This window comes from Arthrobacter sp. PAMC25564, from assembly GCF_004798705.1.
Taxonomy (GTDB): domain Bacteria; phylum Actinomycetota; class Actinomycetes; order Actinomycetales; family Micrococcaceae; genus Arthrobacter.
The window spans coordinates 1,038,089-1,095,204 of record NZ_CP039290.1 but is presented as its reverse complement, the minus strand read 5'-3'; the positions used below and the strand labels follow the sequence as shown (position 1 = coordinate 1,095,204).

Annotated in this window: 49 protein-coding genes and 2 pseudogenes; 18 read left to right on the top strand and 33 right to left on the bottom strand. The window is 67.5% G+C overall.

All coding sequences use genetic code 11. The features are described from left to right. The first annotated feature begins 183 nt into the window (after window positions 1-183). A complete protein-coding gene (locus tag E5206_RS04915) occupies window positions 184-1,215 on the top strand; it encodes an SAM-dependent methyltransferase (protein ID WP_136321515.1) in 1,032 nt (343 codons plus the stop codon). Here the strand turns inward: E5206_RS04915 and E5206_RS04910 are convergent. From E5206_RS04910 to E5206_RS04880, 7 genes are all read right to left on the bottom strand, one after another. Continuing rightward, the gene (locus E5206_RS04910; protein ID WP_136321514.1) at window positions 1,201-1,440 is read right to left on the bottom strand and encodes a ferredoxin; all 240 of its coding nucleotides are present in this window, start codon (window positions 1,438-1,440) and stop codon (window positions 1,201-1,203) included. The two genes, E5206_RS04915 and E5206_RS04910, sit on opposite strands and share 15 nt — an antisense overlap. Then, complete coding sequence (locus tag E5206_RS04905; RefSeq protein WP_136321513.1) at window positions 1,437-2,690, bottom strand: NADH-ubiquinone oxidoreductase-F iron-sulfur binding region domain-containing protein; 1,254 nt, start codon at window positions 2,688-2,690, stop codon at window positions 1,437-1,439. The genes E5206_RS04910 and E5206_RS04905 overlap by 4 nt, the downstream gene beginning before the upstream one ends. Then, window positions 2,687-3,244: a ferric reductase-like transmembrane domain-containing protein gene (locus E5206_RS04900; RefSeq protein WP_240689948.1), complete on the bottom strand. Its 558-nt coding sequence runs from the start codon at window positions 3,242-3,244 to the stop codon at window positions 2,687-2,689. The genes E5206_RS04905 and E5206_RS04900 overlap by 4 nt, the downstream gene beginning before the upstream one ends. Next, entirely contained in the window at window positions 3,237-4,193 is a 957-nt protein-coding gene (locus tag E5206_RS04895; protein ID WP_240689947.1) for an FAD:protein FMN transferase, read from the bottom strand. Before E5206_RS04895 ends, E5206_RS04900 begins: the two co-directional genes overlap by 8 nt. A gap of 1 nt (window position 4,194) precedes the next feature. Then, window positions 4,195-4,506 carry a hypothetical protein gene (locus E5206_RS04890; protein ID WP_136321511.1) on the bottom strand — a complete coding sequence of 104 codons (312 nt, stop codon included), beginning with the start codon at window positions 4,504-4,506 and terminating at the stop codon, window positions 4,195-4,197. 80 nt (window positions 4,507-4,586) lie between these two features. Beyond that, a complete protein-coding gene (locus E5206_RS04885; protein WP_136321510.1) occupies window positions 4,587-5,834 on the bottom strand; it encodes a HAMP domain-containing sensor histidine kinase in 1,248 nt (415 codons plus the stop codon). Continuing rightward, a complete protein-coding gene (locus E5206_RS04880) occupies window positions 5,831-6,499 on the bottom strand; it encodes a response regulator transcription factor (RefSeq protein ID WP_136321509.1) in 669 nt (222 codons plus the stop codon). The genes E5206_RS04885 and E5206_RS04880 overlap by 4 nt, the downstream gene beginning before the upstream one ends. Window positions 6,500-6,947: 448 nt before the next feature. Between E5206_RS04880 and E5206_RS04875 the strand changes: the two genes are divergently transcribed. Then, the gene (locus E5206_RS04875; RefSeq protein WP_136321508.1) at window positions 6,948-8,450 is read left to right on the top strand and encodes an amino acid permease; all 1,503 of its coding nucleotides are present in this window, start codon (window positions 6,948-6,950) and stop codon (window positions 8,448-8,450) included. 119 nt (window positions 8,451-8,569) lie between these two features. Then, window positions 8,570-10,000, top strand: coding sequence for an IS1380 family transposase (locus tag E5206_RS04870; RefSeq protein ID WP_136321507.1), 1,431 nt, complete (start codon window positions 8,570-8,572; stop codon window positions 9,998-10,000). 171 nt (window positions 10,001-10,171) lie between these two features. On the opposite strand, the pseudogene E5206_RS04865 reads toward E5206_RS04870, so the two are convergent. After that, window positions 10,172-11,471 (bottom strand): annotated as a pseudogene (locus tag E5206_RS04865) (MFS transporter). A gap of 84 nt (window positions 11,472-11,555) precedes the next feature. Further along, window positions 11,556-12,809, bottom strand: coding sequence for an MFS transporter (locus tag E5206_RS04860; RefSeq protein ID WP_240690126.1), 1,254 nt, complete (start codon window positions 12,807-12,809; stop codon window positions 11,556-11,558). 318 nt (window positions 12,810-13,127) lie between these two features. Between E5206_RS04860 and E5206_RS04855 the strand changes: the two genes are divergently transcribed. The 3 genes from E5206_RS04855 to E5206_RS04845 all read left to right on the top strand — a co-directional run bounded on the left by E5206_RS04855 (window position 13,128) and on the right by E5206_RS04845 (window position 15,405). Then, window positions 13,128-13,433: a hypothetical protein gene (locus tag E5206_RS04855; RefSeq protein WP_136321505.1), complete on the top strand. Its 306-nt coding sequence runs from the start codon at window positions 13,128-13,130 to the stop codon at window positions 13,431-13,433. A gap of 93 nt (window positions 13,434-13,526) precedes the next feature. Beyond that, the gene (gene trmB, locus E5206_RS04850) at window positions 13,527-14,450 is read left to right on the top strand and encodes a tRNA (guanosine(46)-N7)-methyltransferase TrmB (RefSeq protein WP_136321504.1); all 924 of its coding nucleotides are present in this window, start codon (window positions 13,527-13,529) and stop codon (window positions 14,448-14,450) included. Between the two features lie 130 nt (window positions 14,451-14,580). Beyond that, window positions 14,581-15,405: a DUF1206 domain-containing protein gene (locus E5206_RS04845; protein ID WP_240689939.1), complete on the top strand. Its 825-nt coding sequence runs from the start codon at window positions 14,581-14,583 to the stop codon at window positions 15,403-15,405. A gap of 16 nt (window positions 15,406-15,421) precedes the next feature. Here E5206_RS04845 and E5206_RS04840 read toward each other — a convergent pair whose 3' ends face one another. After that, window positions 15,422-16,108, bottom strand: a complete 687-nt coding sequence (locus tag E5206_RS04840; protein ID WP_136321503.1) for a zf-HC2 domain-containing protein — start codon at window positions 16,106-16,108, stop codon at window positions 15,422-15,424. Further along, a complete protein-coding gene (locus E5206_RS04835) occupies window positions 16,105-16,605 on the bottom strand; it encodes a sigma-70 family RNA polymerase sigma factor (RefSeq protein ID WP_136321502.1) in 501 nt (166 codons plus the stop codon). Before E5206_RS04835 ends, E5206_RS04840 begins: the two co-directional genes overlap by 4 nt. A 188-nt stretch (window positions 16,606-16,793) precedes the next feature. Here E5206_RS04835 and E5206_RS04830 point away from each other — a divergent pair, with 188 nt between their 5' ends. Then, window positions 16,794-17,330: a hypothetical protein gene (locus tag E5206_RS04830; RefSeq protein WP_136321501.1), complete on the top strand. Its 537-nt coding sequence runs from the start codon at window positions 16,794-16,796 to the stop codon at window positions 17,328-17,330. A 10-nt stretch (window positions 17,331-17,340) separates the two neighbouring features. Here E5206_RS04830 and E5206_RS04825 read toward each other — a convergent pair whose 3' ends face one another. Then, window positions 17,341-18,219: a hypothetical protein gene (locus tag E5206_RS04825; protein WP_136321500.1), complete on the bottom strand. Its 879-nt coding sequence runs from the start codon at window positions 18,217-18,219 to the stop codon at window positions 17,341-17,343. A 184-nt stretch (window positions 18,220-18,403) separates the two neighbouring features. On the opposite strand from E5206_RS04825, the gene E5206_RS04820 reads away from it, so the two are divergent. Then, window positions 18,404-21,847 (top strand): DEAD/DEAH box helicase, encoded by a 3,444-nt coding sequence (locus tag E5206_RS04820; protein WP_136321499.1) that lies wholly within the window; start codon window positions 18,404-18,406, stop codon window positions 21,845-21,847. A gap of 101 nt (window positions 21,848-21,948) precedes the next feature. Here the strand turns inward: E5206_RS04820 and E5206_RS04815 are convergent, their stop codons facing one another. The 6 genes and pseudogenes from E5206_RS04815 to E5206_RS04790 all read right to left on the bottom strand — a co-directional run. Next, window positions 21,949-22,347 carry a hypothetical protein gene (locus tag E5206_RS04815; protein WP_136321498.1) on the bottom strand — a complete coding sequence of 133 codons (399 nt, stop codon included), beginning with the start codon at window positions 22,345-22,347 and terminating at the stop codon, window positions 21,949-21,951. Window positions 22,348-22,611: 264 nt separating this feature from the next. Further along, entirely contained in the window at window positions 22,612-23,034 is a 423-nt protein-coding gene (locus E5206_RS04810; protein ID WP_136321497.1) for a helix-turn-helix transcriptional regulator, read from the bottom strand. Window positions 23,035-23,044: 10 nt separating this feature from the next. Further along, window positions 23,045-24,031, bottom strand: a complete 987-nt coding sequence (locus E5206_RS04805) for a DnaJ C-terminal domain-containing protein (protein ID WP_205760008.1) — start codon at window positions 24,029-24,031, stop codon at window positions 23,045-23,047. 175 nt (window positions 24,032-24,206) lie between these two features. Further along, complete coding sequence (locus E5206_RS04800) at window positions 24,207-24,854, bottom strand: nucleotide exchange factor GrpE (RefSeq protein ID WP_136321496.1); 648 nt, start codon at window positions 24,852-24,854, stop codon at window positions 24,207-24,209. Window positions 24,855-24,856: 2 nt separating this feature from the next. Further along, a complete protein-coding gene (gene dnaK, locus E5206_RS04795) occupies window positions 24,857-26,719 on the bottom strand; it encodes a molecular chaperone DnaK (RefSeq protein ID WP_136321495.1) in 1,863 nt (620 codons plus the stop codon). A gap of 819 nt (window positions 26,720-27,538) precedes the next feature. Continuing rightward, window positions 27,539-28,261: pseudogene (locus E5206_RS04790) on the bottom strand (WHG domain-containing protein); the annotation flags it as partial. Between the two features lie 161 nt (window positions 28,262-28,422). Here E5206_RS04790 and E5206_RS04785 point away from each other — a divergent pair. Further along, complete coding sequence (locus E5206_RS04785; protein ID WP_136323964.1) at window positions 28,423-29,346, top strand: NAD-dependent epimerase/dehydratase family protein; 924 nt, start codon at window positions 28,423-28,425, stop codon at window positions 29,344-29,346. Window positions 29,347-29,386: 40 nt separating this feature from the next. Here E5206_RS04785 and E5206_RS04780 read toward each other — a convergent pair whose 3' ends face one another. Then, window positions 29,387-31,594, bottom strand: a complete 2,208-nt coding sequence (locus E5206_RS04780; RefSeq protein WP_136321494.1) for an MMPL family transporter — start codon at window positions 31,592-31,594, stop codon at window positions 29,387-29,389. A gap of 245 nt (window positions 31,595-31,839) precedes the next feature. On the opposite strand from E5206_RS04780, the gene E5206_RS04775 reads away from it, so the two are divergent. The 5 genes from E5206_RS04775 (at window position 31,840) to E5206_RS04755 (ending at window position 35,771) form a co-directional block, all read left to right on the top strand. Next, complete coding sequence (locus E5206_RS04775; protein WP_136321493.1) at window positions 31,840-32,358, top strand: MarR family winged helix-turn-helix transcriptional regulator; 519 nt, start codon at window positions 31,840-31,842, stop codon at window positions 32,356-32,358. Between the two features lie 99 nt (window positions 32,359-32,457). After that, entirely contained in the window at window positions 32,458-33,273 is an 816-nt protein-coding gene (locus E5206_RS04770; RefSeq protein ID WP_136321492.1) for a methyltransferase domain-containing protein, read from the top strand. Between the two features lie 100 nt (window positions 33,274-33,373). Beyond that, on the top strand, window positions 33,374-33,829 hold the full coding sequence (locus tag E5206_RS04765; protein WP_136321491.1) for a hypothetical protein: 456 nt from the start codon (window positions 33,374-33,376) through the stop codon (window positions 33,827-33,829). Between the two features lie 132 nt (window positions 33,830-33,961). Beyond that, window positions 33,962-34,927, top strand: a complete 966-nt coding sequence (locus E5206_RS04760) for a helix-turn-helix transcriptional regulator (protein ID WP_168709268.1) — start codon at window positions 33,962-33,964, stop codon at window positions 34,925-34,927. 292 nt (window positions 34,928-35,219) lie between these two features. Beyond that, window positions 35,220-35,771, top strand: a complete 552-nt coding sequence (locus E5206_RS04755; RefSeq protein ID WP_136323963.1) for a dihydrofolate reductase family protein — start codon at window positions 35,220-35,222, stop codon at window positions 35,769-35,771. A 34-nt stretch (window positions 35,772-35,805) separates the two neighbouring features. Here the strand turns inward: E5206_RS04755 and E5206_RS04750 are convergent, their stop codons facing one another. Both E5206_RS04750 and E5206_RS04745 read right to left on the bottom strand, forming a co-directional pair. Then, complete coding sequence (locus E5206_RS04750; RefSeq protein WP_136321489.1) at window positions 35,806-37,809, bottom strand: VWA domain-containing protein; 2,004 nt, start codon at window positions 37,807-37,809, stop codon at window positions 35,806-35,808. Window positions 37,810-37,834: 25 nt separating this feature from the next. Further along, entirely contained in the window at window positions 37,835-39,223 is a 1,389-nt protein-coding gene (locus tag E5206_RS04745; protein WP_136321488.1) for a sigma 54-interacting transcriptional regulator, read from the bottom strand. 92 nt (window positions 39,224-39,315) lie between these two features. On the opposite strand from E5206_RS04745, the gene E5206_RS04740 reads away from it, so the two are divergent. From E5206_RS04740 to E5206_RS04730, 3 genes are read left to right on the top strand one after another with little or no spacing between them, the layout of a single operon-like run. Further along, window positions 39,316-39,990, top strand: coding sequence for an MSMEG_4193 family putative phosphomutase (locus tag E5206_RS04740; RefSeq protein WP_240689938.1), 675 nt, complete (start codon window positions 39,316-39,318; stop codon window positions 39,988-39,990). A gap of 13 nt (window positions 39,991-40,003) precedes the next feature. Next, window positions 40,004-40,705: an SCO1664 family protein gene (locus E5206_RS04735; RefSeq protein ID WP_136321486.1), complete on the top strand. Its 702-nt coding sequence runs from the start codon at window positions 40,004-40,006 to the stop codon at window positions 40,703-40,705. A 23-nt stretch (window positions 40,706-40,728) separates the two neighbouring features. After that, window positions 40,729-41,352 (top strand): LysE family transporter, encoded by a 624-nt coding sequence (locus tag E5206_RS04730; protein ID WP_136321485.1) that lies wholly within the window; start codon window positions 40,729-40,731, stop codon window positions 41,350-41,352. Between the two features lie 133 nt (window positions 41,353-41,485). Here E5206_RS04730 and E5206_RS04725 read toward each other — a convergent pair whose 3' ends face one another. The 3 genes from E5206_RS04725 to E5206_RS04715 are packed head-to-tail and all read right to left on the bottom strand — an operon-like array spanning window position 41,486 to window position 46,071. Continuing rightward, window positions 41,486-42,985 carry an aldehyde dehydrogenase family protein gene (locus E5206_RS04725; RefSeq protein ID WP_136321484.1) on the bottom strand — a complete coding sequence of 500 codons (1,500 nt, stop codon included), beginning with the start codon at window positions 42,983-42,985 and terminating at the stop codon, window positions 41,486-41,488. Window positions 42,986-43,034: 49 nt separating this feature from the next. Beyond that, complete coding sequence (locus E5206_RS04720; protein ID WP_136321483.1) at window positions 43,035-44,486, bottom strand: carotenoid oxygenase family protein; 1,452 nt, start codon at window positions 44,484-44,486, stop codon at window positions 43,035-43,037. A 25-nt stretch (window positions 44,487-44,511) separates the two neighbouring features. Beyond that, on the bottom strand, window positions 44,512-46,071 hold the full coding sequence (locus E5206_RS04715; RefSeq protein ID WP_136321482.1) for an FAD-binding oxidoreductase: 1,560 nt from the start codon (window positions 46,069-46,071) through the stop codon (window positions 44,512-44,514). A gap of 222 nt (window positions 46,072-46,293) precedes the next feature. Here E5206_RS04715 and E5206_RS04710 point away from each other — a divergent pair, with 222 nt between their 5' ends. Next, window positions 46,294-47,571 (top strand): helix-turn-helix domain-containing protein, encoded by a 1,278-nt coding sequence (locus E5206_RS04710; RefSeq protein ID WP_168709267.1) that lies wholly within the window; start codon window positions 46,294-46,296, stop codon window positions 47,569-47,571. Between the two features lie 92 nt (window positions 47,572-47,663). Here the strand turns inward: E5206_RS04710 and E5206_RS04705 are convergent, their stop codons facing one another. The 9 genes from E5206_RS04705 to E5206_RS04665 all read right to left on the bottom strand — a co-directional run bounded on the left by E5206_RS04705 (window position 47,664) and on the right by E5206_RS04665 (window position 57,016). After that, window positions 47,664-49,229 (bottom strand): long-chain fatty acid--CoA ligase, encoded by a 1,566-nt coding sequence (locus E5206_RS04705; RefSeq protein WP_136321480.1) that lies wholly within the window; start codon window positions 49,227-49,229, stop codon window positions 47,664-47,666. Between the two features lie 53 nt (window positions 49,230-49,282). Then, window positions 49,283-50,662, bottom strand: a complete 1,380-nt coding sequence (locus tag E5206_RS04700; RefSeq protein ID WP_136321479.1) for an MFS transporter — start codon at window positions 50,660-50,662, stop codon at window positions 49,283-49,285. Window positions 50,663-50,713: 51 nt separating this feature from the next. Beyond that, the gene (locus tag E5206_RS04695) at window positions 50,714-51,169 is read right to left on the bottom strand and encodes a MaoC family dehydratase (protein ID WP_136321478.1); all 456 of its coding nucleotides are present in this window, start codon (window positions 51,167-51,169) and stop codon (window positions 50,714-50,716) included. An 87-nt stretch (window positions 51,170-51,256) separates the two neighbouring features. Next, entirely contained in the window at window positions 51,257-52,471 is a 1,215-nt protein-coding gene (locus E5206_RS04690) for an acyl-CoA dehydrogenase family protein (protein ID WP_136321477.1), read from the bottom strand. A 1-nt stretch (window position 52,472) separates the two neighbouring features. Next, window positions 52,473-53,366 (bottom strand): amidohydrolase family protein, encoded by an 894-nt coding sequence (locus tag E5206_RS04685; RefSeq protein ID WP_136321476.1) that lies wholly within the window; start codon window positions 53,364-53,366, stop codon window positions 52,473-52,475. A 1-nt stretch (window position 53,367) separates the two neighbouring features. Then, the gene (locus E5206_RS04680; RefSeq protein ID WP_136321475.1) at window positions 53,368-54,315 is read right to left on the bottom strand and encodes an SDR family NAD(P)-dependent oxidoreductase; all 948 of its coding nucleotides are present in this window, start codon (window positions 54,313-54,315) and stop codon (window positions 53,368-53,370) included. A 220-nt stretch (window positions 54,316-54,535) separates the two neighbouring features. After that, the gene (locus E5206_RS04675) at window positions 54,536-54,958 is read right to left on the bottom strand and encodes a nuclear transport factor 2 family protein (protein ID WP_136321474.1); all 423 of its coding nucleotides are present in this window, start codon (window positions 54,956-54,958) and stop codon (window positions 54,536-54,538) included. Beyond that, window positions 54,958-56,199, bottom strand: a complete 1,242-nt coding sequence (locus E5206_RS04670) for an MFS transporter (protein WP_136321473.1) — start codon at window positions 56,197-56,199, stop codon at window positions 54,958-54,960. The genes E5206_RS04675 and E5206_RS04670 overlap by 1 nt, the downstream gene beginning before the upstream one ends. A gap of 118 nt (window positions 56,200-56,317) precedes the next feature. Then, window positions 56,318-57,016 (bottom strand): GntR family transcriptional regulator, encoded by a 699-nt coding sequence (locus tag E5206_RS04665; RefSeq protein ID WP_136321472.1) that lies wholly within the window; start codon window positions 57,014-57,016, stop codon window positions 56,318-56,320. Between the last annotated feature and the right edge of the window lie 100 nt (window positions 57,017-57,116).

Genomic DNA, 57,116 nt, shown 5'->3' with positions numbered 1-57,116 from the left:
ACATCAAGTTCCCTCAGTCTATCATCTGCTGCCGCCCTCCCCCGTACACGGCCGTATGACGGCTCCCGAACGCCCCCGCGCGGCTCCCGCACGGAGGTTTGTTGACCCCCGATCCGCGCCGGAGGAGCATGGCCGGAGGGGGATGGGCTGGCATGGCTGGGCGGACGGAGGAGTACGGGCGGGATGCGGGACGTGAATGGAATAGCGCCGGCCGCCTTGTTTCGCGTGATCCAGGCGGCGCTGCTCCCGGTGGGGACGGCGGGCTACCTCTGGGGAGTGCCCAAGCTGCTCCTCTACAGCCACCGGACGGGGATATCGGCAACCCTGCTCGCGTCGCTCTACACGCGCTACATGCAGCACCGGCTGGGGACCAGGCCGGATGAGCCTGCCGCCCGGCTCATGATGGTCATGCCCAATGTTTCCCGGCAGGGCTTCGGCCTGGAGACCATTCCGACGATGCTGGGCCATCGGCTCACGGGCTATGTTCCGCGGATCTACCGCTATCCCTACGAGGGTGAGGCACCGATGCGCCATCAGCAGACCGCACGGACAACGCTCTACGACGCCGCCCTGCGCCGGCACCTCCCCGGGATCCGGCAGCTCGTCATCCTCGGCGCCGGGTTCGACACCCGCGCCAGCCGTTTATCCCCTGAAGACCAGGTGCGGTGCTTCGAGATCGATCGTCCCCGGACCCAGTCCTTCAAACTGAAGATGCTGAAAGATGCGGGTCTCGCGACGGACCTCGCCACCTATGTGCCCGCCGATTTCCGGGCCGGGGACTGGTTCGAAAAGCTCGTGGCCTCCGGCTTTGACCCGGACAGGCCCGCCTTCTTCCTCTGGGAAGCGGTGACAATGTACCTGGACCGGGCCGCGGTGGAGGGAACGTTGCAGAGGATCGCCCGAACGGCCCCCGGCAGCGTCGTTGCCTTTGACTACTTCTCCGCCGAGACGATCACGTCCCGGTCACCGTACATGCGCTACGCCCGGGCCACGACGAAGTTCGTGGGCGAGCCGCTCACCTTCGGGATCGACAACTCGCCGCCGGCCCGGGAGCGCGCCGCGGAATTCGTCGCCGCCTTCGGCCTGGCGCTTGAGGAACACCGGAATTTCGGCAGGGAGACCCGGCTGCGGCAGGCCCCCGCAGGGTTCGTGACGGCGACCGTCGGGGCTGCGGTGCAGGGGCGAGGGGTGGGCGGACAATCACCGTCCGGATGAAGGCCGCCGGACCGCGATGCTCAGCGCCAGCTTGGGGCAGAGCTGCACTGCCTCCTTGGCGGCTTCGGCACTGTCCGGCCCGATTGGAACATCCGAGCGGTTGGCGGAACTGCTCCGCGGCACCGGGTAGCCCCAGTCGTCGCGGGCCAGCAGCTTGGGAAGCAGTTCCGTGCACAGCCCGCGCCCGTCACACCTGGTCCAGTCGATGTGCAGGGTGCCGCTCATGCCGCCCTCCAGTCCTGCCGCAGGCAGGTACCCGCCAGATGGGCCTTGACGTCGGCGGAGAAGACCTCCAAGGCACTGCTGACCAACCCGATGGTCCCGTCAGGGTGGTGGCAGGCACCCCGGCCGGCGACGAGCCGGCTCAGCCGGTCCAGCTCCCGCGGCAGCTGCGGGTTCCGTTCCCCGGCAGCGATCCGGTTGAGGACACCGGCCATGGCCGGCAGGCCGAACATGCAGGGCCCGCACTGCCTGGCGGATTCAGCCGCCAGATAGTCCAGGATCCGGGCCGTCGCCGCCAGTCCGCACTGCTCCACGGACAGGGCATGGATGACTCCGGCGCCGGGCCTGACGGCCTGGTTCACGGGGCCGGCCGGGGACAGCTGGTAGTCAAGCGGTTTGACCCAGCGGCCATGGTATCCCCCCACGAGCACGGCGGACAGGGAAGCCGCGTCGATTCCGGCGTCGTGAAGAATTGTCCCCAGGGCGGCATTTCCGGCGACCTCCAGTACCTGGTCCTGGCAGGCGCCGGAGACCGAGACGAGACGGGTGCCCGGATCGCGGGGCGTACCCACGCTGCGGAACCACGGGGCGCCATAGCGGGCGATCAGGCCCACGTGGGCCAGCGTCTCGACATTCAGGACCAGGGTGGGGCGCCCCTTGACCCCGGATTCGCTGAGGCGGCGTCGTTTATCCAACGGCAACGCCGTGCCGGTCGAAATGGCGTTGACCGCGGCGCTGGCCTCACCAGAGATGAAGGTTTCCGGGGCTTCCACGAGCCGTATCCGGCGCGCGTCCGGGCGTTCGGCGATGGCCTGCCCGACGCCGGAAAGGCTGGCGGCCGTGGCGTAGAGGTACATCTCCGAGCCCACGACGGCGCGGGTCGCCACCAACAGCCCGTCGATCACCAGGTGCGGGGAATTGGCCAACAACGTCCGGTCCTTGAAGCTGAGCGGTTCCCCTTCGGCGCCGTTGGCAATGACCACCGGACGCGCCGGAAGGAGGCCCGCCGAACGGGCTTGTGCCGTCGCGGCCAGTTTCCGCCAGGAGGCGAAGGCAGCACCGCCCCGGCCTGTCAGTCCTGACTTTTCCAGCTCGGCGATGAACCCCGGACCAATGCTGCGTACGTCCAGCGGCCCGAAGGTCTCAAGATGGTCCCTGAAGCCGGCATGTGTTCCGGCGGCGAAGAGCCGGAAGGAGCCCTCCGGAGCCCGGGTCCGGCTGGTCTCCGGCAGGGCCGTATCCGCTGATCTCATAACAGGCCTCCTTGGCGGGCTTTGGAAGTTTCGAGGAAGCCGGAGGACGCCCGCCACAGGACGGCACCCCCGACTGCCAGCACGGACACTGCCGCCAGCGCGAGGAACCATTTGGAGGTCCCATCGGTGCCGTTGCCGATGGCGTGGGCCAGGGCAACGGGCCACATTGCGTAACTCAGCCAGTGGACGGCCCTGAACGTGCGCTGACCGATCCGCTGCCGGAGGAGTCCTGTCACGACGATCGCCAGCACCAGGTCAAGGGCTGCCGTTCCCAGCCCCTGCCAGAACGGCCGGTACGAACCCAGGAACGGGACCAGGACGTCGACGACGTTGAGCCTGGCGTAGGAATCCAGCAACAGCGATCCGACATGGAGGCCCAGGAAGACCGTGGCCAGCACTGAGATATTGCGGTGCAGGAGGGTGATCGAAAACCGTGGCAGGACCAGGAGCGGCCTGCCTGAACGGGTCAGGATGCCGAGCAGCACGGACCCGGTGAACAGGATCAGCGAGATGAACCCGCTGACCCGGCCGAAAGCCCACATGGCTTCATCCATGGAAGCCCACCCCCGCCGTCGTTTGTTGTTCGCTTGGCCAGCCGCCCGTGGCGATGGTCCGCCCCTGCTGGTCAACGAAGCGGCCTGCGATACCCAGGGCACGGAACCAGTCGACAGCGGCGAATCCCCGGACGATGCCGGCCGTGCTGAAGGCGTTCGCCGCCAGGCAGCTGGGGGCCGCGACGGTGACGGAGCGCCAGACCGGCTCGGCGGGGAGGCCGAAGCGCGGGTCCAGAATGTGGTGGAATTGCACTCCGTCACGCTGCCAGCGGCGCTTCTGCGTGCTGGAGGTGGCCATCCCGAAGCCGGCGGACAAAGTCAGTTGCTGGGCCGGGTCAACCTCGAGGTCCTGGACGAGGACCTGCCAGCCGCCGTCGGGCGCGGGTCCTGCGGTGGCCAGGTCACCGCCCAGCGAAACCATCACCCCGCTGCCGAGCCCGGCGTGGACGCGGCTGGCCGCACGGTCCGCGGCGATGGCTTTGGCGCTGGCGCCAAGATCCAGGCGGAGATCGTCGGGGACCGTGAGGATACGCCCGTCCATGCTGACCCGGGTCCATCCGGCCGGACGCGGGAGAGCCCGGGCGTCCGCCGGCGTCGCAATCTCCGGAGCCTGGCGCGGGGGAAAGAGCCGGACGCTCACGATGTCCCGGTCGTAACCCAGGGCGTCCAGGTCCCGGCCCAGGGTGGGATCGACGTCGCCGTCGGTCCAGCGGGCAGCGTCGTGTGCGCCTTCAACCAGCAAGGCGAGCAGCGGGCTCACCCGGGCCCCGGCGGCGAGCGCGGGCTGCAGCCGTGCCAGCTCCGAATCATCCCGGAACCGGCTGCAGGCCTCGTCGATTTCGGCTACCGTGGCCCGGACCATGCCTTCGGCCGATTCGAGGGCCGCCGGCTCGGTCACGGCCACCACGGCTTCGAGACCCCAGACGGTCCATGATGTGCGGGCGGCCATCTCAGGATCCCGAGGATTTCCCATGGACCACCCCGCCGCTGCCCGGCTGGACGGGGCTGACCCCGGAGTAGCTTCTCCCCTGCCGGGCACTGCCCTGGGAACTGCCGCTGCTGCCGGCGCTGCCGGTTCCACGCGAGGACGAGGAAGAGGACGAGGACGGGGAAGAGGAGGACGGGTAGCTCGCCGCGGCCTTGTTCGCGGTGGTTGACGCGTACACTGCGGCAGACGCCACCCCGGCGCCCGCGATGCTGCCCACGGCTACTGCGGCGGTGATGCCTGCAGCCAACCGTTTGCCGTTGCTTCGAATGTCCATGGCCTGCTCCTAGCTAGGTGCGCCATTCCGTGCGGGGAATGCCTCTCCTTCAATAGTGCCCGCAGTTTCTTTGCCGTTTCTTAGACATTCCTGTCAGCAGGCTTTGGCTTTCGGGACAGCGGCAGGGTAACCACGATGGCAGCGCCGCCTCCCGGCCGTTGTTCTTCGACGCTGACGCGGCCGTCGTGAAGGGCGGCGATCTCAGCGACCAGCGCCAGCCCGAGTCCGTAGTGGCGCGGTCCCCCGTCTGCACCGGCCCCGGACCGTGAGGAGGCGAAGCGTTCAAAAGCCCTGGTGCCTGAGCCGGGGGCGAAGCCTGGGCCGTCGTCGGCAACCCGGACGATCGCGTGGCCGCCCCGTGTGCTGACCTGCACCTCGACGGCGGAGTTGGCGTGGTCCAGCGCGTTGGAAATCAGTGCCGTGCACACGCGCCCCAGGGACACGGCCGAGCCATGGACGGTGACGGGCACCGAAGGGGAACTGCATTCCAGCCGGATGGAACGCTTCTGGGCCTCCGCCCCCGCCAGGGCAACGGCATTGGCCGCAACATCGGCCAGGTTGACCGGCTCATGGTCAGCCGAGCTGCGGGGGTCCGCTGACATCAGCAGATCGTCGAGGATGCCGGTGAGCAGCTTCGAGTCCTGGACGATCCGCTCCACACCGGTGGCGATCTCGTCCGGCGGCGGCGCAGCGCCCTGCGCGGTCAGCTTCCGGCGCAGCAGCTGTGCCCTGGTGCTGAGCAACGTCAGCGGGGTGCGCAACTCATGGCTGGCATCGGCGACGAAGCGGCGCTGCAGGGCGAGGCTTTCAGCCAGCGGGTGCATCGCGCGCGTGGCCATCCACACCGATGCGAGCGCCCCCAGCACGGCGGCCGCCCCGCCGGCAACGGCCAGGGCCATGATCAGCCGGTCCGCCTCCTCCTGGCTTTCATGCCGGTCGACAGCGGCCTGTGCGACCCTCCCGTCGTGGAAAGCGGTGAGGACCGCGTAACTCCGCCCGGCCACCTGGACGGTTCCCCGTTCGCTGATGTGGGACGACTGCACCCGGCCGATGGCGCCCGTGTCCGGAAGGCCCGCCGGCATGTTGCGTGACACGGTGAGCTGGCCATTGCCGGAAATAGCCACAAACACATCCAACGGGGCGTCGCGTGGTGCGTCCACCAGCGTGGCCCCCTCGAGTTTCCGGTTGTCTGATTCATCGGCGCGGGCCGCCACGACGGAGTACATCAGGCCGCCCATCAGGGCGAGCAGGACAAGGATGAGCGCCGTGAACTGGAGGGCCAGCCGGACCACGGCGCCCCTCAGTTCGGACCGTTCCCGGGTGCTCACAGGAGCGCCCCCAGCCGGTAGCCGACACCCCGGACGGTGAGCACCGCGGACTTGGCCAGCTTCTTCCGCAGGTAATGCACGTAGGTGTCCACGACGCCGTCGTCGTCGGCTTCCGGGAACACCGCATCCATCAGGCCCTCCCTCGTGAAGATCTGCTGGGGGCGGCGGGCCAGCAGTGCCAACAGTTCGCTTTCCCGTTCGGACAGGACGATGACGGCCCCGCTCCCCAGTGTGACCGTGCGGCCGCTGACGTCCAGCATGCCGCCGGGAACGGGCACGGCGTCGGAGGACGCGGTGTGCCGCCGCAACAGGGACCGGAGTCTGGCGAGGAGCTCGTCGACGTCGAACGGCTTGCCCAGATAGTCTTCCGCGCCCCGGTCCAGGCCCTCAACCCTGTCCGCGGGGTTACTCAGCGCGGACAGTATCAGTGCCGGAGTGGCCACTCCCCGGCTGCGGAGCCGCGCCAGAACGTCCAGGCCCTCCATGCCCGGCAAGCCCCGATCCATCAGGAGGACGTCGAACGGCTGGCTGAGCCCCTCGTGCAGGGCCCGCTGCCCGTCATGGGCCATCACCACCGTGTAGCCCTCGCCCCGCAGCAGCTCCTCCAGCATGGCAGCCAGGCTGGCATCGTCTTCCACCAGCAGTACTTTCGGCCCGTCTGTCATGGGCAGAAGTATAAGGGCGGCAGATGCATGCCGGCCGGGCCGCGGCGGACATGCGCCCGGGCGGACCGACGTCGGACACCGGACGACGATTGAGGCACCGGCACTCGACGTTTGTCGAGCAGCCGTTCGGCTCTCCTTCGGCCCTGAACACCCCCACGAGGCACCGGGCAGGGCGCCCTGCCGTCACGGCAAACCCCGGGCTGACACCGCAAAACAATCTTCCGCGGGGCAGCAGAGTCCCGGCTCAACGACGGCGCCCGCCCCGGGAGCCAGCCGGTGGATCCCCTGGGTCCACCCCGCGAAGCATCGGCAGCGGGCCGGAATCCTGCCCCTAGTCTTAATCCACCAGCCCCGACTGTTAGCTCCGTCACATTTGCGACGGAGCCGCGCGGCCGGTACGGCACCACCATTACCGCCCGCCGCCAGCTGTGACAAGGAAAGAAGCCTTATGTCTGAACGCACAATTTCGGTAGCCGAGACCACCGCCCTGCAAACCGGCACCGGGGGACACCGCCAGGAACCGCATCTCGCCCGGGCGCTTGGCAACCGCCATATCCAGCTGCTCGCCATCGGCGGCGCCATCGGAACCGGCCTGTTCATGGGCTCCGGCAAGACGATCTCGCTGGCCGGCCCCTCGGTCATCTTCGTCTACATGATCATCGGCTCCATGCTGTTTTTCGTCATGCGCGCCATGGGTGAGATCCTGCTCTCCAACCTGAACTACAAATCCTTCAGCGACTTCGCCGGAGACCTGCTGGGTCCGTGGGCCGGATTCTTCACCGGCTGGTCATACTGGTTCTTTTGGGTGGTCACCGGCGTCGCCGACATCGTTGCCATCTCCGGCTACGTGGACAAGCTCGCACCGGGTACACCCCTGTGGATCCCGGCCCTCATCACCCCGGCCGTGCTGATCGTGCTGAACCTGCCCAGCGTCAAGGCCTTCGGCGAGGCCGAGTTCTGGTTCGCCATCATCAAGGTAGTGGCGATCCTCGCCCTGATCGCCACCGGCGTGGTCATGATCGCGACCCACTTCACCTCCCCCAACGGCGCGGTGGCCAGCCTGGCCAACATCTGGAACGACGGCGGCATGTTCCCGCACGGGATGTTCGGCTTCATCCTCGGCTTCCAGATCGCCATCTTCGCCTTCGCCGGGATCGAACTGGTGGGCACTGCAGCAGCGGAAACCAAGAACCCGGAAAGGAACCTGCCCCGGGCCATCAACTCCATCCCCATCCGCGTCCTGCTCTTCTATGTAGGGGCATTGGTCGTCATCATGGCGGTGAACCCGTGGCACAGCATCGACCCCGCCAGCAGCCCGTTCATCGGCATGTTTACCCTCGCAGGGCTGGGCATCGCCGCCGTGGTGATCAACCTCGTCGTGCTGACCTCCGCCGCATCCAGCGCCAACTCCGGCATCTACTCCACCTCGCGCATGGTCTACGGCCTGGCCCAGGACGGGAACGCACCGAAGGCCTTCGGGAAGCTGAGCCCGCGCAAGGTCCCGCAGAACGCCCTGCTGTTCTCCTGCATCTTCCTGCTGTCCGGACTCGTCCTGCTCTACTCCGGCGATTCCGTCATCGGCGCCTTCACCATCGTCACCTCGGTTGCGTCGGTGCTGACGATGTTTGTCTGGTCGATGATCCTCGTCAGCTACATCGTGTTCCGCCGGCGGAGGCCCGAACTCCATGCCGCCTCGAAGTTCAAGATGCCGGGCTCCGGCTTCATGCCCTATGTGGTGCTGGCGTTCTTCATCTTTATGCTGGTGGCCCTGGCCCAGGCCGATGACACCCGGCTCGCGCTGGTGGTGGCTCCGGTGTGGTTCCTGCTGCTGGGCATCGCTTGGTACTTCAACCGCCAGACGCCCCTCCAGCAGGCCCGGATGGCGGAATGGGCGGCAGTGTCAACCAGGGAAAAGGCGACGGCGGCAAGGGCCACGGCCGCCGGGCGCTAACCCAAGGTTTTCATGGCGGGTCCGGCGGGATGGCGTGTTAATCAGGGAAAGGGTGCTCTGAACTGGGAAAATAGTGGTTGTCGAGACCGTTATTTGCCGAGCGAGGGAGCACCCTTTCGATGCAGAAGTCTACCGCTGTTTTTCCGTCCCCGCCGGTCAGTTTCACCGGCCAGTCGCTGATCTCCCACGCCCGGGTTTCGGTGCTCACCGGCTTCATGGACGCGCTGGGTTTCGGCAGGCTGTGTGAGGACAGGCTGGGCCAGTTTGTTCCCTCTGGCGCGAAACACCGGCCTGGCCGGCTGGTTGGTTCTTTGGCCGCCATGCTCGCCGCCGGAGGCGAACACGCCTCCGATCTGGACATCCTGCGTTCCTCACCCGGCGTCTTTGGTCAGCTGCCCTCGAACGCGACCGTCTCCCGGTTCTTCGAACGCACCGTGGCGAACCCGGAGCTGTTCGGCTACGGATTCGAGACCCTTACCCGGGAACTGCGCACGCGGGCCTGGGACGCGGCCGGGGACCGGAACCCGGCACTGGCCGCGACGGCTGCGGACCCGCTCATCATCGACCTCGACGCGACCCTGGTGACCTCGCATTCGGATAAGGAGAACGTCGCCGGAACCTACAAGGGCGGCTACGGGTTCGCCCCGTTCATCGCCAGCGTCGACTACGGCGGCGGCAACGGTTCCGGGGAAATCCTCGCCGCAATGCTGAGGCCGGGCAACGCCGGGGCGAACAGCGCCGAGGACCACATCCGGGTCTTCCACACCGCCGCAGCCCAACTGCCCGAGAGCTTCTTCACCGAGGCCGGGGCCCTGGCCGGGGAAAAGGTCCTGGTCCGCACCGACGGTGCCGGCGCCTCGCGGAAATTCCTCTGGCACCTGCACAGCCTGGGCGTGCAGTTCTCCACCAGCTTCGCGCTGCCCTTGGGCAAAGCGCACATGATCGACTGGATCAACGACAAAGAGCACTGGCAGCTGGCCCTGGACCAGCACGGGAACGACCGGAACGATGCGTGGGTCATCAACGCCACCGACGTCATCCCGCTCACCGATTACCCGCCGGGCACCAACCTGTTCCTCCGCGCCGAGCCGCTGCACCCCGGCGCGCAGCCGACCCTGCTCGACGTCGACGGGCACCGGATCACCGCGTTCCTGACCAACTCCCCACGCTGGCACGGACCCTTCCTCGACGCCAGACACCGCGCCCGCGGCCGGTGCGAGAACCGGATCAAAACCCTGAAAAACACCGGCCTGGGCAAGCTGCCGTTCTTCGATTTCGCCGCGAACCAGGCCTGGGCAAACATCGCCACCCTGGCCCTCAACCTGGTCTCCTGGCTCCAGCTCGCCGCCCTCCCGGACGGCCACCACGCCAAAGCCTGGGACATCAAACGCTGGCGCTACCGGCTCTTCGCGACCGCCGGGAAAATCATCACCCGCGCCCGCCGCCACCAGCTCCTGCTCCCGGAAACAGCGCCCGAGAAAGACCTCCTGAAACTGCTTCTGGAGAACACCGCCCGCCTCAGCAAAGGGCTCGTTCCTTCCACCGGCTGATCGTGGACCTCATCCTGTCCCAACGAACAGCACGATCACCGGAAGTGGAACCGGCGCCAACCCCGAAGCGAACCGACGGGCCACACCAGACTGCCCGAAAACAGAAAACAACCGCCCACCAGCCACGGCCACAAACCAGCGGCCATCAACGAGCATCATGAAAAATCGAGGCTAATCCCGCTGCCGCGAGGCAACCCTGGGGGCGACCGCCACGGCGGCGATCCCGATGACCGTAGCGAGGGCAAAGACCCCGGCGAAGGCGGCCGCCGTTGTGGCGGCCGCCTTCGCGGTCGCGGCAAATGCGGCAAAGATGATCCCGGTGGCGGCGAGTGCCAGCGCGCCGCCGAGGGAATCGGAGATGGACATGGCGGAGCTGTTGAAGCCTTCAGTCTCCTTGGTGGACAGGGCCAGGGTCATGACGCTCAGGCGCGGATACATCAGGCCCATGCCGCCGCCGGCGAACACCCAGCCGGTGATCGAGCCGGGGACCGAGCCTGCCCTGGACGGCCGAGGCGCAGGCCCAGGCGACGGCGCCTCCGGTCAGGGTGAGGCCCGCGAAGGTGGGCTGGAAGGCGTACCGTTCCACCAGCAGGTACGGAAGGTAGACCTCGGCCCCGAAAAACGCCGCTGCGACCAGCCCGCGGGTGAGGATGACGCTGGGCAGTCCGTGCCGGGCAATCAGGGTTCCGCGCGGGACGAGGGGACGGACGGCCACGAGCGCCACCACGACGGCGGCTGCCGCCAGCGCACCGCCGGCCACCGGAAGCTCCGCCGAGAGGTTCAGGCCGAGCACGGCGAGCGCGGCGAGCACGGCCCAGGCCAGCCGGCCGTAGTCCCAGCGGGTCTCGGGCCGCACGTCTTCGGAGCCGGCATGCAGCCCCCGCACGGCCGGAACGATCATCAGCATGGCCGGCACCACGAGCCCGACCACACCAAGGAAGACCCAGTGCCAGCTGGCCAACTGCGCCACGACACCGGCGGCGAAGGGGCCCACGAGGGACGGAACCACCCAGGCCGCGGCGAAGGCGGCGAAGATCTTCGGGTGCAGCACTGCCGGATAAACCCTGGCCACGACCACGTACAGCGCCACCGTCATGGCGCCGCCCCCCAGCCCCTGCACCAGCCGGCCCGACACCAGCGCCGGCATGTTCACCGCTGTTCCGGCGATCAGCAGCCCCACGACGAACATAGCCACGGACGCATACAGGGGAGCGACCGGTCCGCGCCGGTCCGACCAGTTCCCGGCCGCGACCATCCCGATGACGCCGGTGGCGAGCGGGCCGGCGAAGGCCAGCGCATAGAGGCTGGCGCCGTCGAGTTCCCGGCTCACCAGCGGCATGATGGTGGTCACCGCGAGGGATTCGAACGCTGCCAGGAACACCAGGGCGCACGCGCCAAGGGTCACCAGCAGGTAGCTGCGGTGGAAGATCCCGGCTGATTCCGGGGCCAACGACGGGGAGGAACGGGGCACGGGCGGGGCCTGATCGATAGTGGATGCGTTGAAGGCTAGAGGGGAAGCATGCCACAGCCGGCGGCCCGGGCGCACCTGCGGGAGTCAGCCGCCGACGAAGCGGTTCCGTCCGGCGCGGTAACCGAAGACGGCGGCCAGGGAGCCAACCACCAGGAACAGCACGGCCGCCGCGGCGAAGGACCCCGTGGCTTGATGCAGCTGGCCCACCACGAGGGTCCCGGTGGAACCCAGCCCGTAGCCCACGCCCTGCATCATGCCGGACAGGTGCGCTGCCGTATGCCCGTCGCGGGTGCGGACCATGATCATGGTCAGCGCCACCGCCGTCAGGCTCCCCTGCCCCAGGCCCAGCAGCCCGGTCCACAGCCAGACCAGCGGCAGCGGGCCGAAGATGCTCAGGGCGAAGCCGCCGCCGGTCATCAGCGCCACCACCGTATTGATGGCGCGCTGGTCCCGGAACCGCGTGGCCAGGGCCGGGGCGAACAGCGATCCCAGCATCTGCAGCCCGATCGAGGCCGAGACGATCAGCCCCGCCGTGCCGCCGTCAACCCCGCGCTCGCGCAGGATCGGCGCCAGCCACGCAAACACGCTGAAGGACATCATCGCCTGGAGCACCATGAAGATGGTCACCTGCCAGGCGACGGCCGAACGCCACACATTGACGCCGCCGGCCGCCTGCTGGTGCCGGCCGTGGTGCTGCCGGATGGCCAGCGGCAGGAACAGCAGCAGAACGACGCCAGGCGGCACCGCCCAGAACCACAGCGCCGCCGTCCACTCCCCCGTCGCGGCAAAGACGGGATAGGTGAAGCCGGCACCGAGGGCCGCTGAAGCGCAGATCGCCGTGGTGTACAGGCCCCCCATGAGGCCCAGGCGGTGCGGAAAGTCCCGTTTCACGAGGCCCGGCAGCAGCACATTGCACAGCGAGATCGCGGCGCCGCACGCGGCCGTTCCTGCCAGCAGCGCAGGAAGGTGTCCGGCCCCGGCTGCGTCGAGCGGCCGCAGCAGGAGCCCTGCCGTGAGCACCGCCATGGCGCCGAGCAGCACGCGCTCGGCCCCGAAGCGGCGCGCCAGCACGGGGGCGAGCGGAGCGAACAGACCGAGCAGCGTCACCGGCACCGTAGTGAGGACCACCACCGCCCAGCCCGGCAGCCCGGCGTCGGCCGTCACCTCGGGAAGCACGGCGGAGAAACTGGAAAACACGGTGCGGAGGTTCAAACCGATGAGGACCAGGCACACGCCCAGGTAGGCCAGCCCGCGACGGCTTCCGACGCGGGTGGGCTCCGCCGCGGGAACGTCGTCGATCTCCGCGTCCACCAGGGGGCTGCGGCGCCCCGGGGCCAGGCCGGCGACGGCGGGGCTGCTGGCAGCGGAGTCAGAGGCGCTCTTCGGTAAGGTCACTGACCCATTCTGGCAGGCACCCACCGGCACGGCGGAGGCGCGGACGGGATTTATCCACATACGGCGCAGGCGCGTCGAGATGGCCCCCGGTCCGCACCTACGCTGGCCAAACAAGCACGACCACCCGCACTGCCCAATAGACACTGCCTAATAGGCATTGCCCAATAGACAGGGGGAACAATGAGCCTCCAGCAACACCCGCCAACGCCGCCGACCGCTCCACCTCCGGCACGGGGCCTCGGCGCCGGCATAGTAAGTCTCGTGTGCGGCGCCCTGATGGCCCAAAGCTTTACTGTGACCATGCCGGCCAGTCTCCTTGCCGCGCTGTTTACCCGGGCGGACGCGGGCCGCGGCCCGCAGGATTGGGTTGCGCCCGCAGTCTTGTGGAGCCTGCCGGCTCCCCTCGGCCTGGCCTGCGTGATCCTGGGCATCACTGCCGTCGTTCGATCAGACGGGTGGACGAATACCCGGGTCATCGGCATCCTGGCGTTGTCCATCCTCGCGCTCCAAATTGCCGGCATTCTGGTTCTGGGGGCCAAAGGCGGGGGGTTCCTGATGATTCCGTGAACGCCGCCGGGTCAACGGTCCTCTCCGGACCGGCCGCCCCCTCGCCTTCCCCCCACGCCGTCCGCCCCGGTAATCTCCTCTATTCTGGAAAGGATGAGTGAATCCCCAGAATCCCCCCAGACGCCGCAGCCGTCGCGCCCGGTCACCCCCGGAAGCCAGGCCTCCTTCGGGACCTACGGCGGCCGGCCTGTCAGCTTCGTGCGCCGCGGGACCCGGCTGCAGGGCCGGCGGCAGGCCGCCTGGGAGGAGCACTCCGACCGCTGGGCCGTCGAGGTTCCCCGCCACGTCGCCAACACCTCCGTGCATCCGGACTATGTGTTTGACGCCAAAGCCGAATTCGGCCGCAACGCCCCGCTGATCGTGGAGATCGGGTCCGGCCTCGGTGACGCCGTGTGCCATGCCGCGGAGCAGAACCCGGACACGGACTTCCTGGCCGTTGAGGTCTACACGCCGGGCCTGGCGAACACCCTGATCAAGATCAACAGCCGCAAGCTGGGCAACGTCCGTGTGGTCGAGGCGAATGCCCCGGAGGTACTCGCCACCATGCTGCCGGCGGCTTCGGTCACGGAACTGTGGGTCTTCTTCCCCGATCCGTGGCACAAATCCCGACACCACAAGCGCCGCCTCATCCAGCCGGCCTTCGCCGAACTCGCCGCGAGGGCGCTCAAGCCCGGCGGCGTCTGGCGGATCGCGACGGACTGGTCCAATTACGCCGTCCATGTCCGCGAGGTCCTGGCCGGCTCGCCCGATTTCGAGAATCTGCATGAAGGCGAACGCGGCGGCACCGAAAGTCCGCTGACCCGGGTGTGGGAATCTGGCGTCGAGTCCCTCGTGGGCGGCGCGCCCGTGAAGGAAGGCCGCGCACCGGTCAGCACCGACCAGACCGGCCCCAACGAAGGCATCGACGAGACGGGCGGATGGGCCCCGCGGTTCGAGGGACGGATCCTGACGAGCTTCGAGAACAAGGCGCACGAGGCCGGCCGCCTCATCTTCGACCTCAGCTACCGGCGCCGCTGAACCTCGGCTGCCGGGGCCGCTGAGCCTCGGCTGCCGGGGCCTGTTCCCGGGCGCTCCCGCGTGGCACGATTGCCGAAGAGGCAGGTGCGGGGCGGTAACGCCTGTTAGGACAACCGAGTCACGCGAGGGTTTGATCATCAAGAAGGAAATCAAAGACGCGGCGGAAATCGCCGAGGACGTCACCAACTCGAAGCCGCTCGAGGTTGTGGCCCGGGCCGGGTTTGCCGTGAGCGGCATCCTGCACCTGCTGATCGGGCTGGTCGCCATCCGGCTTGCCATGGGCGGTCAGGGCCAGGCAGACGTCAGCGGCGCCGTCGAGGAGCTCGCTGTCCAGCCCGCCGGACCGGTGCTGCTCTGGAGCTCCTTCGCGGCCTGCGTCGCCTTGGCCCTCTGGCAGGCCAGCGACGCCATCTTCGATTTCGAGCACCTTCCCACCAGGAAGAAGGTCGGGAAGAAACTCAAGGCCGCGCTCCAGGCCGTGGTGTATGCCGGAATCGCCGCGACGCTCATGTCCTTCGCCATCGGTGCCCGCTCCGACCACCGCCGCTCCACGAGCGACCTGACCGCGGCGCTCATGCAGGCCCCGGGAGGCTTCCTCCTCCTGCTGCTCCTCGGCGCCGCGGTGGCTGTCACCGGAATCGTCTACGCCATCCGCGGCTTCCGGCAGTCGTTCACCAAATATCTCCGGCTGCCGTCCCCGGAGACGGCGCGCAAGGCGGTAAAGGTGCTTGGTGTGGCCGGCTACGCAGCCAAGGGCATCGTATTGTTCCTCGTCGGCCTGCTGATCATCGTCGCCACCGTGACGGCGCACCCCGAGGAATCAACCGGGCTCGACGGCGGCCTGAAGGCCCTGCGCGAGCAGCCGTTTGGCTTCTACTTGCTGGCCGCCGTCGGCGCCGGACTGATCTGCTACGGCATCTTCATGGTCGTGCGGTCCAAACTCGCCAGGATGTAGGCACCCCGCGGCCGCGCTACCCGTTCGGCACGGCGATGACGGCCACGGTCTGCTGCTGCCCGTTCCGCATCTCGACGCTGGTGATGCTCGAGAGCTGCAGGGGCGTGGCTCCGGTGATCCTGACCTTGCCGGAAGGGGTTGCCGTCCAGGAACAGGCACGGTCTTCTCCACCGTCGCGGGCCTTCACCCACAGCGAGAACGTCCCCTCCGCAGGCAGGCTCCGGCCATCAACCGCCAGTTCGGTCCCCCAGGCCTTCCTGACGAGGCCCACGGTGACCTGGAGTCCGTTGCTGGCCTGGACCGAGTAGCTGGCGTCCGGTTTAGGAAGCGGACTAAGCAGCGGCCCGGCCAGGACGCCCAGGGCGAGGCACGCCGCAGCCGCGGCCGCGGCCGCCGCCGACCACCGGCGTCGCACTTTCCTGCGACGGGCGGCAAGTTCATCGAGCAGGCGCCGCGGGACCGGACTGGTCCCGGCCGCCGCCGGGGCCGCCTCACGGCCCGCCGCAACTGCCGCGGCGGTGAGCGCGACGGCGTCGGGTATCGGAAGTGCGTCGAGCAGGGCCGGGAGGCTGGCCAATTCGTCCAGCTCCTGCCGGCAGTCCGTGCAGGAGCCCAGATGCTGCTCAAATACAGCCGCTTCCGCAGGCTCCAGGCCCCCGAGAAGATATGCGCCGAGCAGCTGGTGGAGTTCCGTTGCCGTCACCGCTGCACCCCCATTTCGTCAAGGATCGTCCGCAACGCGCGCACGGCGTAGAAGGCCCGGGATTTCACGGTGCCGGTGGGGATATTCAACTGCACCGAGGCCTCCTGGACCGTGAAGCGGCGGTAGTGGAGGGCGACAAGGACGTCGCGGTGCTCCGCGCTGAGCCGGAGCAGCGCCTCCTCCATCAGGACCCTGTTGAGCAGATCGTCGACGCGTTCGGCAGCATCCACAAGATCGGCCACATCGCGTTCCGTGGCCTCACGCGGGCGGCGCTGGGCCTTGCGGTAATTGTCGATCATGATGTTGCGGGCAGTCCTGAAGAGATAGCTGCGCAGGCTCCCGGTGATCTGCGGAGCCTGCTGCCAGACACGCAACACCGTCTCCTGCACGATGTCATCCGCCAGTTGCGGATCCCGGGAGGCGCTGAGAACGAAGCGCCTCAGGGCCGTTCCATGGTCGCGGTAGATCGCAGCCACCACGTCTTCGTCCAGCGGCATTCGCCACCTCCCGGCTCGATCTCCTTCTGCCGTAACGACGTACGCGCCGGGGCATCAGTTCAGTCAACGGGTTCCCCCGGAACCCGGACGGAAGACGGGCCCTCGCTATGAACCATTCTTCACCCCACGGCGTCATATCGGATAGCGCCGGTCTGACGAGTTGGCCGGCAGGAGCCAAGGAGCAGCAGATGAAAAAGTACCGCAGCATCGGCCTGTCCGCTTTCGCCCTCGCGGCGTTACTCTCCGGCTGCGCCGGCAGCAGCGGCACCGCAACGTCGGCCCCCGCTCCCAGCAGCGCGGCGGCTACGGAATCCGCCACCGGCGCGCCCGCCAGTTCCCCTCCGGCCGCTGTTCCGGCAGCCGCGGAACTCATGACCGCAGCGTCCAAGGCGGGCCAGATCGTGGTCGACGCCAAGGGCTTGAGCGTCTACTACTTCGCCAAGGACACGAAGGGCTCCGGGACCAGCGCCTGCACCGGCGCCTGCCTCACCAATTGGCCGCCGGTCACCACCACCTCTGATGCCCCGGCCGTCACCGGGATCACCGGCACCGTGGGAACCATCGCCACGCCCGACGGCAAGAAACAGCTGACCATCAATGGCATGCCCGTCTACCACTTCGCCAAGGACACGGCCGCCGGCGACATCCTGGGCCAGGGCGTGGGCGGCGTCTGGTCCCTCGTGTCTCCGTCCGGGGAGATGATCACCGCAACCGGAGGCTACTGATCACCAGGGCTTAGGCGTCGTCGTCCTCGAACTCGAACTCGAGGGCGGCCACGATCTCCTTGCTCTCCGGGTGGATCATAAAGGCTTCTTCATCGTCTTCCAGCATGAGGAATTCACCCTGGTCCGTGGTGAAATGCCATGCCAGGGTCGTCTCACCGTTGTGCACGTAGTTGGGGTCGCCCATGCTGATCTTCTCCAGCGTGTGCCCGGCCACGTCGCACAGCTCCCGGATGATCAGCTCGAACTCCGGAGCGTCCAGCAGCGCGTCTTCCTCGGCCTCGGCCTGGCGTTCCGCCAGGTTGGGGATGCTGGCCACCCGCTGGGCAATGTGCCGCTCGAGTTCCTCGGCGTCCAGGAGCAGGAGTTCCTCCTGGCCCCGGAGCCAGGCAGCGTTGAGCGCGGTGATGTCCTCGGTCTCCAGCAGCGACTCGAACTCTGCGTCGAGCTCTTCCATCTGCTGGACGGCTTCCGGGACCTCGGCACCGGCATCGGCACCCAGATCGGCGTCCCCATCCAGGTAACGGTCGGCATCGTCCTCGGACAAGGCATCGAAGGCGGCAACGGTGCGGTTGAAGAGATCAAGGTGCCCGGCGGCGCCCATGGCTTCGAGCCCCTCGCGGATGAAGGCGTCGACGTCCTCACGCCCGAGCGCCGTGAACACGTACTGGGCGAAGCCGCCTTCCAGGCACTGCGTCAGGTAGAAGTCCACATAGTAGCTGCGCAGCGCGTTCCCGGCGATTTCCTCAACGTCGAGCAGTTCCGCATACATGGCGTTGACGACGTCGACATTCGCGTCAACCACCGCCGCGTCGCCGCCGTTGATGCTCTCCTTGCTCAGGACCAGGGCGTTGCTCGTGCCGGAAGTGCTGGTGGAAAGGCCGTTGTTCATGGGGAATCCTCACTGCTGAATGCGGGTGGCGCTCCGAACCATTTCAAGCTACGTTCCCCGGTTGTCCCCCGGCTGAGCTGGAGTTGAACGCCAGGCAAACCTTGGGGGCGGAGCCCTGGCCGCGGGCTCCCCCGCAGGCTCGCTAAGATGGATCAGATGACCAACTGCTGAAAGTAGCGCGCACATGCCATCCCATCCGGACGAGAGTGCGGCACTGGCAATACAGACTCCCGCCATTAACGACCGCTCGCTTGCGGCCGGACTGGCCTACGCCATGGGGAGCCGCGTTTCCGGGATCTCCTTCGACGCCGCGACCGGTCTTATGCTGGGCAAGGTGCGCGGCGGCTCGGATGTGCCCTATTCGACGACAGCGAAGCTGGTCCGGAAGGCGGGCGGCTGGAGCTGCACCGTGGGGGTGTGCAGCTGCCCGGTCCGGAAGGACTGCAAGCACGTGGCGGCGTTGCTGTTCGCGGCCGAGGACAATCCGGCGACCCGGGTCCAGTTGCTGGCTCCGGCCGAGGTCACGCGGCTGTCCCGCCAGGCGGCGACGCTGGAGGTACCGGACTGGGAACAGGCCCTCAGCCCGCTGATTGCCCGCCCCGGCATCACCGCGTCCACCAGCGGCATCCCGCTGGCACTCCAGTTCGAGGTGGAGGAACCCGCCCCGCACTTCTCCTACACCGGCCGCCGGGACCCGCTGCGCAGCGTGCGCCAGCTCAAGGCGCGGCCCGTGATCATGGGCGCCAAGGGCAAATGGATCCGCGGGGACGTCTCCTGGAACACCCTGAGCTATCTGAGCTACCGGCGCGAATGCAATGAGGCCCACGTCGAGTGGATGCAGGAATTCCTGGCCTCCCACACGGCTTTGGCCAACCGCCAACACGCCGGCACCGCCCCGTGGCTGGGACTGAACACCTACGCCGGCAAGAACCTGTGGAGCCTGCTTGCCCAGGCGCAGAAGATCGGCGTCGCCCTGGTTCACGGCCGCGGCCAGGAACCGGTACGGGTCGTCGAAGAGCCTGCTGCCGTCGGGCTTAACCTCACCCGTTTCGGCGCTGCGGCGCCCTCCGGACCGGAGGCGGCGGGCGCCGTCGTGCCCGCGGGCGGCGGCCAGGGGAAGGACGGAGGGCTGGCGCTTGAGCCGACCATCACCGTCGAGGGTGTTGTGGTTGACCCGGCGTCCGTGGGGACCATCGGCCACCCGGCGCACGGGATCTTCCTGACCTCGGACGGCGACGCCCTCCCCGGCGTCGCGCCCGGGGACCCGATGATCACGCTCGCACCCCTGGAGGGCGGGCTCAGCGAAGAGCTCCTGACCTTCGTGACCGCCGGGACCACCCTGCACATCCCGGCCCGGGATGAAGGGCGCTTCCTGACCGGGTTCTACCCCAAGCTCAAGCAGACCGCCCGGGTCACCGCCTCCGACGAGTCCGTGGAACTGCCCACCCTGGCCGTCCCCACCCTGTCCCTGCTCGCCAACTACGGCGCGGACCACCGGGTCCGGCTGCACTGGGAATGGCACTACAAGACCGGGAACCTGGTCACCGCCCAGCCTCTCTGGCGCCATCCCGGCGATCACGGCTACCGGGACGACCCCGCCGAGGCCCGCATCCTTGAGGACGTCGGGCAGCCCTGGGACGTGGTGCCGGCGCTGGGCGAATCGGCCACCGGCGGCTGGGGGACTCCGCGCCTCGCGGCCTCCGTGGAACTCAGCGGCCTGGACACGCTGGCCTTCACCGAGGAGCTGCTCCCCCGGCTCCGCGAGCTTCCCGGCGTCGCGGTGGATACCGCAGGCGAGATCGCGGACTACCGCGAAGCCGCAGAGGCGCCCGTGGTGGCGATTTCCACGAAGGCGACAGACAGCCGCGACTGGTTCGACCTTGGCATCGTGATCACCCTGGAGGGCCAGCCGGTTTCCTTCGCGGCATTGTTCTCCGCCCTCGCCGCCGGGCAGACCAGGATGCTGCTTCCCAGCGGCGCCTACTTCTCTCTTGACCTGCCCGAACTGCACCAGCTGCGGGCGCTGATTGATGAAGCCCGCGCCCTTCAGGACAACCCCGGCAACAAGGACGCGCCGCTGCAGATCAGCCGCTTCCAGGCCGGCCTATGGGACGAACTCGCCCAGCTCGGCGTCGTGGACGAGCAGGCCGCCGCCTGGCGGGAGGCTGTCGGCGGGCTGCTCGAAGGCGGTGTGAAAGGCCTGCCGCTGCCCGGGACACTGCATGCGGAGCTGCGCCCCTACCAGCTGGAGGGCTTCAACTGGCTCAGCTTCCTCTACCGGCACGGGCTGGGCGGGGTGCTGGCCGACGACATGGGCCTGGGCAAGACCGTCCAGGCCCTGGCGCTGATCTGCGCCGCCAAGGTGGCTGCCGGGGACGCCCCGGGGGCTGCCCCCTTCCTTGTCGTCGCCCCCACCAGCGTCGTGGGCAACTGGGAGGCGGAGACCGCCCGGTTCGCGCCCGGCCTGGCGGTGCGGGCGATCGGCGAGACGTTCGCCAAGAGCGGCTCCAACCCGGCCGAGGCGATGGCCGGCGCGGATATCATCATCACCTCCTATGCGCTGTTCCGGATCGACTACGAGGCCTACGCCTCGCGGGAATGGGCCGGCCTGGTCCTGGACGAGGCCCAGTTCGTCAAGAACCACCAGTCCAAGGCCTACCAGTGCGCCCGGAAGCTGCCGGCCGCCTTCAAGCTGGCCATCACGGGCACCCCGCTGGAGAACAACCTGATGGAGTTCTGGTCGCTCACCTCCATCGTGGCTCCGGGGCTCTTTTCCAGCCCGAAACGGTTCGCCGAGTATTACCAGAAGCCGGTGGAGAAAAACGGTGACAAGGCGCAGCTGGACAAGCTCCGCCGCCGGGTCCGGCCGCTCATGATGCGCCGCACCAAGGAACAGGTCATCCACGACCTGCCGCCCAAGCAGGAGCAGATCCTCGAGGTGGTGCTCAATCCGCGGCACCAGAAGGTCTACCAGACGCACCTGCAGCGGGAGCGGCAGAAGATCCTGGGCCTGATCGACGACGTCAACAAGAACCGCTTCACGATCTTCCAGTCGCTGACCCTGCTCCGGCAGCTCAGCCTGGATCCGTCCCTGATTGACCCGTCGCTGTCCGGGGTGCGGTCCAGCAAGCTCGATGTGCTGTTCGAGCAGTTGGGGGACCTCGTGGCGGAAGGCCACCGGGCGCTGATCTTCAGCCAGTTCACCGGTTTCCTCGGCAAGGTCCGGGATCGGCTGGTCGAGGAGAACATCGAGTTCTGCTACCTGGACGGCAGCACCCGCAACCGGACCGACGTCGTCAATGAGTTCAAGAACGGCGCCGCGCCGGTGTTCCTGATCAGCCTCAAGGCCGGCGGCTTCGGGCTGAACCTGACCGAGGCCGATTATGTGTTCCTGCTGGACCCGTGGTGGAACCCGGCGTCCGAGGCCCAGGCCGTGGACCGGACGCACCGGATCGGCCAGGCCAGGAACGTCATGGTCTACCGGCTCGTTGCCAAGGACACCATCGAGGAGAAGGTCATGGCGCTCAAGGCCAGGAAGTCCCAGCTCTTCGCGGACGTTATGGAAGGCGACGCGCTGACCGGCGGCGCGCTGACCGCGGATGATCTGGCCGGGCTGTTCAACGACTGAGCGCCGGCCGGCCCCAGCAGCAACGCGGGGTCACGTCGCGCCGGTAAAACCCGTCGGGATGGGCGCGATGTGACCCCGCGTTGCACGGCTCAGGCGCCGGTTCAGGCGCCGGCGGGGGCGGCCAGGGAGCGTGGAGCCGTCCTGCTGCGGAGCCACCGGCCCAGCGCCTTGCCCTTGCCCTTCCACCAGTTGTCATCATCCGAGTCGCTGCGCCAGCGGAAGATCACGACGACGGCCACGAAGACACCGGTGGCGACGTTGAGCCAGGTACCGGAGGCGGCCGCGATCACTACACTGGCCGTCGTGAACAGGATCGCCGGGAGTGCGAGGGTCAGGAAGACCGTGTTGGCGACGTAGCGGCGATGGGACCGCGGTACGGAGAGCACACGGACCATGTCGGAACAGACGCAGACGAGGACAAGGGTCTGCCCCAGAATCATCAGGATCGATCCCGGCAACGATCCCGCGAATTGGACGGCCGATGCCAGCCCGGAGCTCATGACCAGCTCCTTGAAGCTGCGAATCGTTGCCCGGGGGTGGCTGGTTTCGAGGATTCGGTCATGGCTTGCCCTCCCGACAGTTCCGGCGGTTGCGCTGGCGGCAGGGTTGGACAGCCTGCCACACCCATTCAACGGGGCGGGGCGTCCTGGAGTCACGTGTAGGGAAGTACCCGACTTCATGCCGGGACTACCCGAAAAATTCCGCGACCACTCGGTCCGGACCGCCTGCCGCGCGGAAGCGGCAGGCCGGGCGCACACAAGGGGCTATTCGGTGCCGCGGGGCCTCCACACCACGAGGGCCTGGGAACGCCCGCGGGGGCGCTGGCCGCGGACCAGGCTGACGACGTCGCCCGCGGTTCCGGCGGCGAAGATGCGGGAGTCCAGCGGCAGCCCGCGCTTGTCGAGTTTCTCGCTCAGCTCGCTGACCCGGCGCTGCAGGGCGGCGACCTGGTTCTCCAGTTGGAGGATCCGTTTGATGCCCTCCAGGGAGACGCCCTCCTGGGAGAGTCGCTGGACCTCGCGGAGCATGTTCACGTCCCGCTGCGAGTAGCGCCGGGACTTGCCGGGTGCCCTGCTGGGCGAAACGATGCCGAGCCGGTCGTACTGGCGCAGCGTCTGCGGATGCATGGCCGCCAGTTCCGCGGCGACGGAGATGACGAAGATTGGCTGGTCGAAGTCGATGGCCATGGCAGGCTCCTTAGAGCCTGGCCTTGGCTGCCAGGCCGGCACGGACATCCTCGCCGTCGGTGGCCGCTGCAAAGGCCTTCACGGCTTCCTCAGCTTCCTTGCTCAGCTTCTTGGGGACCGCGACGTCAATCGTCACCAGCAGGTCGCCGGTGGCCTTGGTGTGCTTCACGCCGCGGCCCTTGACCCGGAGCGTGCGACCCGAAGGCGTGCCGGAGGGGACCCGGACCCTGACCGTGTCCCCGTCGATGGTGGGGACCTCGATGTCCGCGCCCAGGGCCGCCTCCGGGAAGGTGACCGGAACATGGATACGGAGGTTGTCGCCGTCGCGGGTGTAGAAATCGTGCGGCTTCACGGAGACCGTGACCATGAGGTCACCGTTGCCCGCCGGGCCGTACTGGCCCTTGCCGCGGACGCGGACCTTCTGGCCGTCCTTAATGCCGGCCGGGACGCGGACGTCGATAACCTCGCCATCCGGTTCGCGCAGGCCGATCGTGGTGCCGCGGACCGAGCCCGCAAAGGAGATGGTGGTCGATGCGGTCCGGTCAGCGCCCTTCTGCGGGGCGCGCTGGAAGGACTGGCCACCACCCCCGAATCCGCCGCCGCCGAAGAGGTCGGCGAACTCGGGCGGAATACCGCCGGATGTACTGAAACCGCCGGAGTGACGGCCGGCGTTGCCCGTGAACAGGCCGCCGAAGAGATCCTCGAAACCGGCGCCGCCGCCCGCACCGCCGCCCGCGCCGCCCGGGGCAAACCGTGCGCCGCCGCCCATGGCCCGGATGGCATCGTACTGCTGGCGCTCATCGGCGTCGGACAGCACCGAGTACGCCTCGGAGATGTCCTTGAACTTCCGCTCCGATGCAGCGTTCCCCGCGTTGGTGTCCGGGTGGTGCTGCCGAGCGAGCTTCCGGTAGGCCTTCTTGATGTCGGCGTCGGAAGCGTCCTTGGCGACACCCAGGATCTTGTAGAAGTCCTTGTCCACCCAGTCCTGGCTAGCCAATGGCGTTTCCTTTCAAAAGAACAAAAAGCGTTAAGGCGAGATTACCCCGACGCCGCCGGACGGATGAGGGGGCCCGGGAGTGGCATCGGGCCTACCGGAGCGTGGCGGCTAAGTCCGCAGGACTTAGCCGCCACGCGTAGGGGCGGGGCCCCCTCATCCGTCCGGCGTGTGCTGACTAAGCCGGTACGGCCACGATCACCTGGGCCGCGCGGAGCACCCTGTCGCCGGTCTTGTAGCCCGCGCGCAGGACCTGGCTGACGGTGTCGATCTCGACGTCCGGGCCGGGCTGCTGGATGAGGGCCTCGTGGACCGTGGGATCGAACTCCACGCCGGTCTCATCGATGCGCGCCAGGCCGTACGTCTTCAGCGCGTTCTCCAGCTTGGCGGCGATCGCGGCGAACGGGCCGTCCGCGAGGTCACCGTGCTGGCGTGCGGCGTCGACGTCGTCCAGTACCGGCAGCAGCGAGTTCAGGACGCCGATGACGGCCATCTCCCCTGCAACGGCACGGTCGCGTTCGACGCGCTTGCGGTAGTTGACGTATTCGGCCTGGAGCCGGCGGAGATCGTCCTTCAACTCCTCCGCTTCGGCTGCGCCCGCGCCCTGGGCGACGGATTCCGCGGCAGGAACCTCAACACTGTTGAGGATGTCCGCCGCCTGGGACAGCGCGTCCCCGGAACCGGTGTGCTGCTCCTGGTCCGGGTGCCGGGCCTGACCGGTCTTCGGGTCAACCTTGCGGTTGTCGTGGATGACCGGCTTCTCGGGCTCGTTGTCGCGCCGGTTCGCGGAAGAATCGTGCTCTTCTTCGTTGCCGTGATGCGGCATGGTTACTTCTTCTCGTCTTCGTCAACGATTTCGGCGTCGACGATGTCCTCGTCGGATCCGGCGGCCTTCTCGCCGGCGGGGGCACCCTGGGCGCCGGCGGCGCCGTCCGGGGAACCTGCCTGGGCGTAGATGGCCTCGCCGAGCTTGGTCTGGGAAGCCTGCAGCTTCTCAAACGCGGTCTTCACGACGGCGTCATCCGTGCCTTCGAGCGCGGCCTTGAGGGCGTCGACGTCGGCCTTGACCTCCGTCTTGACCTCTTCCGGCAGCTTGTCGGCGTTGTCGGCGATCAGCTTGTCCACCGAGTAGGCGAGCTGCTCGGCGGTGTTGCGGGTGTCGGTTGCCTCGCGGCGGGCCTTGTCCTCCGCGGCGTGCTCCTCGGCGTCACGGACCATGCGGTCGATGTCTTCCTTGGAGAGGGCGGTGCCACCGGTGATGGTCATGGACTGTTCCTTGCCGGTGCCCTTGTCCTTCGCGGAGACGTGCACGATGCCGTTGGCGTCGATGTCGAAGGTGACCTCGACCTGCGGGACGCCGCGCGGTGCCGGAGCGATGCCGGTCAGTTCGAAGGTGCCCAGCGGCTTGTTGTCGCGGGTGAACTCACGCTCGCCCTGGAAGACCTGGATGGCCACGGACGGCTGGTTGTCGTCAGCCGTGGTGAACGTCTCGGACCGCTTGGTGGGGATGGCCGTGTTGCGCTCGATCAGGTGCGTCATGACACCGCCCTTGGTTTCGATGCCCAGGGACAGCGGGGTGACGTCGATCAGCAGCACGTCCTTGCGCTCGCCCTTCAGGACGCCGGCCTGCAGTGCGGCGCCGACGGCGACGACCTCGTCCGGGTTGACGCCCTTGTTGGGCTCCTTGCCGCCGGCGAGCTCCTTGACCAGGTCGTAGACTGCCGGCATGCGGGTGGAGCCGCCGACGAGCACGATGTGGTCGATCTCGGAGAGCTTGATGCCGGCTTCCTTGATGACGTCCTGGAACGGCTTCTTGGTGCGGTCCAGCAGATCCTTGGTGAGGTCCTGGAACTTGGCGCGGGTGAGCTGCTCATCCAGGTGGACCGGGCCGTCGGGGGTGACGGAGAGGTACTGGAGCGAGACGTTGGTGCTGGAGGAGGAGGAGAGTTCCTTCTTGGCCTGCTCGGAGGCTTCACGCAGGCGCTGCAGGGCGATCTTGTCCTTGGACAGGTCGATGCCCTTGACCTTGAGCTGGTTCAGCAGGTAGTCCACGACGCGCTGGTCCCAGTCGTCGCCGCCGAGGTGGTTGTCACCCGCGGTGGAGCGCACCTGGATGGTGGAGAAGTTGTCTTCATCCTTGCCCACCTCAAGGAGGGAAACGTCGAAGGTTCCGCCGCCGAGGTCGAACACGAGGATGAGCTCGTCTTCCTTGCCCTTGTCCAGGCCGTAGGCCAGGGCGGCCGCGGTGGGCTCGTTGACGATGCGCAGCACCTTCAGGCCTGCGATTTCGCCGGCCTCCTTGGTGGCCTGGCGCTGGGCGTCGTTGAAGTACGCGGGGACGGTGATCACGGCGTCCGTGACCTTTTCACCCAGGTAGGACTCGGCGTCGTTCTTCAGCTTCATCAGGATACGGGCGGAGATTTCCTGCGCCGTGTACTTCTTGTCGTCGATGGCGACGGTCCAGTCGGTGCCCATGTGGCGCTTGACGGAAGCGATGGTGCGGTCAATGTTGTTGACGGCCTGGCGCTTGGCGATCTCGCCGACCAGGACTTCGCCGGACTTGGAGAATGCAACGACCGACGGCGTGGTGCGGCCACCCTCAGCATTGGCAATGACGGTGGGCTCGCCACCTTCGAGAACGGAGACGACGGAGTTGGTGGTTCCGAGGTCAATACCTACTGCACGTGACATATGTTGCTTCCTTCTTTTCTGGCAAACCAGCTGGGATTGGCTGCGGACCCGGCAGGCCCGACCGTTATTGAGCGATCTACACTCAACTTTACTCAAGGCCCGATGAAAGTCAATCCAAAGTTGAGCCGATATGACTCAACTTTGAATTCGGAGCAGACGGGAGACGCGCGTCAACCGCCGGATTTCCCGGGAAATCCGGCGGTTGCGGACCGGCGGTACGGCCGGTTTCGCCCTGCGCGAAGTCGGCCTGCCTGGCTAGATGTCGTCGGGTTCCGTATTGTCGCCGCGGCGCTGGTCCGCCCGCTGGTCTGCCCACTGGGTGCCGACAGCGCCGCCGGTGCCGTAGTCACCCTCGGGATATTCGCCCTCGTCGACGGAGCCGGCAGGCTCGCCGACGGCGCCGCCCGTGCCGTAGTCGCCTTCCGGGTAGGCGCCTTCTTCGGCGCCGACGGAGGCGGCTCCGGCCACTCCCGCCGTGCCGTAGTCACCGGTGGGGTATTCTCCCTCTTCCGCCGTGGGCGGATTCTCGCCGGCCACCCCCGCCGTGCCATAGTCGCCCTCGACATACTGGCCTTCCGCGGCACCGGCTTCGGCCACGTCCTCGTCGGCGGCCGGGGCCGGGGCCGGCGTGCCGCCCTGCAGCTTTTCCGCTTCGGCACGGTCAAACTCGCTCTTTTCAGACATGCTCTCTTCAGACATGGACGGGCCCTTTCTGGAAGCATCGGACACGCCCGTGCGGGCGCAGTGGCAGTCTATCGAGCGCCGTCCGGGGGCAACAGGGGAACAGAAAACCCCGCCCGCCCGGCCGGCCCCGCCGCGAAGCCCGGCCACCTCCGCGAGCACGGCCAGATGGTGGGCGAAGAGCTCGTCGCGGGCGGCGAACGTGTCCGCCCCATACTGACCAAAGACCTCGAAGCTGATGGCGCCAAACAGCGAAGTCCACACCAGCGCGCCCCGCGCCAGCAGGCCATCCGGGACGGCAAGCCCGAGTTCGCTGCGGATCCTGGCCAGGTCCACCACCAAGGAAGGCGCGACGTCGGCGGGGCGGCCTTCGGCGGTCAGCCGGCCGGCCCGGTAGGCGCCATCGAGGATCGCCATCAGTGCGTAGATCACCCTGGTACCGGGTGCGGTGGTCCGCCCGGGCGGCGCCTGGTAGCCGGGAACCGGGCTGCCGAACAGGAGGGCGTAGCGGGCAGGCTCGCGCAGTGCCCAGCTGCGGACCGCCACACCAAGCGCCTGGAACCGGCCAACGAAGTCCCCTTCCGGTACAGCGCCGAGGGCAGCGTCCACTTCATCACCCAGCTCGCCGTAGGCATCGATGAGCAGCAGGGTCAGCAGCTCCTCCCGGCTCTCCACGTACCGGTAGACCGCCGAGGAGACGACGCCGAGGTCCCGGGCCACGGCGCGGAGGGACAGCGCGGCAGCCCCGTGCAGCGCCAGATGCTCCCGGCCAAGGCGCACAATGTCTTCGATGGTCCGGGCCCGGGCACGCTCGCGGGGCGTGGGCGGCTTCACGGACAGGGCACGGGCGGTCTGCGGCATGGCTCCAGCATTCCATAAAGCAGAGCAGTGTCAACAAATGTGAGCACCGCTCTTGACTTCGCCGCGGACGCGCTCCATTCTTGTTGTGAGAGCAATGCTCTCGCAATTGAAAGGAAGACCCCGTGTCCGAGTCAGAAATACCAGCGCCTGGGGCGCCTGCGTTGTATGTCGTCACCGGCGCCGGCCCGGTCGGCTGGACCGTTGCCGGACAGCTCGCCGCAGCCGGCCACCGGGTGCGGGTGCTCACCCGGTCCGGAAGCGGCCCGGACCACCCCCTCGTCGAGAAGAGGGCGGTGGACGTCTCGGACGCCGACCGGCTCGGGGACGCCTTCGCCGGTGCCCTGGCCGTATTCCACTGCATCCACGGTTCGCAGTACAGCGCCAGGGCCTGGGCGGAGGAACTGCCTGCGGCCGAGCAGACGGTGCTGGCAGCGGCGGCCGGGGCCGGCGCCGTCGTCGTCTTTCCGGAAAGCCTGTACTCCTACAGCAAGCCGGAACGGCCGATGACGGAGGAGGGCCCGCGGGAGGCGCAGGGTGGCAAGCGGGGTATCCGCACGTCGCTGCTGAAGGCCCGGGCGGCGTCGGCAACGGATACCGTGAGCATGGTGGCGGGCGATTTCTTCGGCCCCGGAGTCCGTGGCGCGCACGCCGGCGAGCGTATGGTCAAGCCGGTGCTGGCGGGCAAATCCGTGATGGTGGTCGGCAACGCGGGGCTGCCGCACTCGTTCACCTATGTGCCCGATCTGGCCGCCGCCATGATCAGGGCCGCTCAGGATCCTGCGCTGTGGAACCGGGTCTGGCATACGCCGACCGGGCCGGCCGTCGCGCAGCGTGAAATCGCCGAAGCGTTCGCCGCCGCTGCCGGGGTCCGGACAGCGCGGGTGGCCGCCGTCCCCGGCTGGGTGCTGCGGACGATGGGCATGTTCTCCCCCGGTACACGGGAACTGGCCGAAACCCTGTACCAGTTCGAGCATCCTTTCGTGATGGACTCGCGCGCCAGCGAGGCGGCCCTGGGCCTGCACCCGACGCCGCTTAAGGAAGCAGCCGCCGCCACCGTTGCCTGGTGGAGGGACCAGGAACGGTGACGGCGGCTGCGGTCATGGGTTCGGGCGAGCGGGTTTCCGGCTACCGGATTCCTGCCTCCGCGGATTCCGGCTCCGGGGCCGCCGGCAGGCCGGGCACGGCGGCATCCGTCCCGGGGCGGCCCAGCTTGCCCGGCCACCAGATCCGCGGACCGAGGTCGTAGGCCAGGGCGGGGACCAGCAGCGAGCGGACCAGCACCGTGTCCAGCAGCACACCGAAGGCAACGATGAAGGCCAGCTGCACCAGGAACATGATGGGGATAACGCCCAGCGCCGCGAAGGTGGCGGCCAGCACCACACCGGCCGAGGTGATCACACCGCCCGTCACGCCCAGGCCCCGCAGGATGCCGGGCCTGGTGCCGTGCCTGAGGGATTCCTCGCGGACGCGGCTCATCAGGAAGATGTTGTAGTCCACCCCCAGTGCCACGAGGAAGACGAAGCCGAAGAGGGGCACGGTGGCATCGGCTCCCGGGAACCCGAAGATGTGGTTGAACACGACGGCGGAGACGCCCATCGCGGCACCGTAGGACAGGACCACGGAAGCGACCAGCAGGACCGGCGCCAGCACAGAGCGCAGCAGCAGCATGAGGATGACGAGGATGACGGCCAGGACCACCGGGATGATGGTGACCAGGTCACGCTGGGCCGTGGTGTTTGTGTCCAGGGCCGTGGCGGTCACGCCGCCGACCAGCGCCCCGGGGTCCACCGTCTTGACGGTGTTGCGGAGCTCCACCACGACGTTTTCCGCCTCGTTCGAGTCCGCGGCGAAGTCCAGCGTCGCGTTGATCAGTACCTTTCCGTCCCGCACCGCCGGAGCAGCAGGGGCGCCAGGCGCGCCGGTGATGATCGGCACGCTGCCCTCGGCCAGCAGGTAGGCGTCGCCGACGCCGTCGCTCGCCTTGACCTTCTCCAGCACCTGCGCGGCTTTCGCCTTGTCGGCGACAATCACGGCGGGGCTGCCGGAGCCGGCGTCGAAGTGCCGGGCCAGGGCGTCCTGGCCGTCGACAGCGTTGGACGCGGTCAGGATGACGTCGGTCTGCGCGACGCCGTTGGCCTTGAGCTGCAGGATTCCGGCCGAGGCCACCAGGAGCAGCAGTACGGAGGCGATCCAGACCGTCCGGGGCCGGCGGGACACCAGGGTTCCGGTGGCGCGCCACAAACCCTTCTGGCCTTCCAGCCCGGTGACCAGCTCAGCCTCGCGTTCCCCCGCCGGGAGCAGCTTGGGACGGAACGGCCAGAAGGCGGCCCGGCCCAGCAGGGCCATCAGCGCCGGCAGCAGGGTCAGCGCCGCAAAGAGGGAGCAGAGGATGCCTGCGGCGGCCACGGGGCCGAGGGCCTTGTTCGAGTTGAGGTCTGAAAACAGCAGGCACAACAAGGCGATGATGACGGTGGCGCCGGAGGCCAGGATCGGCTCGAAGGAGGCTTTCCAGGCGGTCAGGGCGGCGGCCGTGCGGTTGGTGGTGTGCGTCAGGGCTTCGCGGAACCGGGCCACGTAGAGCAGGGCGTAGTCGGTGGCGGCACCGATCACCAGGATAGACAGGATGCCCTGGCTTTGGCCGTTGAGCTGGATCCAGCCGAGCTTGGCCATGCCGAAGACCAGCAGGATGGCGGTGCAGAGGGCGAAGACGGAGGTGAACAGCACCGCGAGGGGCAGCAGCAGCGAGCGGTAGACGATCAGCAGGATCAGGAACACCGCGCCCAGCGCCACGAGCAGCAGGATGCCGTCAATACCGGCGAAGGCGCTCACGAGGTCCGCCGTCAGCCCGGCGGGGCCGGTCACGAAGGTCTTCATGCCCTCCGGAGCGGACGATGCCACCTCTGCGCGAAGTTCTTTGATGATGTCTTTCACTGCGCGCGAAGAATCGATCGGGACCACAAACTGCACGGCTTTGGCATCCGCTGACGGGATGGGGCCGATGACGGTGGTGCCGACCTTCAGGGCTTCCAGCTTGCCCTTGAGCGCGGCGGCCTGGCCGAACTGCCCCGGGGTGAAGGCGGAATTGCCTTCGATCACGATGACGGCGGGGATCTCCTTGGAGTCGCGGAACTTGGCCTGCCAATCCTGGGCCGCGGTGGCCTCGGCTCCCGCCGACAGGAAGGACGCCTGGTCGTTGGAGGAGACCTCGCCCAGCCGGCCAAAGGTTGGTCCGCCGATGCCTGCAATAGCCAGCCAGGTGATGACGAGCAGGACCGGGACCAGCCAGCGCAGCCAGAAGGGAACGCGGGCACTGGGTTGTGGGGGCTTATTCATGGGTCCTTCTGGTGGGTGCCTCGGAGGAGTAGAATTGAGTCCATCATAGACTATCTCCACTGTAGAGATACAATTCAAAGATAAAATTTCCAGCTAGAGATTCAGGGATAAACCTCAGGGTGAGCATTGACCGGAGGTCCTGCGGCGCTGGCTGCCCAGCGGCGGTCCCGGCCGCTGCAGTAAACTCCGGGAGGCGCCAGTCGAGGCGCCGCCACGACGAGGGCAAGGGAGGAGGGACGTATACCGTGTCAGCTGAAACACCGGGACGCCCTGAATCCGCAGGGCCGCCGCCCCTGATCCGGATCCTTCAGGATTTCACGCTCGAGGCCAACCGGTATGTGGATTCCGCCGGCGGACGCAATGACATGCACCGCACCGACCTCAACGCCCTGGCCGTCATCATGCGGCACGCCGCGAGGGGCGAGACCGTGACGCCCGGAGTGCTGAGGAAGGAACTGAATCTCAGTTCCCCCGCCACCACGGCACTGATAGACCGACTCCACGGTTCCGGCCATGTGGTCCGGGAGCGGGAGGGCCCGGACCGCCGGCAGGTCCAGCTGCGGATGACTCCCAAGGCCTACCGCGACGGCGGCGCCATGTTCCTCCCGCTCGCACGCCATATGGGCGCGGCGATGGCTGAATTCACGCCCGAGGAACAGGAGATCGTCACCCGGTTCATGAACTCCATGATCGAGGCCACCATCCGGGCAGCGCAGGAAGCAGCGCAGGCCCAGCCCGGAACCGGGGGCCGGCTGCCCAAGTGACTCGCAGTTGTTGCCGTTCTCGCGCCTCAAAACGGCAACAACTGCCAGCTGGTTGGGTTGGTTCGACGATTTTCCGGGGCGGAGGGGTAGCGTTCCATTATGAGTGACCAGCAGCCCGAAGATGTCTACACCCACGGCCACCACGAGTCGGTGGTCCGCGCCCACGCCTCGCGCACGGCAGAGAACTCCGCGGCCTTTGTCATCCCGCACCTTTTACCCGGGGTTTCGGTGCTCGACGTCGGCTGCGGGCCGGGCAGCATCACCTGCGATTTCGCCCAACTCGTTGCCCCCGGGAAGGTCACCGGACTGGACCGCTCGCCCGAGGTGATCGCCCAGGCTACCGCGCTGGCGGCAGAGCGCGGGGTGGGCAACGCCGATTTCGTCGCCGGCAACATCTACGACCTGGGTTTCGAGGACGAGAGCTTCGACGTCGTGCACGCCCACCAGGTGCTGCAACACCTGACGGATCCCGTGGCTGCCCTGCGGGAAATGCGCCGGGTCGCCAAGCCCGGCGGGATCGTGGCGGTTCGCGACGCCGATTTCCACGGCATGAGCTGGTACCCCGCCGTCCCCGAGCTGGATGAATGGATGGAGCTCTACCAGCGGATCGCCCGCCGCAACGGGGCCGAACCCGACGCCGGCCGCCGTCTGGTGTCCTGGGCCCAGTCCGCCGGGTTCACCGACGTCGCACCCTCCAGCAGCAACTGGCTCTACGCCACCGGCCAGCAGCGCCGCTGGCAGGCACGGGTGTGGGGCGAACGCGTGCTGCACTCGGCCTTCGCGGACCAGGCCCTCGAATACGGCTTCGCCAACGCCGCCGACCTGGCGCGGATTTCCGCCGGCTGGCACCGCTGGGGCTCCACCGACGACGGCTGGTTCCTGATCCCCAACGGAGAGGTCATCGCCCGGGCGTGAGCCCGTGGGGATGCCGCGTGGTTTAACTTTGCCACGGACGTTTTCCACATAGCTTGGGCGGGCTCTGGTCCGTGTAGGCCTTGGTTTGTAGCGTCGATACATGATCATTCAAGCTGGATTCGACTTCGAAATTCTTGCCCGCCCGTTCATCGTCCAGGACGGCAAACTCGTGCCAAACCTTGTGCTGATATGCGTCGACGCAGAAATGCGGCTGGACAGCGTTGACGTCATTGCCGAGGATTTTTCCGGCTCACTGGCGCCTTTCCTCGATGCTGTCCTGGTGGCGCTGGATCCTGAATACACCAGGTACTTTGCCATCGCCCACCCTGGCAGATTTAGCGAATACGATTTCTCGGAACCCATCATGGACGAGGCGCGCATATTGGCTTCGAAGGCGGCCGACCGGGGCATGCAGCTGATCGGCCACTTTGCCATCGATGAGACGGGTTATAGGTCAGCCCGCGCGCGCTCGTACTTTGACCAGTATCCGAGCCATGAGGACCTTCCAAGGACCATGTTCCACTGGTCTCATTCGAGCCTGGGCAAGTGTGGCTGAACGCGTGCGGCAGGACAACGGCGTTCGATCTTGAGGGCTCCACGTGGCGACTGGCTCCTGCTGCCTCAGACTGGCCCGGGGGTGTCTGACAGACACTGCCACCGGCCGCCCGGGCTGCGTAGCGTGGGAGATGTGGACAAGAAAGAGGACATCCGTGAGTTCCTGATCACCCGTCGCGCGAAGATCAACCCGGAGCAGGCCGGGCTCCCCAGCTACGGGGATCTGCGCCGTGAGGAAGTGGCGCAGCTCGCCGGGGTGAGCACGGACTACTACACGCGGCTGGAGCGCGGCAGCATTCGCGGCGTCTCAGACGGGGTGCTCGAGGCTGTGGCCTCGGCCCTTCAGCTGGACGAGGCCGAGCGTGCGCACCTGATGGATCTGGCGCGGACGGCCAACACTCCGGCGCAGCGGGCGCCCGGCCGGCCACCGCAGCAGCGGGTCCGTCCCGGGGTGCTGCGTCTCCTGGATGGCATGACCGGAGTGGTGGCACTGGTGCAGAACGGCCGTTCGGACGTGCTGGCCGCCAACCTGCTGGGCCGTGCGCTGTACGCGGGGGTGTTCAACTCCGCCGCGCAGCCAGGGCCGCGGGCTCCGGGCCGGTTGCCGAACCAGGCCCGCTACCTCTTCCTGGACCCGGGCGCAGGTGACTTCTACCCCGATTGGCGGGCGATCGCTGCGGCCACGGTGGCGATGCTGCGCTCGGAATCGGGGCGGAACCCGTACGACAGCGCGCTGAACGAGCTGGTCGGGGAGCTGGCCACGCGCAGTGGACTGTTCGCCGCTTTGCGGGCGGGGCACGACGTGCGGATCCACACCACGGGGACCAAGCGATTCCACCATCCGGTCGCCGGGGATTTGTCCCTGCAGTACGAGACACTGGACCTTCCCGGCGATGAGGGCCAGACCCTGTTCACCTTCACGGCTGCGCCCGGCTCCCCATCCGAAAATGCGCTGGCGTTCCTCGCCAGCTGGGCGGCATCGCCTCCCGAAACAACCACCACGGGCCGTCCTGCCGTCGGATCCACCGTCCCTGACTTGCGCTCCCCCGCGCAGCCCGGACCGCCCAACCCAGGAAAGACAGAACCATCACATGACTGAACAGGAATACATGACAGGGCAAAAGGACAACGTCACCGCCAAGAAGGTCTGGTTCATCACCGGCGCCGGCCGTTGCATGGGCACCGACATCGCTAAGGCGGCCCGGACGGCGGAATGGGCCGCCCGGGTGCCAGCGGGTCCGGCACCGGGAGCTAACAAAGGAGGCAACCCGGCCATGACCCGGCAGGCGGCAGCACGCCGCCTGCCGGGCCTGGCCAGTTTCCACCCCGGTTATTCCTTGCTTTCCGTTCTGTCGATAGGGTGCAAGGAAACCCCTGTGAGGAGAACAACAATGCGAAAACTGACCGCCGGCCTCTTCTGCTCCGTGGACGGCGTGGTTGAGTCCCCCAACCTTTGGCAGTTCGACAGCTTCGACGACGAGCTGGGTGCCGGGATGGGACAGATGATCGGCCGCGTGGACACGGCGGTTCTGGGCCGGGTCGGCTACCAGGAGTGGGCAGGCTACTGGCCTCAGGCAGCCGGCGGAGATCCTTTCGGCGACTTCATCAATCCGCTGCCGAAGTTCGTCGCCTCCAGAACGCTCTCGGGCGGTCTCGAGTGGCAGAACTCCCGCCTTATCGAGGGCCCGTTGGAGGAGTTCGTGGCCGACCTCAAGAACGGCCACGGCGGCGAGATCGGTGTTTTTGCCAGCATCTCCCTGGTCCGCCAACTGCTGTTCGCGGGGTTGCTCGACTCGCTGACGCTGATGGTCCATCCCGTCATTGCGGGAAAAGGCCGGCGGCTCTTCGCCGACGGCGATCCGTTGACCCGGCTGGAGCTGCTGGAATCGCAACAGACCAGCAAGGGGAACATGGTTCTCAGCTATGGGCTCCGCGCCAGCTGACGCAGGCGCCTGGTTCCCGGGAAATTCCCGCCGTCTAGGACGCCCAGTCGGCGTCGTCATAGGGCTGGCCACGAAAATGAGCGCGGAGATACTCCCCCACAACGGCAGCGCCGAGGTCCCCGGCCTCGGGCGCGACGACCCGGCCCCCGATACGGCGGACCATGCGCTGGACGAACTGCTCGAGGCCCGGGTCGCCGCCGAGCCGGAAGAACGTGGCTTGCGTGCCGGTGCGCCCAAGGCGGTCGAGCTCGGCGACCGTGACACGGATGGTCTCCGGGTCCGGCGGCCAGGAGAACCATGACTCGCCCTCCGGCAACAGGTGGGCGGTCGGTTCGCCATCCGTCACCACGAGCAGGACGGGCTGCATCGACGGGTGCTGGCGGAAGAAACGGTTGGCCAGCAGCAAGCCGTGATGCAGGTTGGTCCCCTGCTCCTGCCGTGCAGGCAGGGCCGTGAGCTCGCCGATGTCCATGGACTGCGCGTAGCGGCCGAACGTGATCAGCTGCAGACGGTCTCCACGGAAACGGGTTGAGACGAGGTGGTGTAAGGCGAGCGCGGTGCGTTTCATCGGCACCCACCGCCCCTCGGCGGCCATCGAGAACGACACATCGACCAGCAGCACGACGGCGGCCTGCGTCCGGGCCTCCGTCTCCGTCACCTCGATGTCATCCATGGCCAGTCGCAGCCCGCTTCGGGGGTCGCCGCCGTCGGCGATCGTGCGGCGGATCGCATTGGTGATGGTGCGGGTGACGTCCCACGGTTCGGCGTCCCCGAACTCCCAGGGGCGGCTGGAGCCGGTCTGTTCCCCTGCCGCCCCGGCGACGCGTGTGTCCCGGCGCCCCTGCCGGCCGGAGAGCTGCTTAGCGGTATCCCGCAACAGCGACCTGCCGAGCCGCCGCATGGCCTGCGGGGACAGGCGGAGGTCGCCGTCGGTCCCGCGCTGGAGGAAGCCGCCGTCCTGCATGGCCCGCTCGATCTCCGCGAGGGTGCGGGCCGTCACGGCGGCACCCTGCCCCAGCTGGCGCGCGAGCGCGTCCAGGTCCAGGTCGTCCAAGCGGGACCCGTTGTAGTCCTGGGAGAGCTGCCCGGCCAGCTCATCCAGTTCGGCGATGTCCTGCAGCACGCCGGTGCCGTCGCCGAGTCCGAGCCCTTCCTCACCCTCGAAGCGTTCGGAGCCGGCCCAGTCCTCGCCGGGACGCAGTGCCTGCAAGTTGGCGTCGAGTTGGCCCAGCTGTGCCATAAGCTCGGGTGAGCCGAACGCCTGGGCTGAGAGCCGCATCAGCTCCTCGCGCTGCTCGGCGGACATGGATTGCAGGAGCCGCTGGGCTGCGGCCGCGCGCCGGGCGAGCGCGTCCACCAGCTCCTCGACAGATTGCGGGTTCTCCGGGAAGAACGGGCCGTGTTTGGCCATGAAATCCTGGAAGTCCGCGTCGGTGTCCTCGCCGCGGCGGTGTTTGTCGAGCAGCCCGTTGAGGTCCTGCAGCATCTCGCTGACGGCAGCGCGGTCTTCATCGGTGGCGCCCTCGAGCGCCTGCTTCATTCCGGCGAACCGCTGGTCCAGGACTTCCCGGCCCAGCAGATCCTTGATCCGCTCGTAGGCCTCCCGGGCGGTGCTCGACTGCCAGTCATAGGAGGCGAGTTCGTTAACCGCCGCCGCCGTGGACTGGGGCAGGTTCTGCAGTTGCATCTCCCGGAAGGCGCGGTCGGTGTTGTCCATCATGGCGTCGCGGGCCAACTGCTTGCGCTCCTCCAGCACCGCGGTGTCGAGCAGCTTGCGGACCTCGTTGAGGGTGCCGTCCAGCCGGTGGCGGCCCAGCAGTTCGCGCCGCCGCTGCTGGACGCGGCCGGCGAGGTCGTCGAGCCCTTCCCGGCTGCGGCCGCCGCGCCGCAGGTACTCCTGGAGGGCGTGCCGTGGCGAGTAGCCGGCCATGACGTCCTCGGCAATCGCGTCAAGGGCCTCCGCCAGGTCCACCGGCGGAGCGAGCGGATCCGGTCCTCCCGTGTACCGGCTGTACCGGGACCGGTTGTGAGCGGTCATGAGGCCTCCTTAGCCGTAAAGCTGCCTAGCCGTAGATCGTCGCCTCGTCGTCGGACTCCTTGGAAATCCGCCGGGCGAGGTAGAGACCCTCCAGTGCCAGTTCGACGGCGGCGGCGCGCTGCCCGTCGTTTTCCGCGCCCAGGCGCTCACTGATTTCGTCGTAGAGGCGCGATCCGTTGAGGGGCGGGAGGTTCTGCAGGAACTCCCGCGCGGTGACCAGTTCCCCGGTGGTCACGGTGGTGTGGCCGTCCAGCGCGGCAACGAGTTCACCCATGTCGATGCCGTGGAAGTGCGCCCGCACGGCTTCTGCGGTGGCCATGCGCAGGAGGTGGTCGAGAATGTCCTGTTCCCGCCCTTCCTCCCCGGACTCGAACTCGATCTTCCCGGCCAGGACTTCCACCGCGGCATCCAGGTCGATGATCCGGGCGACGGCCTCGTCCTCGCCGCGCACGCTGGCCCGGCGCAGGGCGGCCGCGGCGACGGTTTCGGCGCCGGCGATGGCGAACCGCGCGGACACCCCGGAGGTCTGGTTGATGGCCGGGGACTGCCGCAAGGCCCGGGTGTAGCGGGCCAGGATTTCGAGGATGACGGGCGGAACGCCGGCCACCAGGTGCCCCTCCTGCCGGATGACGGCCACCTCGTCGTCGAGCTCGATCGGGTAGTGGGTGCGGATCTCGGCGCCGAAGCGGTCCCGCAGCGGCGTGATGATCCGGCCGCGGTTGGTGTAGTCCTCCGGGTTGGCGGACGCGACGACCAAAACGTCCAACGGCAGCCGCAGCACGTAGCCGCGGATCTGGATGTCGCGTTCCTCCATCACGTTGAGCATCGAGACCTGGATCCGCTCGGCGAGGTCGGGCAGCTCGTTGATGGCGATGATTCCGCGGTTGGAGCGCGGGACCAGGCCGTAGTGGATGGTTTCCGGGTCCCCGAGGCGGCGGCCCTCGGCCACGCGCATCGGGTCGACGTCGCCGATCAGGTCTGCGACGGAGGTGTCCGGCGTCGCGAGCTTCTCTACGTACCGTTCCGAGCGGTGGCGCCACGCCACCCGGAGCCGGTCCCCCTCGGTGAGGGCGCGGGCGCGGGAGTGCTCGGTGATGGGTTCGTACGGGTGTTCGTTCAGTTCCGAGTCCTCGATCACCGGCGACCACTCGTCCAGCAGCCCGGCGAGGGTCCGGAGGAGCCGGGTCTTGCCCTGACCGCGTTCGCCAAGCAGGACGACGTCGTGGCCGGCGAGCAGGGCGCGCTCGAGCTGGGGCAGCACGGTCCGGCTGAAGCCGAACATTCCGGGCCAGGGGTCGCGGCCGGCGGCGAGCGCGGCGAGCAGGTTGTCGCGGATTTCGCGGCGCAGGTCCTTGTGAACGTGGCCGGAGGCACGCAGTTCACCAACAGTGAAGATATCGGGGCGATTACTCACTCCTCCACCGTAGACCTCGACCGGGCGGGGAATCGAGGGATTTCTTGAGATTCCTGAGCTTTGCGTTGCCGTGCGGCTTAGGCTGAATGCTGATGACTGCATCACCAGCGCCGGAAGCATCTTCCGGGCCCTCACTCGAGCGGCAGGGCACGCTCCTGCTTCTGGTGCGCCACGGCGAGACGCCCACCACGGGCATGGTGCTGCCGGGGCGCGCCCCCGGACTGCACCTGTCCGACCGCGGCCGGGCCCAGGCGGAACGGGTCGCGGAACGGCTCGAGGGCCTGCCGGTCAGCGCCCTCTATTCCTCACCGCTGGAGCGCGCCTGCGAGACGGCGGAGCCGACGGCGGCCCGCACGGGAATGGCAGTGCACCACGACGACGGGCTGCTCGAATGCGACTTTGGCGACTGGACCGGCGCCGCGATCGCCGAACTGGCCGTCCTGCCGCAGTGGCAGACCGTCCAGCACAGCCCGTCGACCTTCCGCTTCCCGAACGGGGAGAGCTTCACGCAGATGCAGGCGCGGATGGTCGGATCGCTCGAGCTACTGTGCACGGCCCACGCGGGGGGCGTCGTTGTGTGCTTCTCGCACGCCGACCCGATCAAGGCCTCCGTCGCCCACGCCCTGGGCACGCCTCTGGACCTCTTCCAGCGGATCGTCATCAGCCCGGGCTCGGTCTCGGTCCTCTCGTTCTTGGAGGGCCAGGATCCCGCCGTACTGATGGTGAATTCGACGTCGGAACCACTCAGCGGGTTGAGGGCGTCGTGAAGAAGGACCGACGGTGTCCGGCCGGGAACTGACGCTGCTCACCGAGGGCCGCGTCGATCTGCTCGGCCGCATCCCGCGCAGCAGCAACGAGACGTTCCTCGTCCAGGTCTCCTGCGCGGACGACTCCGCGTACGCGGTCTACAAGCCGGAGGCCGGGGAACGGCCACTGTCCGATTTCGAGCCCGGGCTCTACCGGCGGGAACGCGCCGCCTACCTGCTCAGCGAGTCCCTGGGGTGGGGACTCGTGCCGCCGACGGTGATCCGCGAGGAGGCGCCCTTGGGGATCGGTTCGCTGCAGTGGTTCGTCGAGTGCGACTTCCAGGAGCATTACTTCACTCTGTTCGAGGACGCCCCCGAGACCCACCGTGTCCTGTCGGAGATTGCCCTGTTCGATTGCATCGCCAACAACACAGACCGCAAGAGCGGGCACGTGCTGCGCGGCCACGACGGACGGGTGTGGGGCATCGACCATGGGCTGTGCTTCTCGGCGGGCTACAAACTGCGCACCGTGATCTGGGACTTCGCCGGTGACCCCATCCCCGATGCCCTGCTCGGGGACATCACCCCGCTCGCGGAGGCCGTGCCTCCCGACGTGGCCGAACTCCTCGACGACGCGGAGGTCACCGCCCTGCGGCGCCGGGTGCAGCGCCTGCTGCACGAGGGCGTACTGCCGGTTGACCGCACCGGCAGGGGTTACCCGTGGCCGCTCGTCTAAGTGACCTGCCTTAAACTGGCTGGGTGCAACCTTCCCTGTGGCTGGCCCTCGCGGGCGCCGGCGTCCTGATCAGCTTCACGCCCGGCGCGGGCGCCATCAACACCATGAGCAACTCGCTGAACTCGGGATTCCGCCGTTCCATCTGGGGCATCCTGGGCCAGCAGGCGGCGCTGGTGGTGCACATCCTGATTGTGGCCCTGGGCGTCGGGGTGCTCGTGGCCAGCTCCCCGGTGGCGTTCAACGTGATCCGCTATGCCGGCGCCGCGTACCTGGTCTATCTGGGCATCCGGCAGTTCCTGCACAGACCGGACCTGGACCAGGGGAAGGCCGCCGCCCTGCGCAATGAACCGGCGTTCTCGATGTTCCGCCGCGGCCTGTGGGTCAACCTGCTCAACCCCAAAGCCGTCGTCTTCTTCCTGGCCTTTATGCCCCAGTTCATCCGGCCGGATCAGCCACTGCTGCCGCAGTACGCCGTCCTGTCCGCCACCGTGATCGTGATCGACATCCTGGTCATGTGGTTCTTCTTTGCGGCGGCGGCCAGATCCTTCCAGCGCTTCACCCACGACGCCCGCGGGCAGAAGGTCCTGAACCGGACATTCGGCGCGCTCTTCGTCGGCGTCGGCGTCCTGCTGGCCTCGATCCACTGACGTGTAGTGACTGTCCCGGCATTCGTGTTGATGTTGGATCGGACCACGGCGGGGCCAAGAAAGGCTTGTCCTTCCGGCGCCGGAGGTCATCCGGCGCCGGAAGGACAAGCCTTTCATCGCATCCCTGCCACTTCTAGCGTTTGATACCGATCCAGTGGTCGGTGGTGAACTCGTCGATGGCCCAGTCGCCGTTGAACCGGCCCAGGCCCGAGTTGCGCTCCCCGCCGAAGGGTACGTGCGCTTCATCGTTGACGGGCATGTCGTTGATGTGGGTCATGCCTGCCTTGATGCCGAGGCCGAACCGGACGCCGCGTTCCGTGTCCTTGGTGAACACGGAACTGCTGAGCCCGAAGTTGCTGGCGTTGGCCAGTTCCAGGGCATGGGCCTCGTCCTCGGCGCGGATGATGCCGACAAGTGGCCCGAAGATTTCCTCGCGGGCGATCTCCATGTCCGCGGTGACGTCGGCGAACACGAACGGGGACACCACGCGACCGTCGATGGAGCCTTCCAGCACAACCCGGGCGCCTTCGCTCTTGGCCAGGGCGATCTTCTCGCGGATTCCGGCGAGCTGGCTGTCGTTGATGAGCGGGCCCACGACGGTCTCCGGTTTGGAGGGGTCTCCCACGGGAATGGATGCTGCGGCCTGGACGAAGCGCTCCACGAACTCGTCATACAGCGGCGCTTCGACGATGATCCGGTTCACGGCCATGCAGATCTGGCCCTGGTGCAGGAACTTGCCCAGCACCGCGGACTGCACTGCGGCGTCCAGGTCGGCGTCGCCGAGGACAACGAGTGGGCTGTTGCCGCCCAGTTCAAGAGCGACGTGCTTGATGAATTCGCCGCCGACGGCGAGCCGGCCCACGTTCTGGCCCACCGGCGTCGACCCCGTGAAGGAAATCAAGCCCGGGACGGGGTGCGTGACGAAGTCGTCGCCGATCTCGGAGCCGGCACCGACCACCACGTTGAGAACACCTGCCGGGAGGCCGGCTTCCTCGAAGATGCGGGCCAGGATCAGCCCGCCGGTCACCGGGGTATCGCTGGCCGGTTTGATGACGACGGCGTTGCCCAGGGCAAGTGCCGGCGCCACCGAGCGCTGGGAAAGGTGCAGCGGAAAGTTCCATGGGCTGATCACGCCGACGACGCCGAGCGGGCGGCGGTAGATGCGGTTTTCCTTGCCCGGGGTGTTGGATTCGACGATCCGGCCGAAGACGCGTCCCGGGAAGGAGGCGGACTCCAGGGTGATGCCGGCGGCGGCGGACACCTCCACGTTGGCCTTGATGACGGTGCTGCCGGATTCCTTGACCAGCCAGTCGATGATTTCGCCGCGGCGTTCCTCGATGATGGCGGCGGCGCGAAGCATGACCTGCTGGCGGGCGGCCGGGGTCCGGGCGGCCCAACCCTTCTGGGCGTCCTCGGCGGCGCGGTAGGCGTCGTCGAGGTCCTGGACTGTGCCCTGCCGGATGGTGGTGAGCTGCTCGTTCGTGAACGGATCGGTGACGGTAAGGACCTTTTCAGAGCGGCCTTCGCGCCATGCCCCGGCGATGTACTGCAGCTGCGTGGTCTTCCCGGCGAAGGTGCCCGGCGTTGCCGTGCCGGCAACCGCCGTCGTGGTGTCTGTGAGTGAAGCGGTCATGGTGGTGACTCCTAAGTGTGTGGGTCTTTAGCTGGGCGGGAGGGCCGGATCAGGCGTGCTCGGCGGCGAGGACCTTAAGCGAGTCCTCGATCCGGCTGCGGTCGGACCAGCTGCCGTGGAAGCCGAAGGGGACCCGGCCGGGCAGCTTGACCCGTGCGAGCGGGGTGCGTCCGAAATCCGCGGTGTCATAGATGCACAGTTCGCTCAGCTCGGTCTGACGGTTCCACCAGATTGAGAGCAGGTAGCCGTCGTCTTCGTTCACTGCTCCTGTCCGCGGCACGAAGATCGGTTCGGAGGGGTTGGTCAGGTCCTCCAGCCCCTCGATGACGGTGACGGTTTCCTTGTCCAGGTCGGTTTTGGCCAGGCCGTCGCTCATGGTGTCGGCATCCCGGCCGCGGGTCGTGGCGAAGTAGCCGAACTTGTGTTCCAGGCCGACCTTGTTCGGGTTGATGGCCGGGAACTCCCCCGCGACGTGGCTGGTGGCCTGGTTGGAGACCTGTCCGGTGGCGGTGTTGACGGTCCAGCGCCACGGGATCGCGTTCATGAACCACTCGTGTGAGTCAACGGGGCGGGTGATACGGTCCGCCGGGGTGCCGAAGCGTTCCTTGATGCGCGGTGCCTCGATGACGATTTCGTTGCCTCGCTCGTAGGCGTTGAAGAAGTGGGTTGGGAAGAACGTCTCGTCGACCCGGTAGGTGCGCACTTCGTGGGTGGTCCGGTGCATGGTCACGATCTCGACGCCGTCGTTCGTTGCCGTAGGATCCCACACCAGGCCCGGCTTGCCCTGGCCGATATTGGGTGCCAGGAAAAGCCCCGGGGTGACGAAGAAGATTGCGTAGTTCTTGCTCACGGCAAAGTCGTGGAACATTGAGGGGGCACTGGTGCTGAAGGCGAAAGTGTCGAGGACCTTCCCGTGCTGGTCTGCCTCGTACCAGGTGATGTTGGTCCCCATGTAGGAGTAGAAGAGCATGTTCCCGGTGTCCGGGTCGATCTTGTAGTGGGCCGTGCAGGTGAACGGGACATCGCCGTTGAAGTCATATGTCCCGAACGTTTCCAGGGACTGCGGATTCATCTGGTGCGGCAGGCCGCCCTCGAAGAACACGAGCAGCCGGTCGGCGAGGACGCCGACATTGGTGTTGGGAACGTTCTTCATGGGCGGGGCACCGGCTGGCAGCGACGGGACCGTGCCGCCGTTGACGAACCCTGAGTAGACCGCCTCCCCCGCCTCCATCTCGACCTTCAGCGCGTCGGTCATGACCCATTTGTTCCGGTAGGCGGCCTTGCCGTCGCGAAGATACGTTGCGTAAACCATGCCGTCACCTTCGAACCAGTGGTAGCGGTCGGTGTTGCGCGGCTTGAACCTGGGGTTGGAGCCGGTGCGGAACAAGGCTCCGTCCAGGTCATCGGGAATCTTGCCGATGACCTGGAGGTCGAAGGCTTCGGTCTCCTCGTGCCAGGGGGTGAAGGGGCCGTTGAGGAACTTGTTGTCTGTCTCCCACATGGTGATGCCTTTCGGTCTTGGAGTTCTAGGAGTTCTTGGCCGACGAGGGCCAGATGCCGTGGTTGCCCGGCGAGAGCGTTCCGGCGGGGTCCAGCGCATCTTTGATGGAGGTGTAGAGGCGGTTCAGGGCGTGGCCGTTGAAGTCGAAGTTCTCGGCCACGTGCCCGATCAGCGAGGGGTGGGCGCGGTATTCGCTCCAGCCCCATTCGGCAGCCTTTTCACACATGAGTTCGACGGCGGCGTGCGCGGCTGCCGCTTCGGCCGGGTTGTCCACATCGAAGAAGACCATGCAGGCGCCCACGAGGCTGCGGGTGTTGGCGATCCAGCCGAAGCCGGCAACCAGGCCGGCCTCCTCGAGGATGGTGCGGACCATCAGCTCGTGCCTGGCGGCGGATTCGCCGTCGAACGGGATGGCCGGCGAGAAGTCGATGTGGCCCACGTTTTCGCCGATGTGCTTCTTCATCATGTCCAGCAGGAACATGTTGGGGATGCCGGCCGGGACCAGGTCCAGCGGGTGGACCTCTTCGGGGCTGACGTCGCCGCGGTAGGCCCTTAGGTCCACGGTGACGCCGGGGAGGTGGGCCACCGCATCTGTGACAATGCGGCGCCGCGCCTCCACTATGGCTTCGTGGCCGTAGAAGGCAATGCGGGCGTGCCAGCGTCCCGGCGGCAGCGTCGCGGACAGCTTCGCGAGCTTCGACATGCCGGCAGTGTCCTGCATCGGGCTGGCACGGCCGTCCTCAGGTTCCGGGGAACTGGTGATCAGCGGCAGGCCCTGGATGGTGCCGTCGAGCATGAGCGGGCGGAGCGCATCGATCAGCGGGGCGATGTCCTCGTCGTTGTGGCAGATGATCGCCCCCGTGGTGAACACCTCGGGTTCAGGCATGAGCCAGACGCCCATCTTGGACACGATGCCGAAGTTGGACTGCATGAAGAGGCTGTCCAGGGACGGCCCGAAGCCGCGCTTGTGCCGCTGCCACATCGGGCTGTTGCTCATGGCGCCGAGGCCGGTGCGAATCACTTCACCGGAGGCGAGGACCACTTCCATGCCGCAGACGGCGCTGGCGTGGTCGCCGTTGACGGTGTAGCCGTAGCCGTGGTCCAGGGTGTTGCCGACGATGCTTCCCCAGCCGAGGTCCGGGACGGAAATCCAGAGCTTCAGCCCACGGGCCTTGATCTCGTTGTAGAGGTCGAAGAAGCTGACGCCCGGCTCGAGCAGCGCATAGCCGGCGGCCTCGTTGATTTCCAGGATCTTGTTCATCCGGCGCAGGCTCAGGACGACGGAACCGTTGACCACCGGGGCCGAGCCGCCGTAGCCGTAGTTGCGTCCGGTGGAGGAGGTCCAGAGCTGGATCTGAAGTTCGTTGGCGATCCGTACCACGGCCTGGATTTCCTCGACGGAGGAGGGCTGGACCACGAAGGAAGGCTGGTAGTCCCGGGCGTCGTCGCCTTCATAGGGGTCATGGAAATCCTTGACCTGGCTCTCCTCCAGCAGGACGGCGTCGGCGCCGAGTGCGTCGGTCATCCGCGCAATGGCCTCGGTCAGGACCGATGATGAGTTGTTGAGCTCAGTGGTGGTTGTCATGTGCTGCCACGCTCCGTTGCTTGAGGGGTGTTCATCTCCGAACACCTGTTGATTCAAGTGTGGTGTGGAACACAGCGTTGGTTCTTGGCGCCGGAGTGCAAGAAAAGCGCATGCCTATGGCGTCCGGGAGCAAAGGCCCGCCAGCCCGGAGGCACAGGCAAAGGAACCTATACTGGCCCTCGGGGCCAAGACCAAAGGTGGTTTACAGCAGTGATGAACTGGATGGACAGTCTCCGCCCGACGGCGTCCGGCGCGGCCGGCGGTCCGGCGTCGGATCCGGAGATCATTGCCAGCGCCGAGGCGGAAATCGGCGCGCCTGCCACGGCGTGGGCGGCGGAGGCTGCCGCCGACATAGTCCGCCTGGTCGCTGAAGACTTCAGCCTGGCCGGGACGCCCGGCATGATGACCGGCACCGAGCGGGAGGGCTGTGAAGCGTCCCTGCTCACGACCCTGATCGGCTTGCATCGCGGCACTCCCGCTGCGGACATTGTCGCCCCTCGTGGTGCCCAGGACAATGTCCGGTTGTCCGTGCGTCAGGGCGTCCCGATCGGCAGTGTGCTGCGGACTGTCTGGGCCTGCCACACCCGGGTCCAGGATGCGCTGCTGGCCGTCATCGAGCGGGAAGTTCCTGCGGATCGCATGGTCGCTGAAGTGCGCGGGCTCAACGCGGCCCTCTTTTCCTACGTGAACTCCTACGTCAGCGACCTTATGCGCGGTTATGAGGACGAGCTGTCCCTGTGGCATGGCAGGCTTCCCGCCGAACGGTTGAGGGTGCTCACGGCAATCCTCGACGGCGAAGAACCTGCCGAAGACGCCGAACGCGTCCTGGGCCTCCGGCTGGGCGGGCACCATCTGATCGCTGTGGCCCGGCCCGCCACGAGCGGCCATATCCCGGACCGCGATGCCGCGCGCCAGCGTTTCGGCACGGATGCCGTGCAGGCGCTGGGCGCAACCGGTTTCCTGACCATCGAGCATCAGGGCACCACGCTGTTCTGGTGGGCGTTCAACACCCGCCCGGGTCCTTCGGTGATGAGCGCGCTGCGTGAAGTGCCCCACCCCGGCTGGATCCAGCTCGCGGCCGGACGTCCCGGCTCGGGGCTGGCGGGGCTGCGGGAAAGCCACTTTGAGGCGCAGCAGGCTGCCCGGGTGGCGCGGCTTGCGCCTCGGCAACAGTTCTGGGGCTACGACGACGCCGGCATGCTGGCGCTGCTCATTGCCGACCCGCAGGGCGCGGCCAGGTTCGTCCAGGTGCAGCTCGCCGGGCTGCTGGGCCCGGACCAGAAGCTGACCGACATCCGTGACACCCTGCGGCATTTCCTGCTCGCCGGCAGCAGCCGGATCGCCGCCGCCCAGGCCCTGCATCTGGCCACCAACACCGTGGCGTACCGGGTCAAACGCGCCTCTGACCTCCTAGGCCGGCCCGTCAACGAGAACCAGGTGGTGACGCTGGTGGCCCTGCAGCTGGCTCACACGTTCCCGCAACTGATGGACGCGGCGTGATGGCGGTTGCGGGTCCGGGGTTGTCGTAGGTGGTGGTGAGGGCGGCACAAGGAGAGCCGGAGGCTGCGTTACCGCGGCCTCCGGCTCTCCCGTCAGATGTGGCCGGGCGCCAGCTTCCGAAGATCAGCCTTCCTGATCTTGCCGCTGGCGGTCCGGGGCATCTCATCGACGAACACCACGGACCTGGGGATCTTGTAGCGCGCCAGCCGTCCTTCCAGGTGCGCCCTGAGCTGGGCCTCGGTAAGTTGGGCACCCTCACGCAGCAGCACCACCGCCCGCGGCACTTCGCCCCACTTCTCATCCGGCACGCCGATCACGGCCACGCTTCCGACCGCGTCGAGTTCCGTGATGGCCTGTTCCACTTCGGCCGGATAGATGTTTTCGCCGCCGGAGATGATCATGTCCTTGAGCCGGTCGGCGATGAACACGAAGCCCTCCTCGTCCTTGTAGGCGAGGTCTCCGGATTTGAACCAGCCGCCGTCAGCATAGGATTCGGCGGTGGCATCGGGCCGGTCCCAGTATTCACGGATCACGTTGGGGCCCTTGATCTGGATCTCCCCCACGGTCCCGGGCGCCGCGATGCCGGCTATCGCGTCGGCGATCCGGACATCGGTGAAGAAGTGCGGAAGCCCGGCGGAACCGGCCTTGTCGCGGGACCGCGATGCGGGGAGGACCGTTGCCGCCGGCGCGGTTTCGGTCATGCCGTAGCCGTTGCCGATCTGGAGCCCCCGGGACTCGTACGCGTCGAGCACCCGCATGGGGATCGCGGATCCCCCACAGGTGAGCTTGTTCAGCGAGCTGAGGTCGGTGGTTGCCCACGCGGGATGTTCGCAGATGAGCTGATAGGTGGTCGGGACCCCGCTCATCGTCGTGACGCTGTACTCCCCGATCAGGCCCAGGATCCGGCCCGGATCAAACCTGGATTCGAGGATGACCGTTCCGCCCTTGAGGAGCGTCGGCAGGACGCCCATGTCCAGTGACGCCACGTGGAACATCGGTGAAATCATCAGCGCCACGTCCTGCGAGGAGAAATCGAAGTCCACGATCACATTGATGCAGTTCCAGGTGACGTTGCCGTGGGTCAGCAGGGCGCCCTTCGGACGGCCCGTGGTGCCCGAGGTGTAGAGGATCATGGCTCCGTCGTCCAGGCCCACCGGTTCATCGATCGGCTGGTCCGTGCCGGAGGCCACCACGGCTTCAAAGCCCTCGACCGCCGTCGACCCCTGGCCGCTGCCTGCCCCCGCGGGGCTGCCGTCGCCCGCATCGTCGACGACGACGAGCCTCGCCACGGCGGTGCCGGCCGCGCCGCGGGCGGCGAGGTCACTCAGGCTGTGCGCGTGGATCAGGGCCACGGCCCCGCTGTCCTGCAGCTGGAACTGGATTTCCGGGGGTGCCAGCCGGGTATTGAGCGGGACGAAGATGGCGCCCAGGGTGCCGCAGGCAAAGAGGGTTTCCAGGAAGGACGGGTGGTTCTCGCCCAGGTAGGCCACTCTGTCCCCCTTGGCGACGCCGCGGTCCCGCAGGGCGTTGGCCAGCCGGAGGCTCCGGTCCGCGAACTGTGCGTAGCTGAGTTCCCGGCCTCCGCTGATCAGGGCGGTCTTGCTGCCGGACTTCGGGCGGCGACGTTGCAGCCACGAGCCGATGCCAAAATTTTCCACGGCGAATCCTTTCTACTGTGAGGTTAGCCCGTTGGACGGGAGCCGATGAAGGGTCAGGCCCGGACGGTCTGGAGGTCGTTGTTCTTCGGTTCTTTGGTCAGGAGGATGAAGACGATGGAGACCGCTGACATGATCGCCAGGTACCAGACCACCGACCCCGTGTTCTGGCCGGAGTCCTTGAAGATCTGCGCCACGATGCCGGGCGTGAAGCCGGCGCCCAGCAGGGTTGCCAGCTGGTAGCCCAGGGATGCGCCGGTGTAGCGGGAGGTGGTGCCGAACTGCTCGGACACAAAGGCCGCCAACGGCCCGAACAGGGTCGAGTGGATCATCAGGCCGATGGCGAAGGCCACGAAGATCAGCATGATGTTGTTCGAGGAGAGCAGCTGGAACATCGGCACGAGGTAGATGATGAAGAGCACCAGTCCGCCGATCATGACCGGCCGCCGTCCCAGTTTGTCGGAGAGCCTGCCGCCCATGATCACGAACACGATGGAGATCAGGGAGGCTGCGGCAAACGCGTACAGCACGCCCTGGCGGTCGGCCCCCTTGGAGACGGCGTAGGTCACCGAGAACGTCGCCAGCACCACCTGCAGCGCGAAGCCTGCCGCGCCGGCGAGCATCGTGAAGATCAGGGTCTTGGGACGCCGCAGGACCTGCAGCAGCGGCATCGCGGGCTTTGCCGTGGGGACAGTATTTTTCCCCTGCGCGGGTGCCTCCTGCGCTGCTTTCTCCCGCTCAGCTTCCTCCTGCTCGATGGCGGCTTTGAAGATGGGGCTTTCGGAAACCTTGAGCCGGACGAACATGCCCACGCCCAGCAGCACGAAGGAAAGCAGGAACGGCACACGCCAGCCCCACGCGAGGAACTGGTCGTTCGGCAGTGCGGAGAACGCGCCCAGGATCAGGGTGCCCAGTACGGCCCCGGTGGGGGCCCCCGCATTGACGAACGAAGCCGCAAAGCCGCGCTTCCCGGATTCGGAGTGTTCCAGCGCCATCAGCGCGGCTCCGCCCCATTCGCCGCCCACGGCGATGCCCTGGCAGACACGCAGGATCACGAGCAGCACGGCCCCCCAGGGGCCGGCCACGGAGGCGCCCGGGACCACGCCGATCAGGGTGGAGGCCAGGCCCATGACCAGCATGGAGACGATCAGCATGCCCTTGCGGCCCATCCGGTCGCCGAAGTGGCCGAAGATGATGCCGCCGACCGGGCGGGCTACGTAGCCCGCGGCGAAGGTGCCGTAGGCGGCCACGACGGCCACCCATTCGTCCATGCCGCTGAAGAAGACCTTCGGGAAGACGACCGCCGCGGCCGTGGCGTAGAGCAGGAAGTCGTAGTACTCGATGGTGCTGCCCAGGTAGCTGGAGGCAATGACCGTGCGCGCTTCCTTGCGCCGCTCGGCGGTGCCCAAGGCTTGGAGCTGAGTGAGTCCGGACATGGTTGTTCCTTTGAACAGGGGAGAAAAAGGGGAGGGTTACTGGTCCAGCGGTTACTTGTAGAAGCGGGCGAGGAATTCGGCGACGACGGCGGGACGTTCCTGGCCTTCGATTTCGATGGTGTTGGCGACCTTGATCTGGGCGCCGCCCTTGACCTCGGTGACTTCGGTGATGGTGGACTGCATCCGGATCCGCGCGCCCACCTTGACCGGGGAGGTGAAGCGGACCTTGTCCAGGCCGTAGTTGACCTTGGTGGTGACGCCTTCGACGTCGAACAGTTCGCTCCAGAAGGGGATGACGAGCGAGAGGGTGAGGAAGCCGTGGGCGATCGGGGCGCCGAACGGGCCGTCCTTGGCGCGTACCGGGTCGACGTGGATCCATTGGTCGTCACCGGTGGCGTCGGCGAACTTGTTGATCTGTTCCTGGGTGATTTCGCGGTACTCGGTGACACCGAGATCGGTGCCGGCGAGGGTGAGCAGTTTGTCGAAGTCGACGACGAGATTGGGCATGGTGTCCTCCTGCAGGGCTGGGTGGGGTAGGGAATGCTCCGGCGGCGGTGCCGGAATGGGGTGTGCTGGTTCAGTCGGGTGGCGGGGTCAGCGGGTGAAGGCGCTTTCGCCGGTGAGGGCCCGGCCGATAATCAGGGCGTTGATTTCGTGGGTGCCTTCGTAGGAGTAGACGGCTTCGGCGTCGGCGTGGAAGCGGGCGACGTCGGTCTCGAGCGTGATGCCGTTGCCGCCGACCACTTCGCGGGCCAGGGCCACGGTTTCGCGCATCATCAGGGAGGTCTGCATCTTGGCCAGGGCGGAGTCCTGGTCCCGGTAGATGCCCTTGGCCTGCTGTTCGGTCAGCCGCACCACCAGGGACAGGGAGGCGGTGACGTTGCCGAGCATCCGAGCGAGCTTCTCCTGGACCAGCTGGAAGGAGCCGAGCTGGCGGCCGAACTGCCGGCGCTGCGTGACGTAGCGCAGGGCCGCCTCGAATGCGCCGGCCGCGATGCCGGTCGCGATCCAGGCGACATCCGAGCGCATGGCCTTCAGCATCGCCGCGACGTCCCGGAAGGAGTTCACGTTGTGCAGCCGCATGGATTCCGGGACCCGCACGCCGTCGAGGGTGATGTGCGCGTTCTGCATCATCCGCAGTGCGGTTTTGCCGTGGATCTTTTCCAGCGTCACGCCGGGCGCCTCGCGCTCCACGAGGAAGGCCTTGACCTGGCCGTCGGCGACGTCGCGGGCAAACACGGCCAGGACGTCCGCGGTGGCGGCGCCGCCGATCCAGCGCTTGGCGCCGTCCAGGATCCAGGTGTCGCCTTCACGGCGGGCCGTGGTGGACAGCCCGCCGGCGATGTCCGAGCCGGACTCCGGTTCGGTCAGGGAAAAGACGCCCTTCAGCGAGAAGTCGATGACCTTCGGCATCCACTGCGCCTGCTGCTCGGCCGAGGCGCCCACCCGGATGGCGGTGCGGAACAGTCCGGCCTGGGCCGTGTAGAAAGTGGCGAGCGAGGCGTCCGTGCGGGCGAGTTCGAAGATCCGGAAGCCCTGGTAGATCCCCCGGGCCGGTGTTTGCGCTGCACCCGGGGCGCCGGTCAGTTCCGCCGGTTCCATCAGGTCCAGGCCGATCAGCGGCCCGGCGAGCTCATACGGGAACTCGCCGCGTTCCCAGTAGTCGGCCAGCAGCGGCCGGGCCTTCTCATCGAGGAAGGCCCGCAGCCTGCCCAGCACGCGCCGCTCGTCCGCGGTGAGCAGGGACTCGGCGTCGTAGTAATCGCAGACGCCGTACAGCCTTGTCTGGTTTTCGGTCTCCACTGACATCTCAGGCCCCCAGCCCCAGCAGCCGGACGGCGTTGTGCTTGAGGATCTTGGGCCGGACCTCGTCCTTGAGCGGCAGGTCCGCGAAGGCGCCCAGCCACTTCTGCGGGGTGATGAGCGGGAAGTCCGTGCCGAAGAGCACCTTGTCCTGCAGCACCGAGTTGGCCATCTTCACGAGGGACTCCGGGAAGTACTTCGGGGACCAGCCGGAGAGGTCGATGAACACGTTGGACTTGTGCGTGGCGATCGAGTTGGCCTCGTCCTGCCACGGCACCGAGGGGTGGGCCATGATGATCTGCAGCTCCGGGAAGTCCGCCGCGACGGCGTCCAGCAGGAGCGGGTTGGAGTAGCCCAGCTTGATGCCGTAGCCGCCGGGGAGCCCGGCGCCCATGCCGTTCTGGCCGGTGTGGAAGATCGCCGGCAGGCCGAGTTCCTGCAGTGCCTCCCAGAGCGGGTAGAACGCCTCATTGGAGGGGTCGAAGCCCTGCAGCGACGGGTGGAACTTGAAGCCGCGGGCGCCCAGCTCCACGGCCTGGTGCTTGGCGCCCTGGATGGCCTCGGCACCGGTCCGGGGGTCGACGCTGCCGAACGGGATCAGGACGTCGTTGTTCCGGGCGGCGCCGGCGATGAGCTCCTCGATGCTGTTCGGCTCGTGCTTGAGCTGGGTGCGGGCGTCCACGGTGAACACGACGGCGGCCATGTTCAGCTCCCGGTAGACCTCGGCGATGCGGTCCAGGGACGGGGAGCGGTCCTCGGCCTTGAAGTACTTCGCGGATGCTTCGGTCAGGGCCGGGGGCAGGGACTCGTGGCCGTGGCCGTCCACCTCGAGGTGGACGTGCATGTCGATCGCGTCGAGCTTCGCGGCGTCGATGCCGAGTTCATAGCGCTGGGAGGCCATCTCAGCGGACCTGTGCTGCGGACTGGGCGGCTTCGGGCAACAGGTCTTCCGGGAGCGGCAGGAATTCCTCGCCGACGCTCTGCAGCTTGTCGCCGAAGAGCCGGTCGAAGTCCTCCACCAGGTCCGCATAGCGCCAGCCGCCCTCGCGGTATTCGGTGGCGGCGGCGTCGGGATGGGTCCAGAGCTGCAGGCGGTCCCCGCCCGCGCCGATGGCCTGGCCGGTGATCCCGGCCGCCTCGTCGGAGGCGAGGAAGGCAATGAGCCCGGCGACGTCGTCGGCCGTGCCGAAGCCGAGCTCGTGGCGGAAGAAGGCCGGCATGGCCTCGCCGCGCTCATCCGCTTCGACGGCCTTCTGGAAGTACGGGACAGTCTTGGTCATGGCCGTGGCCGCCACCGGGATCACGGCGTTGGCGGTGACGCCGGCCTTCTTCATTTCCAGCGCCCAGGTGCGGACCATACCGACAATCCCGGCCTTCGCCGCGGCGTAGTTGGTCTGGCCGAAGTTCCCGCGCTGCCCGGTCGGCGAGCCGATGGTGATGATGCGGCCGGCGATGCCGTGCTCCTTGAAATAGGCGAAAGCTTCGCGGGCGCAGGTGAAGGTGCCCTTGAGGTGGACGTTGATCACGAGGTCGAAGTCCTCGTCCGTCATCTTCAGCAGGGACTTGTCCCGCAGGATACCGGCGTTGGTGACCAGGATATCCAGCCGGCCGAAAGCCTTCACGGCTTCCTCCACCAGGAGCTTGGCCACTTCGGTGCTGCCGACCGGAGCGACGACCGCGACAGCGCGGCCGCCGTCGGCCTCGATGGTCCGGACCGCTTCGGCGGCCACGTCGGCGTCGACGTCGTTGATCACGACGGCGGCACCCTGGCGGGCGAGTTCCCGGGCGTAAGCCAGGCCCAGGCCCCGGCCGCTTCCGGTGACGATTGCTACTTTCCCTGACAGGCTCATGCTGCTCCTTAGTGCGTACGCCTTGCGGCGGATATCCCGGGGAGCCGGCACGTGATGCGCATCTCCCTTGACTCCCTCAATAAGAAACCAGATCCTTGAAAATGTCAATGATTTATTTCTGCATCCAAAAATTGAGGTTCCCGGCGAAACGGCAAAAAGCGCCTCCCGGCCGGAGATTCCGGCCGGGAGGCGCTCGATGCCGACGACAGAGCGCCCGGCGTTAAGCCTGGGCGGCCGTCAACTGGGACGCCAACAGCTTCCAGGCCCCGGCTTCGCGGACCCAGACGGAGGTCGAGAGATTGCGGACCGTGCGCGGGGCTCCGGACACGGACAGTTCGGCCTCCATGGAGCCTGTGACCACGGCGCAATCCCCGGCCAGCACTATTTGTTCGGCGGTAGCCTCGATCCGGTGGTAGCGGATCAGACCGCTCCGGCATGCCGCCGAGAAGGATGATTTGCTGTCCCGGTGGCCGGTGGAATGCGTGTAGATGAAGCGGTCGTCACAGAGCTCATCGAAGGTGTCGATGTCTTCGTTGACCAGCGCTGCGAAGCGCCGCTCTTCGGCCCGGCGCACTTCTTCTTCCGCGGCCGGGCTGGCATGGCCGGCTTTGTGGACTGTTGCTGCGCCGCCTGCCGTAGCCATCAGTTCACCGGGACCGAGGGGGTGGCCGCTGCCATGCGGACAGACTTGCCGGGGGCAAAAACGCTGACCACCGCGGCGGCCCCGGCGGCAATGCCCAGGATCCCGACGGCGGCGGGCATGCCTCCGGCCGCCGCCCCCAGCGCGGCGATGATGAACGGTGAGACGAACTGGCCGATCCAGAGGGCGCTGGTCCAGATGCCGGTACCGGTTCCCCGGACCTCGAGAGCCAGCAGGTTCACCGCCCAGGTAAGCAGCGTCGGCAGCAGCAGCCCAGCGCCGGCACTGGCCAGCACGGCTCCCGTCATGACTGCCGGAACGCTGCCCGCGAACCAGATCACGATGAATCCCACGGCGGTCAGGCCGAATGCGGCCGGCATGAGCCGGTGCGGTCCGAATTTACTGACGGTGCGGAAGGAGAAGGCGCCGATGGCCGTAGCCAGCGAAGCCAGCGCGGCCATCAGGCCGATGCCCCCGATGTCCGTCAGCCCCTGGCCGGCGAGCAGGAATGAAAGGTGGACGACGAGGGTATAGAACACGATGCCGCCGAACAGAGTCACAAGGGCGGGCCGGATGATCAGGTTCCACGGCACTGCCTGGCGGAGCTGTTTGGTGGGCTGTTTCACCGGTTCCCAGAGCACAAACATCATCGGCACGGCGATCACAATGCTGATGGCGTAGAGCCAGAACGGCGCACGCCAGCTCATTGAGCCCAGCGCGCCGCCGGCTGCCAGGAAGACCGTGGCACTGATGGTGGTGATGACAGTCTGCAATGAAAGGTACTTGTTGCGGCGCTGCGCCGAGTAGTAGTCGCCCAGGAGCGTGGTGCAGCACGTCATGATGAAGCCCTCGCAGATGCCGACGCCCACCCTGGTCACAACAATGGCCTCAAGGCTGTCCATGAAGAACGGGGCCACACCGAGGACGGCGTAAGCAATCATTGCCACCACCAGCACCTGCTTGCGTCCGACCTTGTCTGCCACGGCACCTGCCATGGGAGCCACGATGGCCACCATCAGGGCGGGCACCGTCAGGATCATCGGCACGAGAACAGCCACGCCGGGGGTGGCGGCGAAAACCTGCATGAGATTCGGAAGGGACGGTGCCAGCAGGACGGCACCGAGCACGGGAAGGCAGCTTCCGATCAGGAGCAGGATGCCCTGCAGCGTTGTGCCTGAACGCCCGGAGGATGCGGGGGCGGCTCCATTCGCGATGGAGCCTGTGGGGGTCGGGAGAATCGCCATTGAGATCCCTTTGCTGGGTCGCGGGGCGCGGTGGTCCGCGCGCCTGTCGTCAGCCCAGAGTGCCCGACTTTCAATGGTTAAACAAGAGATTTTCGAAAATTAGATGATTCTCATGTGATTATCTGGCGCCCGCTGCGGTTGACGCCGGCTCAGCGAGGACGGACCCCAGCAAGGCGTCTGTGGTCCGCTGCAGGTGCCGGCGGAGCGACTCGACCGCCTCGTCGGCTTTGCGGGCCGTGGCCAGCTCCATCAGCTCCCGGTGTTCGCCCTTCACATCGCGGCTTCCCACCACCGCCGTTCCGGAAAGCTGGCGGTACAACTCCGAGCTGTCGCGCAGCGTGCGGGTGAAAGCAATCAGACGCGGGCTGCCGCAGCCGACACCCAGGGCGTCATGGAAAGCCGCGTGGGCCGCGCTCCACTCCTCGGTGGTGCCAGGTTCGCCCGGATGCGTCAGGGGTGCCCGCTCCAGCCGGTGGTGCGTTGCGACGACATTGGCCTCCCACCCCATATCCCCGGACTCGATGGACCGCCGCAAGGCCAGGCCTTCGAGCCGGATCCGCAGATCGGTCAGGTCGATCAGGTCACCCCGGGAGATGGTGATGACCCTGAAACCCTGGTTGGGTGCCAGTGCTACCAGGTGCTGTTCAGCCAGGCGGACGAGGGCTTCGCGGACCACGGCCATGCTGACGCCGAACTCCTTGGACAACGCAGCCAGACGCAGCGGGCTGCCCGGAAGGTAGCGGCCCTTGAGGATGCCGGCACGAAGCTGTTCGTAGACATGCTCGGTCAGTGTCGAGCCGCTGGAATTGGTTGCCATGGTTCCACGATAGTCGATGTCCGCGAATCGGGGAATTTTCGATAATTCTTGAATACATGAAGAATCTCTGCAATGCTTGCCATGACCCCCGTCACTTCAA

What these genes read in the sequence shown, in the direction of transcription:
- E5206_RS04915 (WP_136321515.1), top strand. Translation starts at nt 184, where the DNA reads ATGCGGGACGTGAATGGAATAGCGCCGGCCGCCTTGTTTCGCGTGATC.
- E5206_RS04910 (WP_136321514.1), bottom strand. Translation starts at nt 1,440, where the DNA reads ATGAGCGGCACCCTGCACATCGACTGGACCAGGTGTGACGGGCGCGGG.
- E5206_RS04905 (WP_136321513.1), bottom strand. Translation starts at nt 2,690, where the DNA reads ATGAGATCAGCGGATACGGCCCTGCCGGAGACCAGCCGGACCCGGGCT.
- E5206_RS04900 (WP_240689948.1), bottom strand. Translation starts at nt 3,244, where the DNA reads ATGGATGAAGCCATGTGGGCTTTCGGCCGGGTCAGCGGGTTCATCTCG.
- E5206_RS04895 (WP_240689947.1), bottom strand. Translation starts at nt 4,193, where the DNA reads ATGGCCGCCCGCACATCATGGACCGTCTGGGGTCTCGAAGCCGTGGTG.
- E5206_RS04890 (WP_136321511.1), bottom strand. Translation starts at nt 4,506, where the DNA reads ATGGACATTCGAAGCAACGGCAAACGGTTGGCTGCAGGCATCACCGCC.
- E5206_RS04880 (WP_136321509.1), bottom strand. Translation starts at nt 6,499, where the DNA reads ATGACAGACGGGCCGAAAGTACTGCTGGTGGAAGACGATGCCAGCCTG.
- E5206_RS04875 (WP_136321508.1), top strand. Translation starts at nt 6,948, where the DNA reads ATGTCTGAACGCACAATTTCGGTAGCCGAGACCACCGCCCTGCAAACC.
- E5206_RS04870 (WP_136321507.1), top strand. Translation starts at nt 8,570, where the DNA reads ATGCAGAAGTCTACCGCTGTTTTTCCGTCCCCGCCGGTCAGTTTCACC.
- trmB (WP_136321504.1), top strand. Translation starts at nt 13,527, where the DNA reads ATGAGTGAATCCCCAGAATCCCCCCAGACGCCGCAGCCGTCGCGCCCG.
- E5206_RS04835 (WP_136321502.1), bottom strand. Translation starts at nt 16,605, where the DNA reads ATGCCGCTGGACGAAGACGTGGTGGCTGCGATCTACCGCGACCATGGA.
- E5206_RS04830 (WP_136321501.1), top strand. Translation starts at nt 16,794, where the DNA reads ATGAAAAAGTACCGCAGCATCGGCCTGTCCGCTTTCGCCCTCGCGGCG.
- E5206_RS04825 (WP_136321500.1), bottom strand. Translation starts at nt 18,219, where the DNA reads ATGAACAACGGCCTTTCCACCAGCACTTCCGGCACGAGCAACGCCCTG.
- E5206_RS04820 (WP_136321499.1), top strand. Translation starts at nt 18,404, where the DNA reads ATGCCATCCCATCCGGACGAGAGTGCGGCACTGGCAATACAGACTCCC.
- E5206_RS04815 (WP_136321498.1), bottom strand. Translation starts at nt 22,347, where the DNA reads ATGAGCTCCGGGCTGGCATCGGCCGTCCAATTCGCGGGATCGTTGCCG.
- E5206_RS04810 (WP_136321497.1), bottom strand. Translation starts at nt 23,034, where the DNA reads ATGGCCATCGACTTCGACCAGCCAATCTTCGTCATCTCCGTCGCCGCG.
- E5206_RS04800 (WP_136321496.1), bottom strand. Translation starts at nt 24,854, where the DNA reads ATGCCGCATCACGGCAACGAAGAAGAGCACGATTCTTCCGCGAACCGG.
- dnaK (WP_136321495.1), bottom strand. Translation starts at nt 26,719, where the DNA reads ATGTCACGTGCAGTAGGTATTGACCTCGGAACCACCAACTCCGTCGTC.
- E5206_RS04780 (WP_136321494.1), bottom strand. Translation starts at nt 31,594, where the DNA reads ATGAATAAGCCCCCACAACCCAGTGCCCGCGTTCCCTTCTGGCTGCGC.
- E5206_RS04770 (WP_136321492.1), top strand. Translation starts at nt 32,458, where the DNA reads ATGAGTGACCAGCAGCCCGAAGATGTCTACACCCACGGCCACCACGAG.
- E5206_RS04765 (WP_136321491.1), top strand. Translation starts at nt 33,374, where the DNA reads ATGATCATTCAAGCTGGATTCGACTTCGAAATTCTTGCCCGCCCGTTC.
- E5206_RS04755 (WP_136323963.1), top strand. Translation starts at nt 35,220, where the DNA reads ATGCGAAAACTGACCGCCGGCCTCTTCTGCTCCGTGGACGGCGTGGTT.
- E5206_RS04750 (WP_136321489.1), bottom strand. Translation starts at nt 37,809, where the DNA reads ATGACCGCTCACAACCGGTCCCGGTACAGCCGGTACACGGGAGGACCG.
- E5206_RS04740 (WP_240689938.1), top strand. Translation starts at nt 39,316, where the DNA reads ATGACTGCATCACCAGCGCCGGAAGCATCTTCCGGGCCCTCACTCGAG.
- E5206_RS04725 (WP_136321484.1), bottom strand. Translation starts at nt 42,985, where the DNA reads ATGACCGCTTCACTCACAGACACCACGACGGCGGTTGCCGGCACGGCA.
- E5206_RS04720 (WP_136321483.1), bottom strand. Translation starts at nt 44,486, where the DNA reads ATGTGGGAGACAGACAACAAGTTCCTCAACGGCCCCTTCACCCCCTGG.
- E5206_RS04715 (WP_136321482.1), bottom strand. Translation starts at nt 46,071, where the DNA reads ATGACAACCACCACTGAGCTCAACAACTCATCATCGGTCCTGACCGAG.
- E5206_RS04710 (WP_168709267.1), top strand. Translation starts at nt 46,294, where the DNA reads ATGGACAGTCTCCGCCCGACGGCGTCCGGCGCGGCCGGCGGTCCGGCG.
- E5206_RS04700 (WP_136321479.1), bottom strand. Translation starts at nt 50,662, where the DNA reads ATGTCCGGACTCACTCAGCTCCAAGCCTTGGGCACCGCCGAGCGGCGC.
- E5206_RS04695 (WP_136321478.1), bottom strand. Translation starts at nt 51,169, where the DNA reads ATGCCCAATCTCGTCGTCGACTTCGACAAACTGCTCACCCTCGCCGGC.
- E5206_RS04690 (WP_136321477.1), bottom strand. Translation starts at nt 52,471, where the DNA reads ATGTCAGTGGAGACCGAAAACCAGACAAGGCTGTACGGCGTCTGCGAT.
- E5206_RS04685 (WP_136321476.1), bottom strand. Translation starts at nt 53,366, where the DNA reads ATGGCCTCCCAGCGCTATGAACTCGGCATCGACGCCGCGAAGCTCGAC.
- E5206_RS04680 (WP_136321475.1), bottom strand. Translation starts at nt 54,315, where the DNA reads ATGAGCCTGTCAGGGAAAGTAGCAATCGTCACCGGAAGCGGCCGGGGC.
- E5206_RS04675 (WP_136321474.1), bottom strand. Translation starts at nt 54,958, where the DNA reads ATGGCTACGGCAGGCGGCGCAGCAACAGTCCACAAAGCCGGCCATGCC.
- E5206_RS04670 (WP_136321473.1), bottom strand. Translation starts at nt 56,199, where the DNA reads ATGGCGATTCTCCCGACCCCCACAGGCTCCATCGCGAATGGAGCCGCC.
- E5206_RS04665 (WP_136321472.1), bottom strand. Translation starts at nt 57,016, where the DNA reads ATGGCAACCAATTCCAGCGGCTCGACACTGACCGAGCATGTCTACGAA.